This is a genomic window from Bradyrhizobium ottawaense (genome assembly GCF_900099825.1).
Classification (GTDB): Bacteria; Pseudomonadota; Alphaproteobacteria; order Rhizobiales; family Xanthobacteraceae; genus Bradyrhizobium; species Bradyrhizobium ottawaense_A.
Genome location: NZ_LT629693.1, coordinates 3,149,395 through 3,204,774 on the forward strand (window position 1 = coordinate 3,149,395; position 55,380 = coordinate 3,204,774).

The window sequence follows — 55,380 nt, forward strand, 5'->3', positions numbered from 1 at the left end:
CTCGCTCTGGGCGCAGCGCTGGCCGCGCCGCCGGCCCAGGCCGAACGGCTGATCGTGTCGGTGTCGAACCACCGCGTGACGGTGACGCCGAATTATTCCGGCGAGGAACTGGTGCTGTTCGGCTCGGTCGAAAAGGACGCCTCCCCGCCCGCCAGCCACAACAATTACGATCTGGTGGTGACGGTCGCCGGCCCGCGCGCCGACATGGTGACGCGCCGCAAGGAACGCAAGTTCGGCATCTGGATCAACACGGACTCGCGCCAGTTCCTGAAAGTGCCGAGCTATCTCGCGCTGTTTTCCAACCGGCCGTTCGACGCCATCGCTTCGCCGGAAGTGCAGCGGCGGCAGCAGCTCGGGCTGAACAACGTGCTGTTGACCCAGCGCGTCGGCCCTGACTATGCCGACGTGGTGCCGAACGACGCGTTCCGCAGCGCCTTCGTGCGGCTGCGTTCCGAGCACGGGCTTTACCGCGAGGCGACCTCGGCCGTGACGTTCCTGACACCGACGCTGTTTCGCACCGGGATTCCGTTGCCCGCGGAGGTGCCGATCGGCACCTATGACGTCGAGATCAAGCTGTTCGCCGACGGTGCGCTGGTGACCAAGACCGAAACCGCGTTCGAAATCGTCAAGGTCGGCTTCGAGCAGTTCGTCGCCACCACCGCGCGCCAGAACGGCTTTGTCTATGGCCTCGTCACCGCCTTCATGGCGCTGATGACGGGCTGGATGGCCTCGATCGTGTTCCGCAAGGATTGACGGCCGTCATGAACGGCCGTCATTCCGGGGCGATGCGAAGCATCGAACCCGGAATCTCGAGATTCCGGGTCTGGTCCTTCGGACCATCCCGGAATGACGTCACACAAACATCCCCACGCCCATCGCCAGCACGCTCAACAACATCGCCGCGGTCGACAGCCAGCCCAGCCAATAAAGCGGCCCCTGGATGACGAACTTTCCCATCACGTTCTGCTGCCGCGCCATGATCATCAGCAGCACCATGACGGGAACGGCGAGCACGCCGTTGACGACGGCGCTCCAGTACAGCGCCTCGATCGGATCGATCGCGGTAAAATTGAGCGCGATGCCGATCGCGGCCGACAGCGCCAGCACCGAATAGAACGCGATCGCTTCCTTTGGTTTGCGGGCGAGTCCGACCGGCCATTTGCGCGCCTCGCCGACGGCGTAGGCGGTGGCGCCGCCGAGCACCGGGATCGCCAGCAAGCCGGTGCCGACAATGCCGAGCGCGAAAATCACTTCGGCGAACTGGCCGGCAATCGGACGCAGCGCCTCGGCCGCCTGCGCCGAGGTCTGGATGTCGGTCTTGCCCGCCGCATGCAGCGTCGCGGCAGCGGTGAAGATGATCGACAGCGCGATCAGGTTCGAGAACGCCATGCCGACGATGGTGTCGGCGCGGATGCGATGAAATTCCTTCTGCGCGCCGTAATGCTTGTCGATCAGCGGCTGCTTGGTCACGTCGACGCGCTGGTCTTCGGCTTCCTGCGAGGCCTGCCAGAAAAACAGATAGGGCGAGATCGTGGTGCCGAGGATTGCGACGATGGTGGTGAAATAATCCGTGCTCCAGGTCAGGCGCGGCATCAGCACGCCAGTCAGCGCCTCGCCCCACGAGACATGCGCGAAGGCGAGCGCGGCGACATAGGCGAACAGGCTCAGCGTCAGCCATTTCAGCACCGACACGTAGCGTTCGTAGTCGAGGAAGATCTGCGCCACCACCGAGGTGACGCCATAGAACAGCACGTAGATCATGCCGGGCCCGCCGATCAGGAGCTTGGTGGCATCGGCCATGGCGGCGAGATCGGCCGCGATGTTGACGGTGTTGGCGATGAACAGCAGCGCCACCACGACATTGAGCAGCCATGGCGAATAGTGCCGGCACACATTGCCCGAAATGCCGTGCCCGGTGACGCGACCGACCCGTGCGGAAATTTCCTGGATCGCCACCATCAGCGGAAAGCTCAGCAGCATGGTCCAGCCGATGCCGTAACCGAGCTGCGCGCCGGCCTGGCTGTAGGTACCGATCCCCGACGGATCGTCGTCGGAGGCGCCGGTGATCAGGCCGGGGCCGAGCGCTTTCAGGACATAGCGAAAACTGAACGGCTCCTTGGCCTCAGCCTTCGGTGCCGGCTTGTCATGGCCGGCCTTCTTGTCGTGATGTTTTGGACTCGAATGTTTGTGATCTGACATGCCCGGTTCCAGCCGCCGCGACAACGAACCGGACAGGGTTCGGTTCCGATCAAGGAAGCTGCCTTAGGCACCGCAACCACGCAATGCGCTCGATCAAACATGCTGGGTCGACGGCGGCTCCGGTTACGAAGAGCGGGCGGCCGCAGCCGCGGGACGGGTCACCAGGTAAATGCCCAGTGCGACCGGAACGATCCCGAGCAGATCGCGGAATTCGACGTGCTCGCCGAGGACGAGAAAGGCGAACAGCATGCCGAGCGGCGGCATCAGGAAGTGATAGGCGCTGGCAGCGGTGGCGCCGCAAACCTTCAGCAGGTGAAACCACAAGAGATAAGCGAGGATCGATCCGCCGAGCACGAGGAATGCGAAGGCGCCGAGCAGCCGCGCGCTCGGCACGATGTCGCCGACATCGGCGAACGTGAACGCGATGGGCAGCAGCACGATCCCAGCCGCGAGATTCTGCACGCCATTGCCGACCCAGAGGCTGCCCTTCGGCGCCAGCACCTTGAACAGGATGGTGCCGACCACGATCGAGGCCAGTGAGGCCAGCGTGAACATGATGCCGTGCCAGCTGTCGGTGCAGACAGACATGCGGTGCCAGACGATGAAGCCGACTCCGGCGATACCAAGCACGAGTCCCGTCACCTTGCGCCAGGTCAGCGCCTCGCCAAGAAAGACCGCCGCGAGCACCGCGGTGAACACCGGATTGGCGCTGACGATCAGGCCGCCGAGGCCGGCGGATACCGTCTTGAGCCCGGTGTAGCCGAGCCCGAGATAGAGCGCGTTGTTGGCGACGCCTAGAATCGCAAACACCGCGGCATCGCGCCATGTCAGCGACGAGAATGCCTCGCCGCGCAGCGCCGTGATTCCGAGGATCAGGATCCCCGCCAGCGAAAATCGCGCCGTCAGCAGGATCAACGGCGGGCAATCGGTGACGCCGATCTTGCCGGCCACGAAGGCAAAGCTCCAGAGCAGGCAGAACAGCGCGATGATGAGCGGCAGCAGATTGAAGCCGGTGCGGGGAACCGCAATCGAGGGAGCGAGCGACATGGGAAATCTCCTTTCCCATCACGTAGGCCCTCGTCTTGATATTTGAAAATTAAATGATAGACTTACTTTCAGTGGATTTATGAATGGAGCATTTCCATGCTCGATCTGGAGCTGCTGCGCAGTTTCGTCTCCGTAGTCGATGCCGGCGGCTTCACCCGCGCCGGCGAGCGCGTCCACCGCACCCAATCGACCGTCAGCCAGCAGATCAAGCGGCTGGAAGACGATGTCGGCCAGCCGCTGTTGAACCGCACCGGCAAGGACGTGACGCCGACGGAAGCCGGCGAGCGGCTGTTGTCCTACGCGCGGCGGCTCTTGGCGCTCGCCGAAGAAGCCCGCGACGTGATGGCGCGTCCGGGCAGCGAAGGCGCCGTGAAACTCGGCATCCCCGAGGATTTCGCGGCCTATCGCCTCGCCAATTTGCTGGCGACGTTTTCGCGCTCGCGGCCGGGCCTGCGGCTCGACGTGCGCGCCGACCAGAGCACCTATCTGCGGCGTGATATCGAACGCGGCGACCTCGATCTCGCGCTGCTCAAGCGCGACGCCGGCGAGAAAAGCGGCATCGCGGTCTGGCCCGAACGCGTGCACTGGGTCACCAGCAAGACCCATCCGATCGACACCAAATCCGGCTCGGTCCCCCTGATCGGCTTTCCGGCCGGCTGCCTCTACCGCTCGCGCGCGATCCATGCGCTCGAAAGCGCCGGGCGCTCCTGGCACATGGCCTATACCTCGTCAGGCCTCGCCGGCATCCAGGCCGCGGTCGCCGCCGGGCTGGGCCTGAGCATTCTTTCCGACATCGCAATCCAGGCCGATCATCGCATGCTCACGGCCAAAGATGGCTTTGCGCCGATCGACAGGACCGAGGTGGCGCTGGTGGCCTCGCCCGACGCCAGCCCGGCGACGCTGCGGCTGGCGGATCGTTTGGCAGAATTCTGCAATACGGTTCAGGCGAAGGCGGCGTAGGATTTATCAGTAACACCGTGACGCGGCGATGGCGTGCAGCTTGTTGTCGCCGAGCACATGCGCCATCAAGCCCGGCACGCGAAAGATTTTCGCAAAGGCCGGATCGCGGATGCTGAGGCCGCCGGTATAGGCGCCAAAGGCCGGCATCACCGCGCGCTCGCCGTCGGACACAAAACACCGCCGTTCGATCGAGCGGCCGCGGGTCGGTACCCGCGCCTTGGGGTGCAGATGGCCGGCGATTTCGCCGGACGCGCCGGTCGGCTCATGGCGGAACACAATTGGCCCGATCGCGACTTCGCTCGCGACCACGCCGCCGAGATCCGACGGCAAGGCTGGATCGTGGTTCCCCGCAATCCAGATCCAGTCGCGCCGCACCTGCATCGCCATCAATGCCTCGCGGTCGGGCGCAGACAAACGCTCGTGGGCATCGCGGTCATGAAAACTGTCGCCGAGCGCGATCACCATCCGCGGGTCGTGGCGCGCGATCACGGCCGCCAGCCGGCTCAGCGTCGCCACGGTATCGTAGGGCGGCAACAGCACACCACGCGCCGCAAAACTGGAGCCCTTTTCCAGATGCAGGTCGGAGACGACCAGCAGCCGCTGTTCCTGCCAGAACAACGCGCCGGAGAGATCGGCGAGGAAAATAACGTCGGCGATGGCAACCTTGGAGACGCGCATATCCTGATCGTATCCCGAAACTTGCGCCGTTGCCGTCACGTTTTATCCCGTCGCCTCTTTGACCAGTCCATCGGCGGCTTCCGCCAGCAACTCGTCGGCCGCCTCGCCATAAACCGACTCGCGGCCGATTTCCAGCATCACCGGCACCGCCAGCGGCGAAACGTGATCGAGTTCCCGATGGGTGATTCGCCCCTGAATACGGGCGAGCATATCACCCAATCGCTTGAGATCGAGCAGCCCGGTAGCGGCGTCGGCGCGGGCGGCGCGCAGCAGCACATGGTCGGCCTGGTGCTTGCGCAACACGTCATAGATCAGGTCGGTCGAGAACAGCACCTGACGGCGGGATTTTTCTTCGCCGGTGAAACGCCGCGCGATCAGGCCGGAGATGACCGCGCAGGTGCGGAAGGTGCGCTTCATCAGCGCGGATTCGGCCAGCCACGCCTCGAGATCGTCGCCGAGCATGTCCGGATCGAACAGCGCGTTGAGATCGAGCTTGCCGTGGCGGATCATGAACGACATGTCGCCGAGCCCCCACACGGCCAATGCATATTCGTTGGCGACGAAACCGAGCGGCCGCACCCGCATCCGCTCCATCCGCCGCGTCAGCAGCATGCCGAGCGTCTGGTGAGCCAGCCGTCCCTCGAAGGGATAGCAGACGAGGTAATGTTTGTTGCCGCGGGGAAAAGTCTCGACCAGCAGTTCGCGCACCGCCGGCACCAGCGAAAAACTGCGTTGCAGCGACAGCCAGTCGCGGACCTGATCCGGCAACGCATTCCACTGCCGCCTGTCGTCGAGCAGCCTGCGGACGCGTTCGGCCAGGTAGGTCGAGAGCGGAAACTTGCCGCCCATGTAGGACGGCACCTTGGCATCCTTGTCGTTGGCGCGGGAAACGTAGACATTGTCTTCGGCGAGCGCTTCGTAGCGCACGACCTCGCCGCCGAATACAAAGGTATCGCCGATCACGAGGCCTTCGATGAAGGCTTCCTCGATTTCACCGAGCATGCGGCCGCCGCGCCCCAACGCACCGGTCGACCCCGAACCGCCGCCGCGCGAGCGCACCAGCTTCACCTTCAACATGGTGTCCTCGACGATGGTGCCGACGTTGAGGCGATAGCTTTGCCGCACCCGGGGATTGGCGACGCGCCAGCGGCCGTTCTTGTCCTGCTTGATGCGCGCGAAACGCTCATAGCTCTTCAGAGCATAGCCGCCGGTGGCGACGAAATCGACCACGTCGTCGAAATCGTTGCGCGTCAGGCTGGAGTAAGTCGCCGCGGTCAGCACTTCCGCATAGAGCTCGTCGGAGAGAAACGGCTCGCCGCAGGCGCAGCCGAGCACATGCTGCGCCAGCACGTCGAGCGCGCCGATCCGTAACGGCGGCGTATCCTGCGCATTGTCGGCGATGGCGTCGATTGCGACCGCGCATTCCAGCACTTCGAACCGATTGGCCGGCACCAGCACCGCGCGCGAGGCTTCATCGATGCGGTGGTTGGCACGGCCGATTCGTTGCATCAGCCGCGAGGCGCCCTTCGGCGCGCCGACATTGATGACGAGATCGACGTCGCCCCAGTCGACGCCAAGATCGAGTGAAGACGTGCAGACCACGCCGCGCAGTTTGCCGGCCGACATCGCATCCTCGACCTTGCGGCGTTGCGCGACGTCGAGCGAGCCGTGATGCAGCGCGATGGCGAGGCCGTCCTCGTTCATGCGCCAGAAATCCTGGAACAGCATTTCGGCCTGGCTGCGGGTGTTGACGAAGATCAGTGTGGTCTTGTGGCGCTTGATCAATTCATACATTTCACCGAGCGCATGGCGCGCGCTGTGGCCGGCCCAGGGCAGCCGCTCCTTGGTGTCGAGCATTTCGACGACCGGCGCCGCGGCGCCGCCCGCCACCACGATGTCGGCGGATACCTCCTTGCCGTCGCGCTGCGGCACCAGAAACCGCGCCAGCGATTCCGGCTCGGCGACGGTTGCCGACAGACCAATGCCACGCATCTCGGGCGCCAGCCGCCACAGCCGCGCCAACCCGAGCGAGAGTAAATCGCCGCGCTTGGACGTCACCAGCGCATGCAGTTCGTCGAGCACGATCCGCTTCAGCGAGCCAAACAGAAACGGCGCATCGTCGGACGACAACAGCAGCGCCAGTTGCTCGGGCGTGGTGAGCAGGATGTCCGGCGGATAGCGCCGCTGCCGCTGCCGCCGCGACACCGGCGTGTCGCCGGTGCGGGTCTCGACCTTGATCGGCAGACCCATCTCGGCAATCGGCGTCTCCAGATTGCGCGCGATGTCGACCGCGAGCGCCTTCAACGGCGAGATATAGAGCGTATGAAGACCGCCCGTGCGTTTCACGCCGCGGCCGGTTGAGATGAGGCCTTTCTTGTCCCCTTCCCCCTTCAGGAGCGGAGAGGCCGACAGTTCCACCAGCGTCGGCAGAAATCCGGCCAGCGTCTTGCCGGCGCCGGTGGGGGCAATCAGCAGCGCCGAGCGGTCGTCGCGGGCTTTCGCGAGCAATGCCAGCTGATGTTCACGCGGCGACCAGCCGCGCGACGCGAACCACCGGCGAAAACGGTCCGGCAGCAGCGCAGCCGTTTCAAGCGGCGTAAAGGGCAAGGGATCTGATGACGGCACGCCCCAAGAGGTAGGCGGTCAGGGCGGATTCGTCGAGGGCTCCAGTCACCTCAACCTGCCGTTCTTCGCGTGGAGCACGCGAATCGACCACATCGTCATGGCCGGGCGCAGCCGTCTGAAGGACGGCGTCGCTTCCGCTCGCCTATGCCCGGCCATCCACGTCTTGCTTACCGCGTGGACAGAAAGACGTAGATGCCCGGGTCACCTAGCGCGAAGACCCGCTTCGCGCTTCTGCCCGGGCATGACGAGTAGAGAGAGCAGTGGGAAAAGAAGAACGCCTACTCCGACACAGCCTTTTCCGAAATCTGCCACTCCTTGCCGTCGAAGATCGAGATGTGCAGCGTCTTCATCGGCGAGTAGTCGTCGGGCGTGTAGCTGAAATTGATGTCGTCGAGGAAGAACGGCGAGTGGAAGCCGGCCAGCGTCGACGCGTTCTTCAGCACGTTGGCGCGGGTCAGGTCGTCGCCGCAGCGGCGCAGGATTTCGCCCATCGACACTGCCTGGCCATAGCCGGCATAGGCGATGGTGTTGTCCGGATCGACGGTCGGCAGATATTTGGCGCGCAACGCCTCGAACGCCATCACGTCCTTATCTTTTTCCCAGCGTCCGGGTCCGGCCTCCTTGGAATAGCGGATGGCGACGATGTCCTTGGCGTTCTCAAGTCCCGCGGCGCGCAGGATCGAAAGCCCGGTCGATCCCGCCGACAGCAGTTGCAGCGGTTTCCAGCCGAGTTCGACCACCTTGCGGATCGACTGCGACGTCGCCTTGCCGGTGGTGATGTTATAGAAAACATCCGCGCCCGACTTCGAGAGATTGATCAGCTGGCTGTCGACTGTCGGCTCGGTCAGGTCGTAGGTCTGCTCCATGATGACCTGGGCGGTGCCGCCGGCGTCCGCCAGCACCTTCTTGAAGGGCGCCAGAAAATCGCGGCCGAAATCGTCGTTCTGATAGAGGATGCCGACCTTCGCATTCGGCTTGGTGGCGACGACGTGTTTGGCGAGAATCCGCGCCTCGGTCGGATACAGCGGCAGGCCGGCCATGGTCCATTTGAAGTTCTTCGGATCGTTCCATTTCGACGCGCCGGTATTGAGCATCAACTGCGGCACGCCCTTGGAATTCAGATATTTGTGCACGGCGGTCTGCGGCGCGGTGCCGAGCGAACCGAACAGCGCCAGCACTTCCTCCTGCTCGACCAGCCGCCGCGTCGCCTCGACGCATTTCGGCGGGCTGTAGGCGTCGTCCATGGTGAAGAACTTGATCTTGCGGCCGTTGATGCCGCCGTTCTCGTTCAGCATCTGGAAATAGGCCTCGCCGATCCGCCCGAGCACGCCATAGATCGAACCGGGGCCGGAATGCGGCACGGTCTGTCCGAGCTTGATTTCGGTGTCGCTGGCGCCGGCATCGTATTTCTTGTCCGCAGCCCAGACGAACGGCGCGGGCAGGATGGATGCAGCGGTAGCGGCAAATACGGTGGCGCCGAATTCGCGCCGCGTCTGTTTCTTGTTCATTCTTGCTTCTCCCTAGGTTGCCGGCATGATGAACATTCCGAAGGCGGCGGCAAGTGAATTTGCGGCCCGATGCCGCCATCGAACGCCCCGCGCAGCGCCTAGACTCAAGTTTTCGCGGCAACAACGACCAGGCCCGGCACGGGAACGTTGTCTTCGTTGCGGGCGGAGCGATCCTCGAGCAGCGGCATCGCGAACCCGGCGGCCTTAACGGCCGCATGGACATATTCCGCGGCGTGGGCATAGCGCAGCCCCGCGCCGAGGATGACGCCCTCGCCGCCATGGGTCTCGGTGGTGAAGGCGAGCAGGCCGCCACCGGCCAGCACGCGCGCGGCCTCGACCAGCAGCGGCGCCATATTGGCGACATAGACCATCGCGTCGGCGGCCAGAACGAGATCGGCGCTGGCGTCCGGCCTGCCGCGCAAGCCCTGCAGCATGTCGGCAACCTCAAGCTCTGCATAAAGGCCGGTGGCGCGTGACTTCTCGATCATGCGCGGCGACAGGTCGACGCCGAAGAAATGATCGACTCCCTTGGCAAAGGCTGTGGCAGCCAACCCCGTGCCGCAGCCGAGATCAATCGCGCGCTTGAAAAAAGCGGGTTTTCGCGCGGCGGCGCGGACCGAGAGCACGGCCTTGAACAACAGCGCCGGGCCGCGATAGCCGAGGTCGCCAACCAGCGAGGATTCGAACCGCGGCGCATACTGATCGAACAGCGCCTGCACATAGGCCTCCGGCATGCCGGCCACGGGCGCTGCGCCGAGCCGCATCAGCCGCAGGCCGGCGCCGTGGCGATCGCCGCCATCGCTGGCCTGCGCCGCGCGGAATGCCGCGACCGCGGCCTCATGCTCGCCGAGCTGTTCGCGGAGCTCGCCGAGCGTGAACCAGGCCGAGGTGAAGTCAGGCGCCAGTTCGATCGCCTGCGAGAGCAGGTCGGCGGCGGCGGCGAGATCGCCCTTCAATTGCAGGTCGCGCGCGAATTCGAACCGGCGGTCGGCCATCAGATCGCCGGAGGACAGGAACAGTCGCGCGGGCATGGGAACCATATTCATCATCGCCGGGGCTTAGTCGCTTGTGCCAACGGCGTAAACCCGCCTGCCTCCCCGGCCATCGATCCCGGATTTTTCCGGAAGATGGATGCGCGGGTCAAGTCCGCCGGGGCGGGTAAAAATTCGCGCAAGCCGCCCTATATCATCCCGATGCGTCCGCACGATCTCCTGCTGCCAGCTCCCGCCGGCCTGTGCTGCCAGCCGGGCGGCTTCCATATCGACCCGGTCCGGCCGGTCGAGCGCGCCGTCATTACCCATGGCCATTCCGACCACGCCCGCCCCGGCCATGGCGCGGTGCTGGCGACGCAAGAGACGCTCGACATGATGCGGCTGCGCTATGGCGACAATTTCGCTGGCCGCACGCAGGCAATTGCTTACGGCGAGGAACTACGGCTTGGCGACGTCACGATAAAATTTCACCCGGCCGGCCATGTGCTGGGCTCGGCGCAAATCGCGGTGTCCTGCAAGGACACCTGCATCGTTGCGTCCGGCGATTACAAGGACGCACCCGATCCGACCTGCGCGCCGTTCGAGGTGGTGCCGTGCGACGTCTTCATCACCGAAGCGACCTTTGGTCTGCCGGTGTTCCGCCACGGCAACGCCGCGGATGAGGTGAAGAAGCTGCTGGCGTCGGTGGCGCTGTTTCCGGAGCGCGCGCATCTGGTCGGCGCCTATTCGCTCGGCAAGGCGCAACGCGTGATCGCGCTGCTGCGTTTGGCGGGCTACGACGCGCCGATCTACCTGCATGGCGCGATGGAGCAGATCACATCCTATTATCAGAGCCGCGGCGTCGCGCTCGGCGAGCTGCGCCCGGTCAAGGGCGTGAAGAAAGCCGACCTCGCCGGCACCATCACGCTGGCGCCGCCGTCGGCCACGTCAGACATCTGGACCAGGCGCTTCCCCGATCCGGTGACGGCGTTTGCCTCGGGCTGGATGCGGGTCCGGGCGCGCGCCCGGCAACGTGGCGTCGAATTGCCCCTGGTGATTTCGGACCACGCCGATTGGGACGGGCTGACCGCGACCATCTCGGCCACCGGCGCCGGCGAGATCTGGGTCACCCACGGCCAGGAGGACGCACTGGTGCATTGGTGCCAGACACGCGGCCTTGCGGCGCGGCCACTCGCGCTGGTCGGCTATGGCGACGAGGATGAGCACGAGCAAGAATCCGATAAGACCGCAGCCGACGAGGCCGCCGCTGAGACAGGCGCATGAACCGCTTCGCCGAACTTTTGGACCGCCTCGCCTATGAGCCCGGCCGCAACAACAAGCTGCGGCTGATCACCGGCTATTTTCGCGAGACCGCCGATCCGGACCGCGGCTATGCGCTGGCGGCGCTGACCGGAGCGCTGTCGTTCAAGCACGCCAAGCCCGGGCTGATTCGCGACCTGATCACGGATCGCACCGATCCGGTGCTGTTCGGGTTGTCGTATGATTATGTCGGCGACCTCTCGGAGACGGTGGCGCTGATGTGGCCGAAGTCTTCTCCCTCTCCCGCTTGCGGGGGAGGGCCGGGGTGGGGGTCTGGCCGCTTGCTCGCCGGCGAGAAAGAGCCCCCACCCGGATCGCCCAACAGCGCAAGAGCGCTGTCGAGCGATCCGACCTCCTCCGCAAGCGGGAGAGGTAAGGAAGCTGCCGCGCTCGCACCTACCCGCCACAACAACCCGCCGCCCCCCACCCTCTCCGAGGTCGTGACCACGTTGCGCACGCTCGGCAAGACCGAACTGCCGAAGCAACTCGCGCGCTGGCTCGACGAGCTCGACGAAACCGGCCGCTGGGCGCTGCTGAAACTCGTCACCGGCGCGATGCGGATCGGGGTTTCGGCACGGCTGGCGAAGACCGCGGCGGCCGCGCTCGGCAACAAGGACGCGCATGACATCGAACTGATGTGGCCGGGGCTGACCCCGCCCTATCTCGACCTGTTCGCCTGGCTGGAGGGAAAGGCCGACAAACCCGTCAACCGCGATCCCACGCCGTTCCGGCCGGTGATGCTGGCGCATGCGATCGAGGATGCGGATTTCGCCGGCCTCGATCCGGCAGACTTCATTGCCGAATGGAAATGGGACGGCATTCGCGTGCAGGCGGTTTCGGGCCGCGACGAACGCGGCCATCTGCAGGCGCGACTCTATTCGCGCAGCGGCGAGGACATCACCAAGAGCTTTCCGGACCTGGTGCCGTCGCTGCATTCTCCCGGCGCCGTCGATGGCGAGTTGCTGGTGCTGCGCGACGGCCGCGTGCAGACCTTCAACGTGCTGCAGCAACGGCTCAACCGAAAAATCGTGTCGCCGAAACTCGTCAAGGAATATCCGATCCATCTGCGCGCCTACGACCTGCTCGCCGACGATGACGCCGATCTGCGCGAATTGCCTTTTGTCGAGCGCCGCGCACGGCTGGAGGCTTTCGTCAAAAAACTCGACGACCCGCGCATCGACCTGTCGCCGACGGTCGCCTTCGATAGCTGGGACGCGCTGACGGCAGCGCGCGCCGATCCCGCCAGCGCCGGTGCGGGCGAGGATGCCGACGCCGTCGAGGGCGTGATGCTGAAACGCCGCGACGCGCTCTATCTGCCGGGCCGCCCCAAGGGCCAATGGTGGAAGTGGAAGCGCGATCCGCATTTGATCGACGCCGTGCTGATGTATGCGCAGCGCGGGCACGGCAAGCGCTCGTCCTATTACTCGGACTACACCTTCGGGGTATGGACCGACAGCGACGGCAGCGAGCAACTGGTGCCGGTCGGCAAGGCCTATTTCGGCTTCACCGACGAGGAACTGCTGCAGATCGACCGTTTCGTCCGCCGCAACACCACCGAAAAGTTCGGCCCGGTCCGCCATGTCGTGCACGAGCCGGACCAAGGCCTTGTGCTGGAAGTGGCCTTCGAGGGGCTCGCCCGCTCGTCGCGGCACAAATCCGGCGTCGCGATGCGGTTTCCGCGCATTAATCGGCTGCGCTGGGACAAACCGCCACGTGAGGCCGACCGGCTGGAGACGCTGGAGCGGATGTTAAAGAGTGTGACAACAATTTAAGGTGCCGCCGGCGAATAGCTGCCATTGACGCCCCAATGCGGGTTCCCCATGTGCCCAGCCTTGACCTATACTGTGCGGGCAGGACCCCGCAGGAGAGACCGATGCCCAACGACGTCAGAGACTTGCCGGCCAGCCATGACGGCCTGTACCGATTTCTCGGCGGCTCGCCGCTGTCGGTGGCGTTCCGGCTGATCCTGCTGTCGGTGCTGGTCGGCGTGGTGCTCTCGGTGATCGGGTTCGATCCCTGGAATATCCTGCACAGCATCCAGACCCTGTTCCGGCGGATCTGGGATCTCGGCTTCGACGCCGTCAACTGGCTGTGGCGCTACTTCCTGCTCGGCGCCGTGATCGTGATCCCGATCTGGCTGCTGTCGCGGATGTTCGGCACCCCGCGCGGACGGTAGAGGCCGAGCCAGCGACGCCCAGGCAGTGTCGCCTCCCGCATCGAAAGTAACGACGGCGCAGGTGTTCGCCATCGCGGGTCCCGCGATGGTCGCGAACCTGACCACGCCGCTGATCGGAATCGTCTCGACCACGGCGATCGGCCGGCTCGGCGACGCCACGCTGCTCGGCGGCGTGGCGATGGCGTCGGTGCTGTTCGACTGCATGTTCTGGCTGTTTGCGTTCCTGCGCATGAGCACGGTTGCTTTCACGGCGCAGTCGCTCGGCGCCGGCGAAGCGAGCGAATTGCGCGCGATCCTGGTGCGCGGCTTCATCGTCGCGGCGCTGATCGGCACAGGCCTCATCGTGCTGCAGATTCCGCTGGCCACGCTCATGCTCGGCGCGATGGGCGGCAGCGAGGGCGTCACCCGCGCCGCCAAAACCTATTTCACGATCCGGATCTGGTCGGCGCCGCTGGCGCTCGGCAATTATGTCGTGCTCGGCTGGCTGATCGGACAGGCCCGCGCCAAACTGGCGCTCGGCACCCAGATCGCCATCAACCTGATCAACATGGCGGCGACGATGCTGCTGGTGCTGGTGTTCGACTTCGGCATCGCAGGGGCCGCGATCGCAGCCGTGATCGCGGAAGCGGCAGGACTTCTGCTCGGCGTCGTGATCGCACGGCGCCTGCAAGGCACGTTGACGGTGCCACGCGCGACGCTGTTCGACCGCGCCAAGCTGATGCGCATGCTCGCCGTCAACCGCGACATCATGATCCGCACCGCGTCATTGATCACGGCGTTCCTGTTTTTTACCGCGCAGGGCGCCCGCGCGGGAGACATGACGCTCGCGGCCAATGCCGTGCTGAACAATTTTCTTCTGATCAGCGCGTTCTTCCTCGACGGCCTCGCCAACGCCGCCGAACAGCTTTGCGGCCGCGCCTATGGCGCCCGCAACAGAAATGCTTTCGCCGGCGCGGTGCGGCTGGTGCTGATCTGGGGTTTTGCGTTTGCCGTTGCGGTGGCCGCAGTCTTCGCGCTGTTCGGGACCTCGTTCATCGACATCATGACCGCGAGCACGGAGGTCCGGCGCATCGCCCGCGATTATCTGCCGTTCGTGGTGTTCGCGCCGTTGCTCGGCGTGTTCGCCTTTGCCTATGACGGCGTCTATATCGGCGCCACCTGGGCCCGCGACATGCGCAACCTGATGGTGCTGTCGCTGCTGGTCTTTCTTGCCGCCTGGTTCGCGCTGCGATCGTTCGGCAATGCCGGACTGTGGGGCGCGCTGCTCGCGCACTACGCCGCCCGCGGCGGACTCGAGGCGCTGCGTTATCCGGTGTTGCTGAGGAAGTCGTTTGCGACGTGAGAGGTCGCGCTGAACCGGTGGTGCGCTCCCTCGCCCCGCTCTTGCGGGGAGAGGGTTGGGGTGAGGGGCTCTATCCACGGGTGAAGTTGATCGAGGGACCTGTACCCCCTCACCTGGATCGCTGCGCGATAGCCGAAGCTTCGCTTCGGCGTTCTTTTTTAAGGACGGCCGCCCTAGGCGGCCTATGCTCTCCCCGCAAGCGGGGCGAGGTAAGAGAGCAGCAAGGCTCTATTTCACCGGCCAATCTTCGGCCGTGATCGCCGCCGCATCGGCGCCGACGATTTCTGACAATGAATCGCGCCCGGTCCGCAGCAAGGTCGAAGCCAGATCACTCTTGATGCCTTCGACGAGGCCAAGGCCCTTGTAGACCAGCGACGAATACAACTGGATCAGGCTGGCGCCGGCGCGGATCTTTGTCAGCGCGGCGCCGCCGGAATCGATGCCGCCGACCCCGACCAGCGGAAACGCGCCTTCGGCCCGCACATAGGTCTCCGCCACCATGCGGGTCGACAATCGAAACAGCGGCCGCCCCGACAGGCCGCCCTGCTCCCTGGCGCGGTTGGTCTCGCGCAGGCTCGCGGGCCGCGCCAGCGTAGTGTTGGCGACGATCATGCCGTCGACCCGGCGCGAGCGGGCGATATGCACGACGTCGTCGAGTTCAGCCAGACTGAGGTCCGGCGCGATCTTCAGTAGCACCGGCGAATCGCCGGCGTTCTTGCGCACCCGTTCGCGGGCATCGATCACCTTGGCGAGGAGATCGTCGAGCGCGGCCGACTGCTGCAGGTTGCGCAGGCCGGGCGTGTTCGGCGAGGAAACGTTGACGGTGAAATAGCTCGCGACCGGCGCAAAGGTCTCGATCAGCTTGACGTAATCGGCGACGCGATCGGCCGAATCCTTGTTGGCCCCGACATTGACGCCGACGATGCCGCCCATATGCGCGCGCGCGGCGAGCCGCCGCAGCACGGCTTCGGCACCGTCATTGTTGAAGCCCATGCGGTTGATCACGGCCTCATCGCGTTCGAGCCGGAACAGCCGCGGCCGCGGATTGCCGGCTTGCGGCTTCGGCGTCACGCTGCCGATCTCGACGAACCCAAAGCCCAGCCGCAGCAGCGCGTCCGGCGCCTCCGCGCTCTTGTCGAAGCCCGCGGCCATGCCGATCGGGTTGGGGAAATTCAGGCCGAACGCCCGCACCGCCAGTTTCGGATCGTCGGTGCGCGGCTTGGTCGGCGGCAGCAGCCGCAGGCCCTGGATCGCCATGCGGTGGGCGTCTTCCGGATCGAACCAGCGCAGCAGCGGCAGCGAGAAGGCGTCGAAGGCACGGATCACGGCTTCAACTCCGGAATGTCGTGATACCCGTCGGACCGCGCCCGCATGTCGAGGATCGCGGTGACCGCGCCGATATCGAGTTCGCCATAGAGATGCGGAAACAGCTCGTCATTGCGCGAACGCTCCCAGCGCAAGGCGTCGCCGAGCGCCTCGGCATCGACCGCGATCAGGAACAGGCCGGTCTGCCCGAAATAGTGCTTCCGGGCCGTCTCCGCGACCTGGGCGGCGGTGGAGAAATGAATGAAGCCGTCGCGCAGGTCGTCCGCACTGCCCTTGTAGACGCCCTGCCGTTCGGCCTCGCGCCAGGCCGAAGCGGGACTGATTTTGTAGATCGTGGGCACGGCGTTCCGGATTCCCTGCTTGTTGTTGTTACTCTTGGGATTTTCCCGGAAATACCCGGGGCAGGCGCAGACCGTAATGGCGGCAGGCCGCCAACTCAAGCGCCGCGGCAGACGGGATTTGCGCAAAGCCGCCGAATAAGGCAATAATTCCTAAATCGGTTCGGAGTTTTCAATGGCCAAGCCAAAATCACAACGCATTCTCACCCACGCCCAGGTCTGGACCGCGCTCGACCGGCTGGCCGAGCGCGCCGGCCTGTCGGCCTCGGGGCTCGCCAAGCGCAGCGGCCTCGACGCCACCACCTTCAACAAATCCAAGCGCGTCACCGGCGACGGCCGCGACCGCTGGCCGTCGACCGAATCGGTCTCCAAGGCGCTGGCCGCCACCAATTCGTCGATCGAAACCTTCGTACAGTTGATCGGTGACGGCGCGCGCGGCACGCAGTCGGTGCCGCTGCTGGGGCTGGCGCAAGCCGGCAGCGGCGGCCATTTCGACGACTCCGGCTTTCCCACCGGCAAGGGCTGGGACGAGGTGGCGCTGCCGTCGCCCGGCGACGAGCACGCCTATGCGCTGGAGATATCGGGCGATTCGATGAAGCCCGCCTATCGCGACGGTGACATCGTCATCGTGTCGCCGGGCACCGCAATCCGGCGCGGCGACCGCGTGGTGGTGAAAACCTCTGATGGCGAGGTCATGGTCAAGGAATTGAAGCGCCGCACCGCCAAACAGCTCGAATTGCAGTCGCTCAATCCTGTGCATGCCGACCGCACCCTGGATGCCGATGAGGTCGCCTGGATCGCGCGGATCGTGTGGGCGAGCCAGTAAAAACAACCTCATGGTGAGGAGCCGCCAACGGGTCGCGCGAACGCGCGCCCGATGACAGGCTCCGCGGCGTCTCGAACCATGAGACGGCGTGGCCTTTCATCCTTCGAGACGCGCGCGAGCGCGCTCCTCAGGATGAGGAGGGAGATCACAGGGTGGACGAGCCAGTAACCGCGATCGTACCCGACGTCCTGCAGGACCTGCTGCAGGCGCAGCTTCGCGTGGTCCTGTGCGGCACCGCTGCCAGCACGGTGTCGGCTGCGGCCGGGGCTTACTACGCCAACAAGCAGAACAAGTTCTGGAAGATCCTGCACGAGACAAAATTGATCCCCGAGCCGTTGCAGCCGCACCAGTACCGCGACCTGCTGCGGCACGGGATCGGTCTCACCGATCTGGTGAAGACGCATTTCGGGATGGACAATCAGATTCCGTTGACGAAGCTCGATGACCCGCGCGCCCGCTTGAGCGCTTCCATCGCAGCGTTTCGCCCAAAATTCCTCGCGTTCACCAGCAAGACGGCGGGACAAAAATTCTTCGGGGGCAAGCGGGACTGCGGCGGACAGTCCGAGCGGATCGGTGACACCAGAGTCTGGATCCTGCCTTCGACGTCGGGCGCTGCGAACGGAAGCTGGCGGCCGGAAGTTTGGCACCGGTTTGCGGATGAGGTGCGGAAAAAAACATAACTGTCATTGCCGGGCTTGACCCGGCAATCCATCACCTAAAAGAGTCTTCGAAGAAGATGGATGCGCGGGTCAAGCCCGCGCATGACGAGTTGGGTCTACGTCGCGTAGTCGGGTTCTTTCCGATCCAGCATCCGCTTCAACGCATCGAAGTGGCGCTGCGCCGGGGTCGGGCCCTGGTAGAGGTGATCGTCGCGGTAATCGCGCTGGGTCTTTTCGACCACGGGGGCGGGAAGCTGCTTCAGCCGTTGCCCGGTCCACATCGCGTAGATCTGGACCTGCGCGGCGCGCTCGACATAGTAGAGCATGTCATAGGCGTCGGCGACGGTGGCGCCGACCGTCGAGATGCCGTGGTTGGCCATGAACAGCACCCGCTTGTCGCCGATCACGCCGGCCAGCCGGGCGCCTTCGGCGGGATCGAGCGCCGGCCCGGTGTACTCGTCATCATAGGCAATGGCGCCGGATAGCCCGACCTCGGTCTGGCCGATCTCCTTGATGCGCGGGTCTTCGAGCCGCGTCAGCGCGCTGGCATAGGGCATGTGGGTGTGAAACACCGCTTTCGCCTGCGGCAGCGCCTTGTGGATCGGCGCGTGGATGCAATAGCAGGACCGCTCCACCTCGCCCTCGCCGCGCTTGACCTCGCCGTCGTCGATGCCGACTTCCATGAAGCAGGAGGCGGTGACTTCGGACCAGTGCGTGCCGAACGGAATCTGGTAGTAGCGGTCGGTGCGGCCCGGCACCGTGAAGGTCAGGTGGTTGAAGATGCCCTCGCTAAAACCCTGATTGAAGGCAAGGCGGTGGGCGGCGGCGAGATCGACCCGCGCCTGCCATTCCTCGGCGCTGGAGTTATCGAGCGCCTTCGGCGAAACCCTGTCGTGCATAGGCATCCTCCTGCTGAAGCTAGCGATGTGGCCGGCCCCTCTGCGGAGGCCTGGACGGCGAGCCCAGAGTGTAACGCAATTCCGGCCGGCCGCTGCTGATTTTGCCGGGGGCCTGCTATCTCGATTTGCGGCCATTGGCCGTCATTGCCGGGCTTGACCCGGCAATCCATCCCTCAAAAGACTCTTGCGAAGCAAGATGGATGCGCGGGTCACCTAGCGCGAAGACGCGCTCGCGCTTTTACCGCGCATGACGAGCGGAAACCTACGCGCTCCGGGCCAGTGCGCCGTCGATCATCGCGACTGCGTTTGGCACGCCATAGACCGCGACGAACGAGCCGAAGCGCGGGCCTTTTTCCTGACCGAGCAGCACCTGGTAGAGCATGTTGAACCAGTCGAGCGAGACGCCCGGCCGGCCGTCCTTGCCCTTCTTCACGGGATCCAGGAACGGCTCGCGGCGGCCGATCTCGTAGACCACGTTCTGGATATCCTCGGCCGAAGAGCCCGTCTGCAGATTCGACAACGCATCGCGCAGGTCCTGCAGCGCGGCGCGCTCGCCGCCGGTCGGCTCGCGGAACTGCTTGGTCGGCGCCACGAAGTCGCGGTAGTAATTGATGGCGTAGCCGACCATGGCGTCGAGCTTGGGATGGGTCTGCGGCGTCACGCCCGGACGATAGCGTCCGATGAAACCCCACAGCGTTTCGGCATTTTCCGCATTCGACGACGACACCAGCGTCAGCAGCAGCTGGAACGTCACCGGCATGTCGGCCTTCGGCGGATGGCCAGAATGGATATGCCAGACCGGATTGGCGAGCTGCTGCTTGGCATCCTGCCGCGCATAGCCATCGAGGAACTGCTGGTAGTCGTCGACGTTGCGCGGGATGACGTCGAAATACAGTCGCTTCGCCGCCTTCGGCTCGCGGTACATGAACAGCGACAGCGATTCCGGCGACGCATAGCGCAGCCATTCGTCGATGGTCAGGCCATTGCCCTTCGACTTGGAAATCTTCTGGCCCTTGTCGTCGAGGAACAGTTCGTAGTTGAAGCCCTCCGGCGGGGTGCCGCCGAGCGCCGCGCAGATCTTGCCTGACAGCTTGACCGAATCGATCAGATCCTTGCCCGCCATTTCGTAGTCGACGCCGAGCGCGAACCAGCGCATCGCCCAGTCCGGCTTCCATTGCAGCTTGCAGCGCCCGCCGGTCACGGGAACGGTGACGCTCTCCTTCGTGTCCGGATCTTCATAGGAGATGGTGCCGGCCTTGGCGTCGTGCGCCGTCACCGGCACATACAGCACCATGCCGGTGCGCGGGCAGATCGGCAGGAACGGCGAATAGCTCGCGGCGCGTTCTTCACGCAACGAGGGCAGCATGATCTTCATCACCGAATCCAGCCGCTCCAGCATGCGCAGCAGCGCGGCGTCGAACCGACCGGAGGTGTAATACTCGGTCGAGCTGGCGAATTCGTAGTCGAAGCCGAAGGTGTCCAGGAAGGCGCGCAGCCGCGCATTGTTGTGCGCGCCAAAGCTGTCATGGGTGCCGAACGGATCCGGCACGCGCGTCAGCGGCCGGCCGAGATGCTTTTCCAGAAGCTCCTTGTTCGGCACGTTGTCCGGCACCTTGCGCAGCCCGTCCATGTCGTCGGAAAACGCCAAGAGCCTGGTCTTGATCTTGTCCTCAGTCAGCACGCGAAAGGCATGGCGCACCATGGTGGTGCGCGCCACCTCGCCGAAGGTGCCGATATGCGGCAGCCCCGACGGACCGTAGCCGGTCTCGAACAGCACCTCGTCCTTCGGGCTTTTCTTCAGCCGCGCGACAATCGCCTTGGCCTGCTCGAACGGCCAGGCGTTGGATTGTTCAGCGAGCGCCCGCAAATCGTTCGGGCTGAAAGGAGGGTCGATCGTGGACATGAAGGTAAGGCTTTCTCCGGGGCGGCGGAAACTAGCGCTTCCGCGTCGAAACGCAAAACGATGGTGGGCGTCATTCCGGGATGGTCCGAAGGACCAGACCCGGAATCTCGAGATTCCGGGCTCGATGCTTCGCATCGCCCCGGAATGACGCAAGCGTCAGAACGGGCTGATGGAAAAATAGCGCAGCCACAGGTCGGTGAAGCGGCCTTTTTCCCAGATCCGGAATAGCGCCCAGTTCAGCGACTGCCGCAGCAGGTCATTTCCCTTGCGGACGCCGATGCCGATGCCCTCGCCGAAATAGCGGCTCTCGACGAAGGGGCCACCCGAGAACGCGCAGCACTCGCCCGAATCGGTGCCGTTGATCCAGAACGCCAGCGCGATCGCATCGCCGAAGATGAAGTCGACTTCGCTCCGCCGCAGCGCCAGTCGCAGCGTGTCGTCATTGGCGTAGGATTTGATCTCGGCGTCGGTGAACATCGCCTTCAGATAGGCCTCGTGCGAGGTGCCGGCGATGACCCCGATCTTCTTGCCTTCGAGGTATTCGGGGCGAACTTCCGGCATCACGGCGTCGCGCCGCGACACGAAGCGGGCCGGCGCGCGGTAATAGGGATCGGTGAAATCGAGCCGCGCGCGCAATTGCGGCGTCACCGCCAATGAGGCGATGATGGCGTCGCCGCGATTAGAGGTGATGGCGTCCACCAGCGTTTCGAACCGGCGCATCTGGATGGTGCAGGTGACCTTGATCTCGTCGCACAGCGAGCGCGCCAGATCGACATTGAACCCGGCCGGATTGCCGTCCGGGCCGGTGAAATTGAACGGCGGATAATCGGTCTCGGTCAGGAAACGGATCACGGTGAGGCGCGACAGATCGGGCCGGTCCGGACGCCGCCGCGGGTCCCAGAACCCGGGCACCGCCTGCGGAGCGGCCTCGACCGCGGGCCTGGCCGGGGTTTGGGCCTGCGCCGATCCGAAGGCCAGTACCACCGCCAGCCCAGCCGCGATCGCGCACCCGGTCCAAGCGGCGCGGACGGTAACGTGAGACAACGGGGCGGTCAGGTGTGGCATGGCCGGGAATTGCAAAGGGAACTGTAAAAGGATTGGGATTTGATGGCCTTATAGACCATCCGGCCCGCGATGCGAGGCCGTTTTGCGGCGTTTGCCGGTCGGATGCGGATTAAAGATACCGCTTCAGGTCAGTCGCGGCTTCCTGCGGCGTCCGTTTCAGGTTGAACGGCGAGACGAAATGGCCGTCGCGATCCATCAGATAGATCAGCGCGGTGTGGTCCATGGTGTAGTCGCCGTCCTTGAGCGGAACCTTTTTGGAATAGACCCGGTAGGCCGAAAGCACCTTGGCCACGGCCTCGGGATCGCCGGTCAGCCCCTGCAGATGCGGATCGAAGCTGGAGAGGTAGTCCTTCATGGCGGCCGCGGTGTCACGCTCCGGATCGACCGAGATGAAATAGGCGTTCACCCGATCGGCGTCCTTGCCCATCGCCTTCAGCACTTCGGAAATCTCGAACAGCGAGGTCGGGCAGACGTCCGGGCAATGGGTGAAGCCGAAGAAGATCAGCGTCGGCTTGCCCTTGAGCGCGGTGTCGGTCACGACCTGGCCGGTCTGGTTGGTCAGTTGAAACGGTCCCCCGATCGCGGCCGGGGCCGTGACGCTGCGCAAGCCGCCGAGCGCCCACAGCATGATCACGAGCCCAACCACGAGGCTGCCGGCAAAGGCCGCAAAAATCACCAGCGGGCGGGTGGTCCGGTCCATGATGGAATTCCTTCTTGCCGGATCAGAAGCAGGCCGAGATGCCGGCGGCAATCATCTCAAAGAACACCGTGGTGCCATAGTGGAACCACAGGGATAGCGAACCGAGCAGGACCAGCGCGCCGAGGCCCGCGGCGGCCCAAACGATGGCCGAGGCCACCCTGCCCTGAGGCCGGGTTGCCGCCATCACGCCCTGCTGTGAGGAAACCGGCTGAACCATGGCAGTGAGATAGGGCCCATTTTCCGGGCAGGCAAGCCTAATGGCCGAGGCGGCGATCACGTCATGCGGAGTGGGATCAGCACTTCCGGGTGCTCTGGAGGGGCCAGACACAAAATCGCGAAAACAACCCCATGCAAAGTAGAACGGCACACGAAAAAAGGGGCCGGCGTCGCGGCCGAACCTGATCTCATCCCGCTCTGCTCAGCGCGAGGAAGCAGCAGACGGCTTGGGCGCGGGCACGGAGGCCTGGGCGTCGAGGTAGCAGGGTTTGTAGAGCGCCTGCAGTTGCTTACCCCTGAGGAAGATCATGCGCGGGGTCAGGCCGCCGCGCGCCGAGATCCACCTCTTAACCGGCGACGGATACATCGAATACAGCATCTGCGTCGCTTCGGCGTTGGTGACCGCGCGGCCGTTGGCGCCGAAATCCCAGGCGGCATGGAACCCGAGTTCGGCATGCGAGGTCACGCAGATCTTGTCGGGGGAAATCGCGCCGAGAACGATGGTGCAGGCCGAGGCGCACAGGCCGTCGATGATCACCGTTTCGCCTGAGGTACGCAGGCCCTGATATTTGTCGACATAAGTTCCGATTCGGCCGCCGCGATCGTCGGCGATCCGAACCACTGCGTGGCTCGCTCCAACCCCTGCCAGCAGCAGCACCGCTGCGAGCAACCCCGTCAACAGCTTCATGTCCCAGCCCCAGTCGAAGAATGTCGAAACCGAATCTGACTGTCTTGGTGATGCAAGACTGACGACAAGGTCTTTCGAGACCGTGACTTTGTCTAGGAGGCGAAGGCCCTTCAAATCAGATTCAAATTAAGTGTTGCTGGGGCGCTGCACCCGGTGCCCAAAAAAATCCCAAACTGAAACAGGCTGGAATCCCGACGGTGGCCGCACAGCCACAGGCAAGAGCCATTTGCCGTTGACCGCGCCCGATGACGCGGTCTTGAATCATAAGGTAAATGGGGGAGGACGCGATGGCTGAGGACACGGACGTAATCGTGGTCGGCGGCGGACTGGCGGGGCTGGTCGCGGCAACCGAGATCGCCGACGCCGGCAAACGCGTCATTTTGCTGGACCAGGAAGGCGAGCAGAGCCTCGGCGGCCAGGCGTTCTGGTCGTTTGGCGGGTTGTTCCTGGTCGACAGTCCCGAACAGCGCCGGCTCGGCATCAAGGATTCCCACGATCTGGCGCTGCAGGACTGGATGGGCACCGCAGGCTTCGATCGCGAGGAAGACCTGTGGCCGAGGAAGTGGGCCGAAGCCTATGTCGCCTTCGCCGCCGGCGAAAAGCGCGACTGGCTGCGCGCGATGGGCCATCGCATCTTTCCGGTGGTCGGCTGGGCCGAGCGTGGCGGCTATGACGCCATGGGCCACGGCAATTCGGTACCGCGCTTTCATGTCACCTGGGGCACCGGTCCCGGGATCGTCGAGCCGTTCGAACGCCGCGCGCGCGAGGCGCAGAAGAGCGGCCGGCTTACTTTCGGGTTCCGTCACCGCGTCGATGCGCTGATCATGACCAACGGCACCGTCGAAGGCGTCAGCGGTGCGATCCTCGAACCTGACGCGGTGGAGCGCGGCAAGAGTTCGTCGCGCAAGGTAGTCGGCGATTTCACCCTGCGCGCGCCGGCGGTGATCGTCGCCTCCGGCGGTATCGGCGGCAATCACGACCTGGTCCGGCAGAACTGGCCCAAACGTCTCGGCGTACCGCCGAAGTTCATGATTTCGGGCGTGCCCGAACATGTCGACGGCCGCATGATCGGCATCACCGAGGCCGCCGGCGCGCGGCTGATCAACCGCGACCGGATGTGGCATTACGTCGAGGGCATTCGGAACTGGTCACCGATCTGGCCGCGCCACGGCATCCGCATCCTGCCCGGCCCGTCCTCGATGTGGTTCGACGCCACGGGCAAACGACTGCCCGCGCCGCTGTTTCCCGGCTCCGACACGCTCGGCCAGCTCGACTACATCATGTCGACCGGCCACGATTATTCCTGGTTCATCCTGACCCAGAGCATCATCAAGAAGGAATTCGCACTCTCCGGCTCCGAACAGAATCCGGATCTCACCGGCAAGAGCTGGCGCATGACCATCAAGCGCGCCACCAACAAGGGCGCGCCGGCGCCGGTCGAGGCGTTCAAGCAGCACGGCGCCGACTTCATCGTGCGCGACAACCTCGCCGACCTCGTCAGCGCCATGAACGCGCTGTCGGGCGACAACCTGCTGCAGCATGACCAGATCAAGGCGCAGATCGAGGCGCGCGACCGCGAGATGACGAATCCCTATGTGAAAGACGCGCAGGTGATGAACATCCACAATGCGCGCCGCTACATCGGCGACAAACTGATCCGCACCGCCAAGCCGCACCGGATCCTCGATCCCGAGCACGGACCGCTGATCGCGGTCAAACTCAACATCCTGACCCGCAAGACGCTGGGCGGCTTCGAGACCGATCTCTCTTCGCGCGTGTTCGGCAATAACGGCCAGATCATCAAGGGGCTCTACGCCGCGGGCGAAGCCGCCGGCTTCGGCGGCGGCGGTGTGCACGGCTATCGCTCGCTGGAAGGCACATTTCTCGGCGGCTGCCTGTTCTCCGGCCGCAATGCCGGGCGCGCGGCGGCAAAGGCGGCGTCTTGAAGCCGGGATCGTGCAATAACGCAGTGGCGCGTGGCGCATCGGCGCGCTAAGTAACCGGCCTCACAGATCAGGAGAGCAGTATGACCATCCAGCGTTTCGAAGTCGGACCTCGCATGAGCCAGGTCGTCGTTCACGGCAACACCGTCTATCTCGCGGGCGTCGTCGCCGGCAAGGCGGCCGGGAAAAGCGTGACCGAGCAAACGCAGGACGTGCTCGCGATCATCGACGGCCATCTCGCCACGGCCGGCACCGACAAGACCAAATTGCTGTCGGCGACGATCTACATCACCGACATGAAAACATTCCCAGAGATGAACGCGGCGTGGGACGGCTGGATTTCGGCCGGCAATACGCCGGCCCGCGCCACCGTCGAAGCCAAGCTGGCGGCGCCGCAGTACAACGTCGAGATCATGGTCATCGCTGCGAAGTAAGTTCGCCTTGAGACAGCCGTTACTCTCGTCATGGCCGGGCTTGACCCGGCCATCCACGTCTTAGAGCGAAAGAAAGTCGTGGATGCCCGGGTCAAGCCCGGGCATGACGGCTTAATTGCATCTCAATCACTTCACGCCGCTTTCGCCGCGCTCCGTTCCGCCTCGATCCGTCTCGCCAGCACCCGCCGGAAATATGTCAGCGCCGCATCGGCGCCGATCGCGAGCAGCTGGTAGTTCGGATCGGCGTCGAACACCTTCTGCTGCGCCTCGATAATCGCCAGGTCCTCGTTGAACGCCTCTTCGAGGCTGTGGCGCAACGACAGCGCGATGTTCGAATTGTCGATGTCGAAATCGTGCAGATAGTTCCAGAAGAAATGCGTGGTGCTGCGCGTTTCCGGCGTCATGAACTGGGCGTTGCGAAATTGCCGCGTGCCCGGAACCTGGACGCCTTTCTCCGTACCCTGCCCTGCCAGCGCGAACATGGTGTCGAGCAGGAAGATGCCGGGCACGATCATGCGGCCGATATTGCGGCGGTCGACCTTGTCGGTCTTGTTCGCGATCACCTTGCAGAGATAGGGCGGCGGTTCGGCGCCCATGTGCCAGCGCTCGACGCGAAAGCCGTCGTCCAGCTTTTCGATGGCGACCGGCTTGGTCTTGTAGGCATATTCCTCGGAGCCGCCGAGCGTGTGGGTGTGCACGAAGGCGAGGTGCGCGAAGTCGCTCAGGTTGTCGACGATCAGAAGCCAGTTCGCCTTGTAGTGCATATAACCGGGCAGACCGCGCCATTTGGGATCGGCGAGCGGCGGATAGTCCACGATCAGATCGGGATCGGCTTTCTCGACGTCCCCCATCCAGATCCAGATCAGGTTGTAGCGCTCGACGACGGGATAGCTGCGCACGCCGAGTTTTGGCGGGATGATGTCCTGGCCGGGGATCTGGATGCACTTGCCGCCCGGCTCGAATTTCATGCCGTGATACATGCACCTGATGTCATCGCCTTCGATGCGCCCCATCGATAGCGGCGCCGCGCGGTGGCAGCAGCGGTCGTCGAGCGCGACAACCCTGCCGCTCTCGCCGCGGTAAATCACGACGGGACGCTCCAGGATGGTACGGGCGAGTTTTGTGCCGTCGATCAGCTCGTGATTCCAGGCCGCGACGTACCAGGAATTACGAAGAAAGATTCCGTCATCGATCATGGCACTCTCCCTGTGTGCTGTGCGAAACGCTTTTCTTTTTCGTTACGGTCATCTTCTATGTCATCGGGATTTGCCGGGATATCCGGATTCCCTGGACACACTGTACCGCTGCATGGACAATTGACCGGATGGACTGGCGCGATTGGGAGCTGTTTTGCGAGGTTGTTCAGCACGGCGGCTTTAGCGCCGCCGCGCGCGTGCTCGGGCATCCCAAGTCGAGCCTCAGTGCTGCAGTGCAGCGACTGGAAAGCCATCTGGGCCTGCGGCTGATCGAGCGCACCACGCGCCATCTGCGCCTGACCGATGCCGGCGACACCATCTATCAGCGGGTCAAGCCGCTGTTCATTGCGCTGCACGATACCCATGGCGAGGCGCTGGCGATGAGCAGCGCCATCTCGGGCACGCTGCGCATCAAGTCGCCTTACGAATTCGGCGCCAACCACGCCGGCCCGGTGGCCTGCGAATTGATGAACCGCTATCCGGATCTCGCGATCCGGATCGATGTCGAACATGAGTTCGTCAGCCCGGTCGCCGAGAACTACGACATCGTGTTCGCGATGCTGGAGGCACCGCTGCCCTCGACCGGGATCGTCATCCGCAGGGTATCGTCGCTCGAGCGCGGACTCTATGCCGCGCCTTCGCTGCTCGAAAAATTCGGCGCGCCGCGCACACTGGAAGACCTCGCGCGGCTTCCGATGCTGACCGCCCCGAACGACGCGCCCTGGGCGCTCACCACGCCTGACGGCGATACTGAACATCTCGCCGTGCATAAGGCGCGGCTGGTCAGTTCGAATGCGGACATCAGGTTGCAGGCGGCGCTCGCCGGGCTCGGCGTGTTGCGGGTGACGGCGAGCTTTACCAATGCCGCCGTCGCGGCGGGATTGCTGCGGCAACTCCTGCCGGATCATGTCTGCGAGCCGCTTCGCGTGCACGCCCTGCTGCCGGCCCGCCAGTTCGTCCCGGCCAAGGTGCGCTGTTTTCTGGATGCACTGGAAGCCCATGGCCGCGGTGGCGCGCTGGAGGAGGCAACGCGAGATTCTTGATCTCCGGGGTCAATTCTTGACCTCCGAGGTAATCGATTGGTGCACGGCAATTTTCTAATGGTCGGTCGGCCGATCGATCCGGCACCAACCAGGGAGAACCCGATGACCGACATTCGCAGCATTGCCCAAGGCTATATCGATCTGTGGAACGAGCGGATGCCAAGCCGCCGCCGCGAAATCTTGGCCACGAACTGGACCAGCGACGCCCGCTATGTCGATCCGCTGATGTCCGGCGAGGGCCATGACGGCGTCGACGCGCTGATCGCCGGCGTTCAGCAGAAATTTCCGGACTTCAAATTCTCGCTGATCGGCGAGCCCAACGGGTTCGGCGACCACGCCCGTTTTTCCTGGGGTCTGGGCCCCGACGGCGTCGACAGCCCGATCAAGGGCACCGATTTCGCCGTGCTCAAGGAGGGGCGAATCCGCAGCATCACCGGCTTCCTCGACCAGGTGCCGCAGGGGGCGTAAGCACGCGTCAGGGGGCATCCCGATTATTTCGGGAACCTCCCGGCCTTTCCCGCATCCAACCCCAATACCCTGTTATTGGTGAACCATGATGCGTCAGGCTCATACCCCACAAATCGCGCCCGCCGGCACCAGCGACGCCGAACGGGTTCGGCGGGCGCTGGCCCGCGACGAGGCGGCGATACGCGCCATCATGCAGGCGAATAACCGCCGGCTGTACCGGCTCGCCCGCGGCGTCCTGCGCAACGACGGCGAGGCCGAGGACGTGGTGCAGGAAACCTATGTCCGCGCCTTCACCCATCTGGAGAGCTTTCGCGGCGACTCCAGTCTGGCGACCTGGCTGTCGCGGATCGCCATGAACGAGGCGCTGGGCCGGTTGCGCCGCCAGCGGCCGGGGGTGGAAATCAGTTCGCTGCCGCAAGGCGTGCTCGAAGCCCAGATCATCCAGTTCCCTCTCGCCGTCGCCGAAGACCCGGAAAAATCCATGGCCCAGCGCGAAATTCAGCGTGTCGTCGAGCACGCCATCGACGAATTGCCGGAAGCATTCCGTCTCGTCTTCATCACCCGCGTGATCGAGGGGATGAATGTGGAGGAGACCGGCGAAATTCTTGACCTCAAGCCGGAAACGGTGAAGTCGCGGCTGCACCGCGCCCGCACCATGTTGCGCGACATCGTCGAGAAGAAGATCGGCCCGGTGGTGATGGAAGCGTTTCCGTTCGCCGGCAAGCGCTGCGAACGGCTGACGGAGGCCGTGCTGAAGCGTCTCAACATCGGCTAGAGCCCGGTTCTGATTAAATCAGAGCTCTACTCTTCTGTTTGACGCGTTCACGAACCGGTGTCCCATTTCGCTCGAAAACGCCATAGATAATTTTCGGGAACCTCGGCGCCCGAGCGCCATCCAACTCCTGTGACCCAACAACGCGCGCGGCCCCGCTGCCGGCGCCACAGGAGTATCAAACCATGTTCGTTCGATTGAGCGCGGCTGTCGCCGCGTTGAGCCTTCTCACCGGCGCAGCACTGGCCCAGGGCGCCAAACCCACCGATCCGCAGATCGCGCATATCGCCTACACCGCCGGGGTCATCGACATCACCGCGGCGAAACAGGCGATCTCGAAAGCCGGCAGCAAGGACGTCAAGGCGTTCGCGGAAGACATGGTGCGCGACCATGAGGCCGTGAACAAGCAGGCGCTCGACCTCGTCAAGAAGCTGAAGGTGACGCCCGAGGACAACGACACCAGCAAGACGCTGTCGAAGCAGGCCGCCGACAAGCTCGCCGAACTCGGCAAGCTGAAGGGCGCCGACTACGACAAGGCCTATGTCGCCAACGAGGTCGCCTATCACAAGGCGGTCAACGGCGCGCTGGAAACGCTGCTGATCCCCTCGGCTGGCGACGCCGAGCTGAAGAGCCTGCTGCAGACCGGCCTGAAGATCTTTCAGGGTCACCAGCAGCACGCCGAACACGTCGCCGCGACGCTGAAGTAAAAAGAACCTGGAAGTAAAGGAGCCTGCCATGCTGTCGAGACGCATTCTACTGACCGCGCTGGCGCTCGGCGCGATGGCTGTCCCGGCGCATGCGGCGACGATTCAGGTCGTGATGGAAAATCTCGTGGTGTCGCCGGCCGAGGTCTCGGCCAAGGTCGGCGACACCGTCGAATGGATCAACAAGGACGTGTTCGCGCACACCGCGACGGCGCGAAACGGCGACTTCGACGTCGCCATGCCGCCGAAGAAGACGGTGACGTCGGTTCTCAAGAAGGCCGGCACGATCGAATATTACTGCCGCTTCCATCCCAACATAAAGGCCGTGCTGACGGTGGCCCCGTGACGTTTCAACCCGCGGCTTCGGCAGCGATGTCGGCCGCGGCGGCATCGGTCAGGCCTTGCACGACCGCGGCATCGCCGATGCGCACCATCGCCAGCAGCGCGAAACGCGCCAGGAATAGCGACGCGCGTGCTTCGCCGAGCTCTGTCATGGTCTTGCACAGCTGCGTATAGGCGGCGTCGAGTTCGGCTTCGGTCATGGTCGTTGGTCCCGTCCCGGAAATCAGGATTGCAGCAGATGGTCGATGGCGCCGGTCACGTCCGCGGCATCGAACCGGCGCCAGCGCGCGAACACATGGCCGTCGGGACGAACCAGATAGAGCGTGCCGGGCGCCGCGTCATACATCGCGAACAGCCGGCCGCTCTTGTCCCAGCCGTGCGCCCGGGCGAAACCAGCCTGCCGCGCCAACGCTACGATCGCGAACGGAATGCCGCGGGCGCGCATCGCGGCATGACATGTCGTCAGCTCATCCGGCACCGCGCCATCGTCAGTGAAATACAGCGCCGTGATATCAGCCCCGACCAGATCGGTAAGATGGCCCTCGCGGGTGGACGCGCCATCGACGATCACAAGCGGGCACTCCGTCAGCACATGGCCGCATGCTGGTCCCGCGCCGAACTCCGCGTCCTGCGAGGTCATATTGAGCGGCGAACCGGTGTAGGCGATCGCCGAAGACTGCCGCGGATTGATCAGCGAGCGCAGTTCGGGAAATTTCACGGCGAGACCGAGCACGGCCTTGCGCATCAGTTCGAACGCGAACGAAGGCGGCGCCATGAACTCGGTGCTCTTGGTGCCATAGCCCAGGTTTTCCCGGGCGGCGGCGACCCGCTCGGCCGAATAGCTGTCGAGCAGCCGCGGTGACGCAATCCCCTTGACCACGAAAGCGAGTTTCCAGGCGAGGTTGTCGGCATCGTCGATGCCGGAATTGGCGCCGCGCACGCCGAAGATCGGCAGCAGATGCGCGGCGTCGCCGGCAAACAGCACGTGGCGATGACGGTAGTCGTCGAGCGTGAGCGCGTTGGCCTTGTAGATGCCGATCCAGACCGGGCTCCACGCGCCCTTCTCGCCCATCATCCCAAGCAGGCTTTCGACGCGCGGCATGACATTTTCGGGCTTGATCGCCTCATCGGGGTCTTCGCCGTCGCGCAACTGATAGTCGACGCGCCAGACGCCTGAAGGCTGCTTGTGGACCAGCACCGTCGAGCCGGGATTGCAGGGCGGATCGAAATAAGCGAGCCGCTCCGCCGGACGCGCGCTGTCCAGCACGATGTCGACGATGACATAGCGCCCTTCGTAGCTGGTGCCCTTCAGCTTCAATCCCAGCGTTTCGCGCAGCAAGCTGCGGCCGCCATCCGCGGCGACGACCCAGTCGGCCTCCATCGTGTAGGCGCCGGCTGGCGTCTCGACGGTGAGCCGCGTGCCGTCCTCGCGCGCGCCGACCGCGGTAACGCGGTTTTGCCAGCGAACCTCGATCAGGTCGCTGCGTTGCTCGGCGGCGTCGAGCAGCAACTGCTCGATCGAATATTGCGCCAGATTGATCATCGGCGGGTGCTTCTGGTTCTCATCCATCGGCATTTTGAAGTGCAGCACTTCGTCGTCGCGATAGAAGCTGCGGCCGCCGGTCCAGGGCAGGCCCTGCTTCAGAAAACCATCGGCCGCGCCGAGACGCGCGATGATTTCGAGGCTGCGCCGCGAGATGCAGATCGCGCGGCTGCCGAAGCAGACGGAATCATCCGCCTCGAGCAGAACGACCGGCACGCCATGGCTGGCGAGACCGAGCGCCGCGCAATAGCCGACCGGTCCGCCGCCGACCACCACAACGGGATGCCGCGCCTGATCGACGCCGCCTTGCAGCGGCGGCAGCGACGCCGGATACTGCTTCGCCGTAAAGGGATATGGCTTGAACGGGCGGTTCACGAATCTTCCCTTGGTGTTTTTTGCCCACGCCCCCGCCGCGGGGACACGGGTTCGCGAAATCAGGCAATAACTTTCAGGAAAGCCTGCGCCGGCGCAAGGCCATTGCCAGCCGCACCGCTACCGCCGCCTGCCAGACCGGATACAGAAACGAGGTCTGATCGAGGCCGAGCGCATTGTCGAGCGCCAGCAATGCGCCGGCTATCGTCCCGGTCACCAGCATCTGCAGCCACGTCACGACGTCGCGCGGACCGGGCGGCAGCAAGGCAATACCCAACGCCATCAAGGCGCTGCCGGTGAAGCCGCCGGCGAGGCCAGAGAGAATGTTCCGCATCATCTTGTCGGCGCCGTTGACCTGCCCGTCGATGAAAACAGCGGCATTCACCGCGCAGACGAAGGCTGCCATCGTCATCGCGGCCGCGGCCAGCGCCGCCCACAACGGGTTGGCGCTGAAGCGGCGAACCACGAAGAAGACCACAACGGCGAACGGCACCGCGACCAGCGCCAGGAGAATATCGGCGGGCACGCCCGCAATCATGTCAAGCAACGTCGGCAAGAGCGGCGTGAGAATGCCCGACAGCAGGCCGGCGCCGGCCACTATCAATAAATTTCGTGAGGTGTCAGCCGAAGCGATCGCCTGGGTCAACGCACACTCCTTGTTTTGCAGGAACGCCTGACGCCTAGCACGGCAGCGGACGAAATTGAATGTAACGCATTTTCGAGCGAAGCCGACACCGCAAAATAAAGCCGCGCCAACCCGAAGGTTGACGCGGCGATGGCCGTTCTGTTGCCAGGTGGACCAACCCCGAACAGGTTACGCCGCGAGGCGCACTTCGTTCAATGCAACGTTATCGTTTGCATTTAGGTTTTTGACCCGATAACGGCGGTATCATGCCGAGCACAATTCAGAGCTTCATTGCGACCATCGATCCTGGTTCGCCCCCGCCTTAGCAGCCAGTCTTCAAGAGCCTTGGGATTCAGCCTTCCGGCCAAATCGATCTCACCGTGATGAGACCTTTAAGCTCAAGCTGCTAAGGTGGAGGCGCCGGGTACTGCCCCCGGGTCTGCCCGCAGTCCACTCTAAGGTTCAGCGCCATCGTCTTGCGACGAAGCCACCGTACGCGTGATCGCTGCCAAAAGATAGGCTGCTGTGGCTTGAATTCTTGTTGCGAAGGAAGTCCTCGATATTCAAGTCGCTGCCTGCGGACATCGCTCGGCGAGGATGACAGTTCCGAAAAGTGCCACAGAGCGGTCACCGGCGTTCCAAAAGCCGGATGATCACCGTGTCGCCAGCCTTCTTTCCGATGGCAGCCTGCAGGTCCGCTTTGATAGGCAATTTATGGACACCGCCACCTATCGCCATGAATGCCGTGCGTAGCGGGTGATCATCGACCGTACAACTTACCTTGACCAAGCCCTTTGTACCGAAGAACGCTGCGGACTTCGGCCATACGACATAGGTCCAGCCGCCCTTTTTTGGACTCTTCTGAAGCCGAGCTTTGAATTCCTTGTTCAGAACAACCATCGCCTCGACCTCCTTTGCTTGAAGACCGCTCGTGAAGCGGCACTTCAATGGGCTGCTTCCTTACAAGACGGCCTGGATTGTGCCGGACCGACAAGTGGCGCATATTTTTTTTGCAAGAAGCTCGTAGGATGGGACTAATAATCCGCTCGAAGTACCTGGCTAATCCGAACAAACATCAACGATGGCCTGAAGAAATTCTTCGCCGGTAGCACACCATCGGGAGAATCCTATCTGGCGGAGCATATCGCTGATGACGGACATCGCGATCAGACTGCTGTCTTCATCCTCGAAGATTTTGTCCAGTTGCATGTGCAATTTGGAACCTTCGAGAGCGGCGACCTCGATCGCCAGCCGGTCCAGTTCGCTCGCCGCTTCGGTGTTGCGCGTGTCCCCAGGAAACTCGATCGCCCTGTTGCGGCGCCAGTAGGCGGTGCCCGCGCAATCGACCAGTGCACCAATGTCGATGAGCAATGCTCCCCTCCCTCGCAAAAGGAACTGGAGCGGGCGAAGGGAATCGAACCCTCGTATGCAGCTTGGGAAGCTGCCGTTCTACCATTGAACTACGCCCGCGTAGAAACCCTTTTATATCAGGTACTTCTTGCACTTTTTAGCCCGATTTTTCGGTCGATGCATGTTGCAAATCGTGTTGCACCGTTTCGGGCCCTCGGGTCACCGCTTATAGCCCGCTCCCGCGCCGTGCGGCAAGCCAGCGGACGTATCCCATGATTGACGGAACAACGTCATCCATACACTCGGCCCTCAAACCAACTCGCCGAGATTACGCCCACCGTCAAAGTCCCCCGGCGTCGCCAACCGACGATCTCTGCACATCCAAACCGGGCCGCCGCGTCATGATCAGGACAGCCGCCGTTGAGGCTATGCTCGACGCGCACCCGGCCCGCATCCACGTGTTCACCGCCCCGCCGATCCTCCGGGAAAGCCGGGCGAGCCTCCGGCGGATGGCTTCATGCTTGACCCGGTCCCTCGACGTGAGCACCGAGGAAGCTCTCGCCGACGCATACGACACCGCAATCGGCGGAGACGACAGCGCGGTCGGATGCAACATGACCCTGTTGATGGAAACATCGAGCGACCCTCGCGAACAAATCGAGCGGGTGTTGATGGCGGCGGACCTGTTGCGAATGGCCCTTAGAATACAGCATTAAAACAGGGTCAGGCACGCCAAAAGCACGCGGGTACACCGTGACGCAATTGCCAGTTGTTTGTTGCCTGATCATCCCGTAGCCTTGCAATCCTGAGACGGTGCCATGAGGCCCCGCGAGTTCAGACAAGTAGGCATGCGCCGAACCTCTCTTCTCCGCGCAAACACTCGGACAATCCCCCTCGTTCCTACGAACTAAACCGGCGACCGCGTCCCGTACGCGACCGCCGGGCTTTTCACCGGAGGCAAATCAATGCCACGCGTTGCAACACGTCCAGAAGTGTATCTGGCACTTTCGCCCGCCGCGACAGCGACGGCGTTAGGCATTTCCTATTCCCACGTCCGTGATGCGATCAACGAAGGCGTGCTCCCGGTCTACGTGGTCGGCGTCAAGCACCGCATCCACGTCAGCGACATCGAGCGGTTCCTCCGCTCATTTCCGAGCCCAGCAAAGCGCAAGTACACCAAGCGCAGGAGCGTCCCCCATGAATGACACGGTCGATTATAAACTTTTCGAAGTCCCGCTCCTCGGTCGCAACATCGCCGCCAGCCGCACGCCGCGTTTGCAGCCGTCCGCTATCGTCGAATACTCCGACATGCTTAGCCGCGAAGTGTCGGCGGCCCGATGGACGACGGACCCGGAGAATGGCGAACCGCTCAACAGCGCCGGGCAAACCATCGTTCAACATCTGGAGCACTCGTTAAAGACCCGGCCTCATTGGCTTCTGCCGACCGTGCTCGAAGATCAAGCCGACGCCGTCTGGTTGGCCGAGGTGCCGAACCTCACGGTTCGCGGTGCACGTCATAATCAGATCGAAAAGAACGTCGGCAGCAAGGCCGCCGCCGATATCCTCTTCAAAGAGGAAGCACTCCGCTACGGCGTCACCGACCCGATGTCATTGCAGCCGGGACGTAAGCCGGGCAGCGATGGCACCGAAAAGAAGCCCGCCGCGAACCTCTCCGACAACCCGTGGTCCGTTCAGTATCGTGGTGATGCGACCGCACGTGCGGCGCGGATTGCATCGATCATCAAAACCGGGACGCGCTTCGCCGAAGGCATGGCGAAGGCCGCTGGGACGACGGTCGGAAAGCCGCTCAGCCGATGATCAACAAAATCCGTCACACGCCCGGCGAGGCGATCAAACTGCCGAACGGCCAGTTCCTAAACCATGGCCAGATTATCAAACGGGGAGAACGAAAAATGAAGACGAACCCAGCCCGGCCCTTGAATACTGCGCTCCGGTCTATTGCCAGAGATGGCGCTCCGAAGCGCACCGAGCCCGCCCCGGTCAAGGCCGGGATGAAGCGCGTCACCAAGGGCGAGCCCTCGGCCTATCACCATGGGCAGACGGTCCGGGACGAACCCAACACCGTCAAGGCTCACACCACGTCCATCCCGTTGCATCCTGCTACGCCCGCGAAGCTCGCGGCGAAGCTCGACCAGAGCAACAACGCCTCGACCGTGTTGGCCGACGCCTCGCGCTTGGGCCGTCCGGCGGAGAAGGCGTGATGGCTTCGCAGGATCAGGATCAGCCGCCGGTCGAGAAACCGGAGACGGAGGCCGCTCGACGTGAGCGGGTTTCCGTCGAGGAGCGCCTGCGCCACGCTCAGACAACCGCCGCCGCGTTGCGTCGGCGATATGGCATCGAGGAGTGAGGATGCAATGGATCGAAGTGCTCCGAAGGTTTTTCGACATGGGTCACGTGATCCGGCGGACCATGGCGTCGGCTACTCGGCGTCGGGCACTTCGGAACATTCGCGCCACAGCGCGCACCGTGCGTCGGCGACAGCGACAACGCGTGATGAGCCAGAACGTCTGGTAGGAGCCCGGAAGGTCGAGGAGGGACGACATCACGGACGCGGCAAGCGGACACGATGGCAGCTAATCGAGGAAAACCATCGTCGGCTCGGCAAGATTGTCGAGCGGCTGAAAATCGAGACGGACCCGGCGGTGCTGGAGAAGTTGCGGAAAAACTTCGAAATCAAAACCGCGTTTCTGGCGCGGCTCCGAGCAGAGACCGGCGAATGGTTTGTCGAGGCAATTCCGGGCGAGCATGAGGTTTGAAGATGCGCGGGACCGTAGTGTTTTGGAAAAGAGAATATCGCGACCCCACTGAGGATTTTAGTTGGGGTTTCATCATGCCCGAAGGCAGCAACCGTCGAGATGCAAATGTCCGCGTCTACTTCAATTCGAAATCGGCGCGCTACTCGCCGGTCAAGCAAGGGGACCTCGTCGAGTACGAGATCAAAGTGTTTCGCGAGCCGCGTCCCGACAGACCCGGCAGCGCCGCAAGCAAAGTCGAAAGGGTCGAACAATGAGCCAGCATCAGCGTCCTCATCCTCGTCAAGACCGTCGAGGCATCGGTCGAGCAGTAACTCGGCCCCTCGCGAAACCATCGAGACCATCTGGGGCGAGGACGACTACGAACCGTGGGACCGCAATCAAAGGCGACATCGGTAAGCTCGGACGACCCGTGACAACGTAACAACGAAAACCAAGAGGGAGAACATCACCATGGCAACGAACATCGTAGGCTCGAAAGAAAAATCGCAGACCGGACGCGGACAAAATCAGGATCAGACGCCGGTCACCACGAGCAAAAAGCTCGCTGCAATTCCAAAAGTTTCGCCGCCCAACGCGAGCGCCGACGCTGGCGATTGGCAGACGCGCAAGATCAGCGGGAAGGCCATCAACACTCACTCCGGCATGCTGGCGAACCGACCCGGCCATGACGGCAAGGTCCCGCCGACGACATCCTCGCGTCGCCGCTAATCAGGAATTGGTCGCGGATAGTGAACTCATCCCTGCGATCAATGAACCGCCGCACGGCCCTTGGACGGGAGACCGTGCGGCGGACCTCTTTTCGAAAAGGAATGTCCCCGATGTTGGAAATCAGAAATCAGTTTGGAGTGATTGACCTCGCGGTAATTGATCCCGACGAAGTTGCAAAGCTCACCGACCCCCAGCAGGAAAAACTTTCGACGCTCTGCACCGCAGTGAAGCGCCGCGAGGCAGCGCAGGAGCGGCTATTCGCAGCCGTGCGCGCCGTCAACGTCGCGACCATCGAGCAGACGAATGCTCTGGCCGCGCATCAACGCGCCAATCCGCCGCCGTCATTCATGGATTTGCACGCCGCCAGCGTGAAGGCGTTCAACGAAACCAAGTGAAGCGCGCCACGCGCAGAAAGGTCCCCATCCCATGGCTCAAGATTTAGACGCCGACCTCCCCGAATACGTCGGAGCCGACAAGTCAACCCGCGCCGACCCGCCGAAGGGCAAGCGCAATTCAACGTCCCCGGCAGTGACAGCAAGTGCACCATCGGTCGCAGTCTACACGCCCCCGGCTCCCGGCTCGACGCATCCGCGTGAGCCGAAGCTCGCCCCGGCGAAGCGCCTCGACGCGGCGGAGGAGGCTCTTCGCACCGCGCAGACGGACTTGATGTCGGCACGCGGCGAACTCACCGCCGCGCAGGCAGCCGAGAGCGAGGCCGAGCTTGCATTCGCGTCGTGCTTCGCCACGATCTCCCCCGACGAACTCCTCCGCCAGCACGCCGCACGCGCGGCGCAGGAGCGGGCGGAGCGGGTTGCACGCGGCGAGACGCCGGAGGCGAAGCCCGCGCCGACGCACAACCGGAGCCCGGTTGATGTGGCAGCCGCGTCGAGGCCGAAGACCAACCGACAGGCCCCGTCTACGCCCCTCCGCAGTAACGTAATTCGGCGGTGACCCGTGAAGCAATGGCTCGAAGACAAAATCGAGGCGGACAAAACGCCGGAGCTAAGGCTCGCGAACCGTGTCGCGCGCTATGAGACCTCGCGGCAATTCCGCGATCACCGGCTACACCTCGACCGTGCCCTCCGCCGTATCGATGGCTTGCGGACGTTCCGCGATCTCCCGGCCTACAGACGGCGGGGCGATTGATGAGCATCACAGACAGCCCGGAGCGTGACGCCGCGCGCAAGCGCGGAGATGTGCGCTACATCTCGACCCGGCCTTGCCCTCACGGCAATGTCGGCGAGCGGTATGTCTGCAACGATGAGTGCCTTTGTCCGAAGTGCAGGAAACAGCCGGAGACCTACGTCTCCGACGAACCATGCAAGCACGGACACGTCGGCGAACGGTTCGCATCGAATGGCGCTTGCGTCACTTGCATGCGCGGCAGGAGGCGGAACCGAGCGCGCGTGCTCGATGATCCCGCTCGCTCTGTCGCACGTGAGGAGGGCCGCAAACGCTACATGCCAGCAAAGCCGTGTTACGTCGGCCACGTCTCCGAGCGGTACGTCTCGAATAACATCTGTTGCGAGTGCTCGGACGCCCGCCAGCGCAAGATCATGGGTACGCTATCGCGCGACAAGCATATACATCCGACGAAGTGAAGAGGCCAACATGATCCGCGACCCATCAAAGCTCTATGACGCCCTCACGCTGATCAGCGAAGGCGTCACTCGACCCACGGCCATCGCCAAGGCTCTGGGGATTGTGTATCGGACCTACACCCTATGGATGGTGCGGTCTAACTCCGGCGATCCCGAGTTCATGGTCGAGTATCAGGGCGAGCAAATGCAATGGGCCGCCGCGATCAAGCTCGCGACGAAGCTCGCCGCGCTCGAATTGCGCGGGATGGTTTTGCAGGAAAGCGTTTTCGGCGTCGAGGAGGTCCAGATTTTCCAAGGTCAGGTTGTTTGGCAGCTAGACCCGGAGGCGTGCAAGTGGGACGAAGACACGCGCGAGATGTTGGGCTTTCGCCGCGACGGCCTCCTCGAACGCGATGGCAAGCTAGTCCCGGTCACGATCAGGAAGCCCGCACCATGGGCGCAGCGCCAGCGCATACTGGAGGCAAATTTCGCCGACATGCGACCGTCGCAGACGATCACTAACAACGTCAACTTGAGCGGCGCGGTCGGAGTTGGCTTCGTGCCGAAGCCGAACTATAGCGCAGGCCCGCCGCCGGTCCCGCCGCCGCCGCCAATGCCCTTGCTGGAAAATGTCACGGACGCGGAGGTCACCGACATTGATGACGATGATTTCCTCGGCCCGGAACCCGCTCCAGCCGCCGCGCCGATCAATATCATCCTCGACGTGAAAGCCCCGCCGGAGGAGCGTATCATCCGCGACATGCCGACCGCCGCAGAGACACCGGCCGCGCAGTCCGGCATCCTCACGCCGCCCCGTGCATTCGACGCGCCTCCTCCTCGGCCCGCGCGCTCGCCGCTCGAACAATCGCTCTATGACGCGCTGGAGACCGCACGCCAGAAACGGGACGGCGGCTAATGACAGACAGCAGCGAAGACTTCCTCGGCCTCACGGACGCGGCAGAGCGCCGCCTCGCGCAGGGTCCGGCCATGATCACGGGCGAACCGCTCGGCCCGTTCGAACTGGCCGCGCTTGAGGAGATGAGCCGCAAAGACACCGACCCGAACGCGGGCCTAGTGGTTTTCACCTCGACATCGGAGGACGGCGTCGAGACCCTCGACCAGCCGCTCGTTTGGCAACGTGTCATGCGCTGGCCGCGTCCGCCGACCGTCGAGGAGGTCGAGGCGTGGCAGGCGAACGCGCGGGCCGCCCGCCGTGCCCGATGGTGGGATAGGCTGGCAGCCGCGAGAGCGCGGGACGAAGAAGCAGCCCGGCCCGTCCGTGCGGCAAAGCCGGGAGGCGCTACGAAGTAACCCGGTCACCGGGCCGCCCCTAGCCGGGCTTCCCATTGGCCTCCAGAGATCGCGCTCGCCGGGAACGTCCCCCTCCTCGGTTTGCGTGGTGCGCGCGTCCGCTCTGGCCTCTCTTGGCGGGGCCGGAGTGGCGCGTCGCGTCGCATACGTGAAGAGGGAGACAGGACCATGGCGAAGCTACGAAAGAACCCAGAGGACCGGACGCCGGTCGAGCTTGAGCGCGCGATCATGTGCAACAAACTGATCAGGGAGATTTGCCTGCACGAAATGAGGATGGCGGACGCGACGGCAGCCGAGCAAGGCCGCGCCTCTACACCGGACGATCACTACGCCGCGAAGTGCTCGACGCATGACATCCGGCAGGCGATCTATGCGAAATTTATGGATGAGTACGAGATGTAGTTTGTCCCGTACGCGATCAGCGATGAGAGTTGATTTTGTCCCGTACGAGACGAAAATTTTCGCGTCCCAACACTATAGACAGCGCAACGACCTTGTGAACGTGATGCGCTGAAACGACAAAGGCCCCGCCGACGAGGCGAGGCCATTGAAGGAAGTTCGGGGTTCGCGGCCCCTAATTCAGGAGCATTTAGCATGACGAATAAAGCACAAAGTGCCGAAAAATTCAAGCCCCGTCAGCGAACCGCAGACATCGGCCTCGGCTATCTCGATGAACATTTCTACCGGAGGTTCATCTTCCCCATCAAGCCGGGGAAGAAATTTCCGCCGACTATCAAAAACAATCTCGAAGATGCGAGCAACGACCCCGCGCAAATCAGGGCGTGGGCAGAGGAATGGCCGGGATGCAACTGGGGCGTTGCGCTCCGCAAGTCAAAGCTCCTCGTCGCCGATGTGGACACCAACCCGAAAAAGGGCAAGGTCGGTCAGGCGACGTATGATGACCTCGACCTCATCTACGGCTGGCCGGAGACGGAGACCACGTTCTCACCGTCCGGCGGTTTCCACAAAATCTATGAAGGTTGGGCGACCGATGAGCATCCCGAGCACATCATGGCGCTAGGTGCCAATGGCCTCGGCAAAGATATCGATTGCCCAAACTATCTCCTCATCCCCGGTTGCGTTTTCGATGACGGCACATCCTACACGTGGAACAACGTCGAGGCCGTCCGTGCTCCCGCGTGGATGTATGAAACCATCCGCGCCGCAAAGACGAAATCGCGCATCGCGAATGCGGGCGAGGTTGTCGTCGAGCTTGATCAGGATCGAAACATCGAGCTTGCAATCGACTTCCTGAAAAACGACGCGGAGCCGTCCATCCAAGGCTCCCTCGGAGACTTCAATCTCTTCAAGGTCGCAGCGTACCTCAAAGATATTGGCATCTCGCAACAGCTAGGTGCGGAGCTATTGAACGAATACTTCAATCCGCGTTGCGAGCCGCCGTGGGATATGGATGACTTCGAACGCAAGATGGCTTCGGCGTATACGAGTGGCAACCTATCGAAGGTCGGCGGCAAAACTGCCGAGGCCGACTTCGACGGCGAGGCCGAGGAGCCAATCGTCCCCATGGGCGACGCGAAAAAGATCAAGCGCGAGAAGGCCGAGCGCGAGGCGCTACAGCAGCGCGAGGCGTCCAAGCCCGTCAACGTCGGCGCTCGCAAATACACGCGGGCCGAACTGGTCGAGCGGTGGGTCTACGTCCGAGGGCTGGAGCGGTTCGTCTGCCGTGATGATCCTCCGCCGCGCGCACGTGGCGCGGACTGGGACCCTGACGTAAATGAGCGACCGATCTACAGCGCATCGAAGTTCGATAAGGCGTTCATGTCGGTGCGAAAGAAGACCGATGGCGGACGCATCTCGGACGGGCTTCTCAGTGAGAAGAAAGGCGGCATCGCGCACTTTGAGGGAATGGTTTATCGGCCCGGCTCGACGGAGTTCGCTGGAGAAAATTATAACGTCTATCGTCCGTCACCGATCAAGCTCGCGCCCGCCGACACGGATGAGGCGCGAGACGATGTCGCGATGTGGAATGCACATCTCGACTATCTCTTTAAGGACGACAAAGAGAGCCGCGACCATATGCTCAACTTCATTGCATGGCGCATCCGGTATCCCGGAAAGAAGATGAAGCACGCCCTGATTTTGCAGGGCGAGCACAAGGGCACGGGGAAAAGTTTTATCGGGCGCATGATGACCGAAATCCTCGGCCACAATAACATTGCCTATCCGCGTGAGAGCGATCTCAGCAACAAGTTCAACGCGTGGGCCGCCGCCGTCCAACTTGTTATCATCGAAGAGCTTCGCGCGGTCGATAAGCACAAGATCAAGTCCAACCTACACCCGATGATCACCGAGGAGGTGATACCCGTCGAGTTCAAGGGAGTGGACGCGAAAAAGTTTTCGAACTGCTTTGGCATCTTCGGGATGACGAACGGCGACGCCGCGCTCAGTATCGACACTGGGGACCGCCGCTATCTGGTCATTCGAACGATGGCCGTCCCGCGCGACAAGCCATCGTATGGCGAGGGCTTCGATCCGCTGTACTATGAAAAGCTCTTCGCCATCTTGAACCGGCCCGCGTCCATCGCAGCCATTGGCTGGGAATTGCGCGAGCGCGATCTCGGCGGCTACAACGCACAGGGCTCGGCACCGATGACCGCCGCCAAGGCCGACATGATCGACGCGGGCGGCCCGCCGCTGCAACAGTGGATGATAGAGAACGCTGGCACGTGGCCGTTGTGCGCTCGGCTCACAACCGTCGAGGAGATTGTGCAGATTGTGCCGAGGCGTTTCCATGGGGCGTACCTTGATCAGAACGTCACCACGGCATTGAAGGCCGCGTTCAATGGCGCTCGCGCCGGTCGCATCCCGGTCAACGGCACAAAGCGCCACCTCTGGAGCATAAATAACGAGGTCGAGGTCAATCGGCTGATCCGTGAGCGCGACGCCGCGAGCAAGGCCGGGGAAGCCGTCAAGGTGACGAACCGCAACACCGCACTGGCCGCGATCTACCTCGGCGACCTCGCGGCAGCTAAGCGGACCGGGGCCGCGACCGATGGCTCCGATGGCCTCGATGAGGTCGAGGTGTGAATGGCCGGGGCCGCGTGCCAGTTGACAAGGGACGGGCGGACCGGACCCCAGCCCAGAGCAGGCGGAGGGTCTAGTCCGCTATGTTAGCCTACAGCCGCAGGGGTTTCTTGCACTAGCGGACTACAGACCGGACCTAACACCCTCTACTCCTCCCCACATATACGCTCTTACATTCTGAATATAGGGAAAGGGTCTAGGCTGTAGTCCGCTAGTGCAAGAAACCCTTATGGTTTGGGCACAAGTAGCGGACTAGAGGGTCTAGTCCGGCTCTGGTCCGGCTCTGGTCCGCTCTATCAGGCAGTTGCGAGCCTTTTCCCATATTACCTAGTCAATTGTATGCGAAGTGGTACAATAATCGATCCTCGGCGCAGATCGACGGGCGCGTTAACCTTACCAATTAACCATAACAACCTCTGAAATCCCCAGCGACCCCTTGCTGGCGTTAACCTTATTATTTGGATTAACGCTTCGTTACACCCCCGGCCACATGGCGGGATGGTTAACGCGCCCAGCTATGCGTTTACCCTGATTTGGCAGTGGCACAGGTCTTGCGCCTCCCCGAAAAGATTCCATAACGGACATTACGCGCATCCAAATCCCATAATACTACAGCGCGCTCGCTTTCGCATCACAACCTATAGTTAATGAAGGGTTAACGCGATCCAACACCCCGGCGGCGAAGGTGGGTATGGTTAAGAGATACGGGGTAGGCCCGGATTGCCATGGTTAACGCGAATTGCCTATGGCCCCTAGCTCACGCTCTGTTTTCGACCTTCAACCTGAAAACGAAATTTAGAAAAACACCCGTAAAGTTGGAAAATGTTTTCGCGGCCCAGCGCAGGCCCGTGGTAGGTTGTCCGGTATGAAGGCGACCAAACCCCAGCCGCACCGAGCCGCCGCTCCAGAGCCCGGCCCCAGCGCGTTCGCCGAATGGATGCGCGCCAATGTCGCCCGCGAGATCAAGGCGGGCCGTGTCCGCTCGACCGTTGATGACGACGGCGTCGAGCACGCGATCAACTAAAGAACGACAGGGCGCGGCGGTATGGGTTGTTTCGATGGTCAGCCTCGATAGCATCCCTTCGACGAGGTCCGGCCCGCTACTTTCTGTCGTACACTACCATCTGGGGATAGTACGGCGTGGAGTCGCGTGCCAAGGTTCGTAGGAAAGAACCTACCAATGCTGCGTTGAGCCCATGAAGACGCCCAGCCCCGAGTGAAGCAACGCGCCAGAGCGGCCCGCGAGCCTGTCCGGTACGGCCCCGCGTGGGGACGATGGATCAAGAGCAACGTGCGCCGCGATCTCGCCAGCGGCGCGCTCCGCGTCAACGCCAAGGGATGACGCTGCACTAACGGGGGAAGAAGGATGCCGCTACTTTGGAGAAGGCTCGCTTGGTTCGCCAGCTTTGCAATCGCTGTGGCGTTGGCGCTGTGGATGCGAAGCTCAGGCTATGGTTGGTTTGCGACGCTCGGTCTGGCGGCAATCGTTTGGGTCGGCCTACCGTTCGTCATCGCTCAGATTTGCGCCGCGTTCGTATTGAGAGGCTTTCACGACCGCGCGCAGCATGGCGATGGGCTCGCGGAAAAGATTGCGGAAGCTGTCAAGGGGCTTCCGCCAGAGCAACAGGTCGAAGTGGGTAAGCGGATGATCGATGAGAGCTTTGACAAGCGTTCTCTATAGCGCGTCCTCTTTTCTTACCACGACGACAGCGGAGACGGCCCCCAACAGAGCCCACGTTACGCCACTGATCCCGACATTGAAGAGGCTCATTCGAAAGCCCGACCAAATCATCAGAGCCGAACCGGCGGCGATGATTACCAGAGCAATGACCCCCATCACCATGAGGTCGAATGTTGAGTAATTCTTTTCACGTCTCGCGATCAGCGAGCCCATGAAGCCGAAAGCACCCGCGTAGCAGAGAGCGCACGCGACGAGCGCCGACGCGCCGACCATCGCCGAGGATTTGAACATCGCTTGAACGCAAACGATGAGCGTAACCAGCCAGAAGATCAGCACTATGCTGCTTCGACTGAGGAACGCGCCAATCAGTGCTCTAGTGAAACCTGATACGCTCATCGGGGCCATACCTTTACCCAGGCTTTCACAATCGCCGTTCCCGGCTCGGCGGGAGTAATAGGTTCAAGGCTTACGTGGCGACCAACGATAACTTCAAGTTCGCGCTGCCACTGTTTTCTGAATGCGATGAAGTTCGCGAACGCCCAATTGTGATCGCCGGTTGGTGGCATTAGGCCGAGGCCGAGATCAACGTCACTATGTTGCTTTGAAGAGCCATCGGCTCGGCTGCCGAACAACCATAGCTCGCGAACGTTATCGTTCTTGCTTGCCCATTCGCCCAAGCCGCGAAGCCACTCGTCTTGCATATCCATCGCGGCTTCATTTTTCACTGGAGGCACCCGCGATTTCTCATTTTCTCCAATGTCGCCTGTTTCAAATAAGGATCGATAGTTCGGTTCGCCAAAAGCTGAAATGCAGTGTCGCACCATTGTTGAGGTGACAATGACGTCGGTCGCTGTACTCGCTTTCTCGGCTCCAGAAACATTTGATGCGGACAATGGTTAGCCTGCCCGACTGCGACGTATTCCTCCTTGCGCGCGGGCGAAGCGTTTGGGTTTTTAAGTGCGGCATCGACAATCTCGCACCACTCTTGGCTCGGCACCGAGGGTAGGGAGGTTGGCGGAGGCACATTCGGGGAGCTTGCGAGGAGATCGGCGGTTGAAGGTTCGGCATAAGCGCCAGTTGTGAACAATAAGACGAGAGCCCCGGCTTTTAAGATCTTCATTTCCGCCCCCATCAGTGCACATGATTTCGGATAACGCTCCGCACGAACGCCAGCTTTGCGACGCCGCACTGACGATAACACCACTCACTTATAACAGGTTTGTCCGCCCCAAACGTTAGCCTTGCAAAAGCTACCTCCCGATCCAATTGCTTTGTTGCACTCGCGCAGCAATGGGATGCACGCCCCCGGCGTTTCTGCCTCACAATCTTTTCGTAGGTCGGTGCAACTGCAATAACCCGCCGTGAAGCTACCTTCTTCCTTCACGATAGCAGTCAACATTTCATCCACGATGGGCTTTTTCCCATCTGCCCAAACGAACTTGCCTTGGGTCTGGCAAATCTCGGGGAAGCGGCTTGCCGCTGAGCAGGGCGATACAATCGCCGCGCCTGTCAAGCCCATAAGCGCCACCAATATCCATCGCTTCGTTGTTCGCATCGTTTGGTCCCCTCACCTTGCTGTAAATGTAACCGCGATGGGCGGTAGGGCTCAAGGTCGATCCGCCCCAACATCTGGGGCGATTGCAGGAATGAACGCGGCGCGCTCTGATGCGCCCCATGGCTCCGAAGCACCATCCGACCCCGCTGTCCGGCGGCGACCGCAAAGCCCTCAAGAAAGAGCTTTCGAAATCGCGGACGATGACGACCATCCTCGCTGAGCGCGCGGCGGAGAAGCGGCAGGAAGGCGAGGCGCTGATCCGGGAAGCCGACAACCTGGCCTGTCAAAGCTGGAACGAAAAGATGTGGTCGGACGGCGGGCCAATCGACCCGAGCCCGACTATCGATCAAGCGATTAACGGCGGCTTCCCATGGTTGGAGATCAAGTGCAGCCGATGCCTGACGCCGCGCGATGTCGATCTTGCCGTGTTGCCCCATGTTCCGACGACATGCGTGCACGATCTCGCCGGGCGGCTGGTGTGTCAGAAGTGTCGGAAGGCTGGAAGGCGTCCGACCGCTACGCTGCTGCAACTTGCGCCGCACCGAAGGCATCAAGCTAACGATTAGGAACGCGAGGCGTCTCGCCGTGTAACACAGGTGAAGGAGCCGCCCTCAAGCATCAAGTGTGTGCGAGCTTGCGCCCGCCCGTATGGAACTATGCAGCCGAGTAATTACCCCGACCGTCGTCACCCCTTACGTGGCAGCGGAGTAAACTCCGCCGGTAGCTGTCTTGAGCGGCCCCTCCGGGATCATTTCTACATGCTTAATAGACTGCTCTCAACTCCTTCTTTCGGAGGTGGTTGAGCAAATCAATCTGTTTCCAGTTTACGAACCACGGGAAACGCTCGAACTCAGCGACGAGCACGTTTGAGTAATGTGAACTCGACACCTCAAGCTGTCTCAAAAGGACCAATGCGCAATCCCGTCGAAACACTTTTGATAGGAACGGACACGCAATTAAGTCCATTAAAAAGTGCGCGTCGTGCGAAACTCTCCTTGGCATCGCCGTTGGCAAGAACTGCTTCTTTAACTTGTCTTCGACTTCGCTGATAAATTGGGGATCGGTCGAACCAAAATAGAACAACAACGATATGATCGAAAAATAGTCCACGTTATCATCATCAATCACGCGCCTTCGGATGTCGTGAACGTTGGTTCTGTAACTTGGCGGCAATTCAGTGGACGCCAGAATTATGTTCAACATCTCAATGGGAACGCACTCGGTCATAGCAATACTTGAAAGGCTAGGGTTCGTAACAACCTCTTGGATGAGTATCCGAACCCTCTCGTAAATGTGCTCCGCTGTCTCAGGCAGGTTATCTTTAAAAAAGCGGACCGACAAAATCGTCGCCTTTGCCACTTGGTACGAGGTCGTTACCGTCGCGTGCACAGTAAAAAAGTAGAACAGCGCCGACAAAAGCGTATCAAACACTTTTGCATACAACTCTGCGTCTTTTCGAACCTCGACGGGAGCCGAAGAGAAACTAGCAATCATCATCTCTAAAGTGCTGCTAATCGAACCGACGATGTATGGACTGACATCTTCGTAACCCGCCTCTCCGTTAGTACAAGCCACTTTGATATCGTTCGCAAACGTTCGAACGACAGACTTTGGCTCTCGGATGCTCTTCGGCAGAGAAAGACGCAAACTCAGATCAACTTTAGATATAGCTTCGCGGAATTTGTTAAGCGCAGGAGACGCTCCAGAAATTATTTGGGAACGTCTCGTCTGCAATGGCCTCGGGATCGTATGGGTCTTCTGTTCGTTTAGATGCAAATTGAAAGTCAACAGGGCGTCCGAGATGGCCCGTTGAATAATATCTAAGGTCTCGGACCTATTTGCAAAGATTACGTAATCGTCGATGTATCTGCGAATTGAGTAGTCGGTGCCAAACACCAAGCCTGAACGCTTCGCCCTTCTAAGCACCGCGACATCAACGGATTGAAGAATAATCTCAGCAAATATCCTAGAGATTTCCGCTCCGACAGGAATACCATTTGTTTCGTTGTAGTTTGAATATTGCATCAATGCATCGAAGTCATTGGCAAATGAAACTGCTGTCGGGTGCTCCTTCCCGTGCTGAATATCTTTCACCGCCCACGCAAGAGTGTGACTATAGATAGATGAAAAACACTTGGAGACATCCGTTAGACGCATCATTGAAAACGTTTTCTCTAGGCCTACGAACTCCTCCGAATTGAAAAACTTATAAAACCGCTCATGCCCGGCGTACGCGAAATACGATCCCGGATTTCTGACCGTCTCATCGTGCAGGAGCATATCGATAGCCGCGCCTTTGTATTGCTTCCTTTCGGCGGTCCTCGTTACATAAAATACCGAGCTACCGACTTTTACGGGTCGCCTAAGCGACACATCCGAGTGGCGACAAAAGTACGGCAAAAGCGGCCCGTACTGCTCGTAGAACTGGCACGCTCTTTTTTGCGCGGCGGGATGCGCCAAGCTCAATTGCCGACTGGCAGTGTGTGTTAGCCTTATACGATAGCGGTAAGGTATAGTGTAGCGCTCTGGATTGTCGTAGATCAACGCGCTGACAATCCGCTGCATACCGGGAGTTCGCGGCGTTCTGCGAATATTCAAGTGGAAGCCATCGTTTGAAAATACGATTGGGACGTCCATCGGGGCGGTTTCAGTCAGTACGGCCCGATCAGCATTGCTTCTGTCAATGTTGCCTCGCCGCAGAGGGGTCCTAACCATCGCGCCAGCACCGCCTAAGTTCGCCCAACTCCGTCATCGGGAAATTGTAGAACGTGCGTTGATTGAAACTTTGCACGAAATTGTATTTGAGAAGAGACCTGCGCACTTTAGCGGGGGCCTTAGTAGCCAAGCGCCTCGACAATCGATTTCGCGTTCCGATTAAGAGGGAGCGAAAGAATGTATCGAGTTCGGCGAGCGCAGCCTGCGAATTGACCCTTCTATAATTACAGTAGAGGCCCGTATTTCGAGACCGTCCTATGGAAAAGTCGCGAACGTTATAGTTCCCGGTCAGCACTTGTAACCTTCGCTCAAGTTTTCCTATGTCGCCATCATCTAGAAACGCCCCTATCGAACAACAGAGGCGCGTCTTTAGGCGCGCGATCTTCGTACCGGCGATCGTGATTTCCACTTCACGAGCAAGCCTTCTTTCTGCGTTCCGCGTACTTTCATGTATCGAAAAATTGTAACCGAGATAGTCGAATTGGCCCAGAGTTGCTCGACCATCTGATTTTGACTGAACCGGGATTTCGATCCGTTTAGTTTTCTTGTGATTTAGCTCAAGACCTAAAGGAGCAAGCAACCTTCTAATCTTGCGAGCGAAATCCTTTGGATTTTCACGCCCGCTAGTGACGATAACAATATCGTCGACATACCTCGCATGGAAGTACACTTCGGGAAGGATCGAAAGCTCACCGTCAAATCGTTGCAAGGTAAATTCGGAGAGGGTGGCACTCAACTGGACGCCGCGTGGCAGACCGATGATACCCCGCGAATGCAATTCGTTTAAATAGTGCTCAAGAACTAAAGCGGCGCTCCTAGGCAGCGTGGAGACATTTGCCAATTCATCGAAAAGACGCTTGGTATCTACACTTTCAAAGAAGGCCTTGATGTCAAACTTATAGATGCGGTGCGGGACACCTTCCGCTAGCACCGTTCCCAGACGGCGGATGATCGTATCACGATCCGATGGTCTGATCTTCGTCGCTTGTCTGATTAATCTGTTTAGCCCGCGCAGCACGACCGAATGAGGCGTCGATCTCACGCGGTAAGCTACCTTTCTTTTAATCAGCACTGGCTCTAGCTTAAGAGTAGTAAATCCGTATTGGACAACTGTTGTCGCACGCTGCGCCAATTCCTCAGCGTCATAGCTTCCGGCTACGCAATCATCATTCAGCAGGTCTTTTGAGTGAATGCAGTTTGATAGAAACTGCTTGTTCATTCCAGCTAGCAATGGACGCCCCCCTAAACTATTGGTAGCATTTTAATGGAGGGCGTCAATCAGTACAAACGTAGTGATCCGCTTGCGCATATACAGTCTCATTGGCGCACGCGCTTGCCTATCACCGTCTCGCAGTCTGGAGAGCGGTGATGCCGATCTCAACTTGTCGCGGCGGCTTTGCTTTTCTTGGGGGTCGGCATATCGGGTACGAGTGGCGTGTCGTCATGGCTGCCGAGCTTGAGCCCGAGCAATCCGAAGACGTGTGCGCTGATCTTCTCTTGCGCTTTCCGAAGTGCGGGACCGTGAACCACGATCAATTCGGCGATGTACTTCGCGGACACGCCTTCGAGCGCGTGACCCATCAGGAAGTGCGACAACGTCTCCGATATCCCGAGACTGACGTGCAGCGTCTTGAACGTATGCCGAAGGGCGTTGCCAGCCATCGGTAGGCCCGTCCGTGACGGCATCTGACGACAGCCGGGAAAGACGAGATCAGGGTCAATGATCTCGTGGTGCGGCCTCTTGCGGGGAACGATGCGAACCTCGCCACGCTTCATTCCGCGCAGGCCCTTCATTGTGATGGTCGGGCTCGTGAGCGGGGCATTGAGGGCGAGATCAACGGCGTACTCAATCTGCCAAGTCATCGGCAACGTGATGTCTTTACCGGCCTTCGCGTTCGGGATGGTGAAAGTTCGGGCCTTCCGATCAATGTCCTGCTTTCGGATGCGAGCGCCCTCCCCAGGCCGGACGCCGGTCAACAGACAGAACAGAAAATATCCGCGCTGCACCGGGCTCTCAATGTCATCCCATGCTGTGCGCCACTTCTTGAAGTCGTTCGGCGCGAGCGCGACCTGAGCGGCTTCTTCCTTATTCCACTGCACCGACGAAGTCGGGATACGATCTAGCGACAGGGTCACGTCACGCGCGGCGCGATGGTTGTAGGTCGCACGGATTAGTTCGCAGGCTCGGTTTGCCGAAACAGGCCCATGAACGCGGGTCACTTTCCCGTGCCATGCTTCGACGGCCTCGGGGTCCTGCGCCATCGCGTGCAGCGTCCACTTGCCCCATTGCGGCAGGATGAGGCTATCGCCGAGCTTGACGGCGTTGGCGTGATGACGCGGCGGCTTGCCCTTATCACGGGCCTTGCGGAGGAGCTTCTCCAGATAGCCCGGCCAAGCCCTCTCGAAGGTCACGGCGTCGCGCTTGCCCGGGGCAGCCTTCCCGTCTGCGACCGAACCGGCGAAGCTCACAGCGCGCTTACGAGCCTCCTCCGCATCCACCTCGGGATAGGTGCCTAGCGACTTGAAGACCATCTTGCGGACGCCGTTTTTCATCCGCTGGCGACGATATCGCCACACCATCGAACGCGGGCCGACGTGAAGGAAGAGGCCCTTTAATTCACTATCGGCATGATGACCATGGACCTTCGGGTCTTCTTGAAAATCGCAGAGAGCATCGATGCTCTTCGCGAGATCAACCGACTTTCGTGTCCCGGACTTCTTGGCTTTTCGTGTTGCACTCATGTTGCACTATGCCTCGGTAAGACATTGGACTTCTCAAAGTCCGCTGTTCGAAGATAGTGCAGGAAGTGCCTGGAAATAGCGGGTTTCTGGGCGTTTCTGGCATCATGGTGAAGATCGGCTGAAATGCTTGGGAAGCTGCCGTTCTACCATTGAACTACGCCCGCAATTTCTATCTATAAATCAGGCGCTTACGCGACTTTCAAGCCTGATTTTCGTCTCGCATCGTTGTGTCATCGTGATGTCGGCTGAGAACCCCGACCCTCGTTTTATAGACTGCTCTCAAGCCACCTTCAATGTTCAAGCATGCCGGGGCGAGCATCACCGGCGCGGAACGCAATTCGCATCTCCGTAAAGCCACGCTTGTCAAAAGCGTACTGCTAATTTGCTCGCTGCAATTTCAGCGAAGTCCTTAAGGACCTAGCAACGTGAGAGCGCCAGACTAGTTGAGGCTTCAGCTCCACGATAGGCAGGATCGTAAAATGCCATTTTTCGGGCCTCTCGGAATTATGATCTTGCTCGCGTTCTTGAACGTTAAGTTTCCTGACGCGAACGTTTGGACGTGGGCAGCCATACTGTTCTTCGGCCCGCTCGTTTGCGCGGCGGCCTATGGCTTGATCTGGCACGAGTTATTGAAGCCGCTGTTCCTCCGCGCGCGGACGACCGAACTGGCGCCCGCCACCACACGTCCCAAGTACAAAGTTTCCATGTGGCTCATCTTCAAAATCTGGGCCGGGTGGTATGTATCCAAAGCCGCGCTCATCGGACTGCTCTACTGGGCAGACGTCCCGCTTTCTAACCGCATCTACAATATCGTTATGGTGGGAGCACTATTTGTAACTTTTGGGATTTGGGGCATCTGGGTAGGGCTGTTGAAACCTACTTTACAGGACGGCACTGCCGCAAAGACGACCGAACCGGCGACCAGGAAGTCCCTTGCAGCACTCCAAGCTCCTTCAAGTTACAAGGCGCCGAAGTGGGTTGTCGAGGGGCTGATCATCGCGGCGATATGGGCTGTCTTCGAAGCGGCGCTTCTCCTGTGGGCTTATTGGTATGGTGCGCCGCCTACCGCGCCGATCTTTAATCTCGCCCCAGTGATTGCGTTCGTTATGGCCTTGATTGTCCGGCGCACGATCTGGACCGCACTAGTAAATCTGCTGTTCTTTCCTGCCCCGCCGCGGGCTTCTCGCAAGCCTTTCTCGGACAAAGTCGAAGAGTTCTGGGCGGACAGCCCACGCCGATGATCTAAAGCACGTCACTGACCAACGCCACGCGGCAAACCAAAGCGGGCTGCTGACCGAACGGTATCCTTAATAGCATTTGGAATGCCAGCTCATACATAACCGGAGTGCGCATTCCGTGATTGGCAGAACCGCACCTTAACCATCGCGAGAAGTCCTTCTTGACGGCGGATGCTTCGGAAGGCGATAAGCTCGCCTCGTCGGAATTAGTTGAACTGCACTCCACCAGAGTGCTTGGGCCAGCCAGACAAAGGCGGCAGAACTCCCGGCACCGAGAGCCCCTATAGGTCTCCGGTTCATCAGGGACGCTACAAGTTCAACGGCAACCCTCCAATGTGCGAAAGCAGTGGAGGTTTTTTGTTGTGCGTAAAGAACTCAACCAGCCTGTATTCCTGAAGACGGCCACACTGCTCGCACGTTACGACGGCGTGTCCCGGATGTGGTTAAACCGTCGCATCAAGCACGATGGTTTCCCCGCGCCTACTCGCTTTGGCACGACATCAACACCCCTTTGGCGGCTAGACCTTGTCGAGAAATGGGAGCGTGATCAATCCGCGCTCGGTCTCGTCTTCGAAAAGAAGGCGGTGGGATGATGTCAGCCATCCCCAATACTCCCGACGAGCATCTGGCCGAAGCCAAGGAACTCATCGCCCGCGACGAGGCGGGTGACCGGGAGCGCACCACCGAACAGCGGGTTCTTCACATGGGAGCCGCCGAGCACATCGCGAAGGCGATGACGCTGGACAACCGGCTCACTCAGCGCAAAGTCGCCGACAGGATCGGCAAGAGCCCAGCGTGGGTCAACACACTCATTGCATGGCGCGCGAAGAAATACGAGACGCCGACCGCGTTCGGTCCGCAGGCAAAGGAAGCCCGCGAGAAGTCGCGTTTAGATCCGACTAAACACACGAAGCCGAAGGCCACGACAGCAGAGAAGGTCAACGCTTCAAGAGCCAAGCACGAAGCCGAGGCCGCGAAGGCCAGGGCTCAAGAGGCCAAAGCCAGACAACGCGAAGCCAAAGCCCAAGCCGATCGGGCTCGCGCCGAGGCCCGTAAGGCGCGCGAGCAAGCGAAAGAAACTCTTTGTCGTATATTCCACGGCGGCAAAACGGCTGACATCTCTGCCGAGCAGCGTGAGAAGATGATCAAGTTTCTCGGCATGCTTGGCAGCGAACACGATGGCGAGCGCGCCAACGCCGGGAAGATGGCTGATGTTCTCCGCACCAAGCTCGGCGTCGCGTGGGACCAACTCATCGTGGAGGCCGCGCGATGACGGCACCAAATCGCTAAAGCTAATATCCATGGCGAGAATTTAATAAAGCGCACGCCGTTAAACGCTGATGCACGACAGCGAACGTTGCTGCACGCTCCGATGACAACCGGCACTGAACTAATAACCCCGCGCACCATTATCGTCGTGCACTACGAGCCAACAACGAGTGACACTACGAGAGGACCGACCCATGGCCATCAACAAGTTCTTTAATACGACACGCATCAACGCCTTCATCGTCGAGAAGAAGCTGCCGCCGACGTGCGCCATCGACATGGAGCTGGCGTTGCTCGACGCCCTCGACGAAGACGACGAAGTAAAGAATGTCGCTGCGCTCGAAGATTGGCTGCAACAGCGCCCCCATCTGGTAGCGCCGGAGAACCGCCGCTCGCCGGTCAACATCGCATTGGAGCGCGCAGCGTTCGGTCAGGGCAACGCCACTGCTCGCAGCACCCTCTTCCGGGAATACGGCGAGTATCAGTATGCCGAGCGAATGGCGGATTGGGGAGCGTCACCG

General features: G+C 61.8%; 62 protein-coding genes, 1 tRNA gene and 1 other RNA gene (2 of these 64 cut by a window edge). 36 read left to right on the forward strand and 28 right to left on the reverse strand.

Features of this window, described 5'->3' with window-relative positions:
- On the forward strand, positions 1–753 hold the 3' portion of the coding sequence (locus tag BLR13_RS14765; RefSeq protein WP_074822714.1) for a TIGR02186 family protein. 33 nt of this gene lie to the left of the window's left edge; 753 of the gene's 786 nt are visible here — the last part of the coding sequence; the start codon falls outside the window, past its left edge; it ends in the stop codon at positions 751–753.
- Positions 754–852: 99 nt separating this feature from the next.
- Here the strand turns inward: BLR13_RS14765 and BLR13_RS14770 are convergent, their stop codons facing one another.
- Together BLR13_RS14770 and BLR13_RS14775 are read right to left on the reverse strand one after the other, a co-directional pair.
- Positions 853–2,199 (reverse strand): Nramp family divalent metal transporter, encoded by a 1,347-nt coding sequence (locus BLR13_RS14770; RefSeq protein ID WP_074831508.1) that lies wholly within the window; start codon positions 2,197–2,199, stop codon positions 853–855.
- A 123-nt stretch (positions 2,200–2,322) separates the two neighbouring features.
- On the reverse strand, positions 2,323–3,246 hold the full coding sequence (locus tag BLR13_RS14775; protein WP_074822711.1) for a DMT family transporter: 924 nt from the start codon (positions 3,244–3,246) through the stop codon (positions 2,323–2,325).
- Positions 3,247–3,342: 96 nt separating this feature from the next.
- Here BLR13_RS14775 and BLR13_RS14780 point away from each other — a divergent pair, with 96 nt between their 5' ends.
- On the forward strand, positions 3,343–4,206 hold the full coding sequence (locus BLR13_RS14780; RefSeq protein ID WP_074822710.1) for a LysR family transcriptional regulator: 864 nt from the start codon (positions 3,343–3,345) through the stop codon (positions 4,204–4,206).
- Positions 4,207–4,212: 6 nt separating this feature from the next.
- Here the strand turns inward: BLR13_RS14780 and pdeM are convergent, their stop codons facing one another.
- From pdeM to BLR13_RS14800, 4 genes are all read right to left on the reverse strand, one after another.
- On the reverse strand, positions 4,213–4,884 hold the full coding sequence (pdeM, locus tag BLR13_RS14785) for a ligase-associated DNA damage response endonuclease PdeM (RefSeq protein ID WP_074822708.1): 672 nt from the start codon (positions 4,882–4,884) through the stop codon (positions 4,213–4,215).
- 42 nt (positions 4,885–4,926) lie between these two features.
- Positions 4,927–7,491, reverse strand: coding sequence for a ligase-associated DNA damage response DEXH box helicase (locus BLR13_RS14790; protein WP_074822705.1), 2,565 nt, complete (start codon positions 7,489–7,491; stop codon positions 4,927–4,929).
- A gap of 296 nt (positions 7,492–7,787) precedes the next feature.
- Positions 7,788–9,017, reverse strand: coding sequence for an ABC transporter substrate-binding protein (locus BLR13_RS14795; RefSeq protein ID WP_074822703.1), 1,230 nt, complete (start codon positions 9,015–9,017; stop codon positions 7,788–7,790).
- Between the two features lie 104 nt (positions 9,018–9,121).
- The gene (locus BLR13_RS14800; RefSeq protein ID WP_074822700.1) at positions 9,122–10,048 is read right to left on the reverse strand and encodes a class I SAM-dependent DNA methyltransferase; all 927 of its coding nucleotides are present in this window, start codon (positions 10,046–10,048) and stop codon (positions 9,122–9,124) included.
- 162 nt (positions 10,049–10,210) lie between these two features.
- On the opposite strand from BLR13_RS14800, the gene BLR13_RS14805 reads away from it, so the two are divergent.
- From BLR13_RS14805 to BLR13_RS14820, 4 genes are all read left to right on the forward strand, one after another.
- A complete protein-coding gene (locus BLR13_RS14805) occupies positions 10,211–11,272 on the forward strand; it encodes a ligase-associated DNA damage response exonuclease (protein ID WP_074831507.1) in 1,062 nt (353 codons plus the stop codon).
- Positions 11,269–13,080, forward strand: coding sequence for a cisplatin damage response ATP-dependent DNA ligase (locus BLR13_RS14810; protein ID WP_074822697.1), 1,812 nt, complete (start codon positions 11,269–11,271; stop codon positions 13,078–13,080). The genes BLR13_RS14805 and BLR13_RS14810 overlap by 4 nt, the downstream gene beginning before the upstream one ends.
- Before the next feature lie 101 nt (positions 13,081–13,181).
- Positions 13,182–13,484: a DUF6460 domain-containing protein gene (locus tag BLR13_RS14815; protein ID WP_074822694.1), complete on the forward strand. Its 303-nt coding sequence runs from the start codon at positions 13,182–13,184 to the stop codon at positions 13,482–13,484.
- An 85-nt stretch (positions 13,485–13,569) separates the two neighbouring features.
- On the forward strand, positions 13,570–14,826 hold the full coding sequence (locus BLR13_RS14820) for an MATE family efflux transporter (RefSeq protein WP_083387701.1): 1,257 nt from the start codon (positions 13,570–13,572) through the stop codon (positions 14,824–14,826).
- Between the two features lie 228 nt (positions 14,827–15,054).
- Here BLR13_RS14820 and BLR13_RS14825 read toward each other — a convergent pair whose 3' ends face one another.
- Positions 15,055–16,152, reverse strand: a complete 1,098-nt coding sequence (locus tag BLR13_RS14825) for a quinone-dependent dihydroorotate dehydrogenase (protein ID WP_074822689.1) — start codon at positions 16,150–16,152, stop codon at positions 15,055–15,057.
- The gene (locus tag BLR13_RS14830; protein ID WP_074831505.1) at positions 16,149–16,493 is read right to left on the reverse strand and encodes a DUF952 domain-containing protein; all 345 of its coding nucleotides are present in this window, start codon (positions 16,491–16,493) and stop codon (positions 16,149–16,151) included. The genes BLR13_RS14825 and BLR13_RS14830 overlap by 4 nt, the downstream gene beginning before the upstream one ends.
- Before the next feature lie 172 nt (positions 16,494–16,665).
- Between BLR13_RS14830 and BLR13_RS14835 the strand changes: the two genes are divergently transcribed.
- On the forward strand, positions 16,666–17,316 hold the full coding sequence (locus tag BLR13_RS14835) for a S24 family peptidase (RefSeq protein WP_197679551.1): 651 nt from the start codon (positions 16,666–16,668) through the stop codon (positions 17,314–17,316).
- Between the two features lie 152 nt (positions 17,317–17,468).
- The gene (locus tag BLR13_RS14840) at positions 17,469–17,996 is read left to right on the forward strand and encodes a mismatch-specific DNA-glycosylase (protein ID WP_197679552.1); all 528 of its coding nucleotides are present in this window, start codon (positions 17,469–17,471) and stop codon (positions 17,994–17,996) included.
- Between the two features lie 95 nt (positions 17,997–18,091).
- Here BLR13_RS14840 and BLR13_RS14845 read toward each other — a convergent pair whose 3' ends face one another.
- The 6 genes from BLR13_RS14845 to BLR13_RS14870 all read right to left on the reverse strand — a co-directional run bounded on the left by BLR13_RS14845 (position 18,092) and on the right by BLR13_RS14870 (position 23,446).
- A complete protein-coding gene (locus BLR13_RS14845; RefSeq protein WP_244525181.1) occupies positions 18,092–18,874 on the reverse strand; it encodes a class II aldolase/adducin family protein in 783 nt (260 codons plus the stop codon).
- A 262-nt stretch (positions 18,875–19,136) separates the two neighbouring features.
- Positions 19,137–20,777, reverse strand: coding sequence for a lysine--tRNA ligase (locus tag BLR13_RS14850; protein ID WP_074822683.1), 1,641 nt, complete (start codon positions 20,775–20,777; stop codon positions 19,137–19,139).
- Positions 20,778–20,933: 156 nt separating this feature from the next.
- Entirely contained in the window at positions 20,934–21,842 is a 909-nt protein-coding gene (locus BLR13_RS14855) for a transporter substrate-binding domain-containing protein (RefSeq protein WP_074822679.1), read from the reverse strand.
- Positions 21,843–21,951: 109 nt separating this feature from the next.
- A complete protein-coding gene (locus BLR13_RS14860; protein WP_074822676.1) occupies positions 21,952–22,542 on the reverse strand; it encodes an SCO family protein in 591 nt (196 codons plus the stop codon).
- Between the two features lie 22 nt (positions 22,543–22,564).
- Positions 22,565–22,726 (reverse strand): hypothetical protein, encoded by a 162-nt coding sequence (locus BLR13_RS14865; RefSeq protein ID WP_244525182.1) that lies wholly within the window; start codon positions 22,724–22,726, stop codon positions 22,565–22,567.
- A gap of 234 nt (positions 22,727–22,960) precedes the next feature.
- Positions 22,961–23,446 carry a hypothetical protein gene (locus BLR13_RS14870; protein WP_074822671.1) on the reverse strand — a complete coding sequence of 162 codons (486 nt, stop codon included), beginning with the start codon at positions 23,444–23,446 and terminating at the stop codon, positions 22,961–22,963.
- A gap of 287 nt (positions 23,447–23,733) precedes the next feature.
- On the opposite strand from BLR13_RS14870, the gene BLR13_RS14875 reads away from it, so the two are divergent.
- Complete coding sequence (locus tag BLR13_RS14875) at positions 23,734–25,392, forward strand: FAD-binding dehydrogenase (protein ID WP_074831501.1); 1,659 nt, start codon at positions 23,734–23,736, stop codon at positions 25,390–25,392.
- A gap of 80 nt (positions 25,393–25,472) precedes the next feature.
- A complete protein-coding gene (locus tag BLR13_RS14880) occupies positions 25,473–25,823 on the forward strand; it encodes a RidA family protein (RefSeq protein ID WP_074822668.1) in 351 nt (116 codons plus the stop codon).
- A gap of 131 nt (positions 25,824–25,954) precedes the next feature.
- Here the strand turns inward: BLR13_RS14880 and BLR13_RS14885 are convergent, their stop codons facing one another.
- A complete protein-coding gene (locus tag BLR13_RS14885; protein WP_074822666.1) occupies positions 25,955–27,019 on the reverse strand; it encodes an aromatic ring-hydroxylating dioxygenase subunit alpha in 1,065 nt (354 codons plus the stop codon).
- Positions 27,020–27,147: 128 nt separating this feature from the next.
- Here BLR13_RS14885 and BLR13_RS14890 point away from each other — a divergent pair, with 128 nt between their 5' ends.
- The 5 genes from BLR13_RS14890 to BLR13_RS14910 all read left to right on the forward strand — a co-directional run bounded on the left by BLR13_RS14890 (position 27,148) and on the right by BLR13_RS14910 (position 30,352).
- Complete coding sequence (locus tag BLR13_RS14890; protein ID WP_074822663.1) at positions 27,148–28,062, forward strand: LysR family transcriptional regulator; 915 nt, start codon at positions 27,148–27,150, stop codon at positions 28,060–28,062.
- 102 nt (positions 28,063–28,164) lie between these two features.
- Positions 28,165–28,530: a nuclear transport factor 2 family protein gene (locus BLR13_RS14895; protein WP_074831499.1), complete on the forward strand. Its 366-nt coding sequence runs from the start codon at positions 28,165–28,167 to the stop codon at positions 28,528–28,530.
- Positions 28,531–28,618: 88 nt separating this feature from the next.
- A complete protein-coding gene (locus BLR13_RS14900) occupies positions 28,619–29,305 on the forward strand; it encodes an RNA polymerase sigma factor (protein ID WP_074831497.1) in 687 nt (228 codons plus the stop codon).
- Between the two features lie 182 nt (positions 29,306–29,487).
- On the forward strand, positions 29,488–30,009 hold the full coding sequence (locus BLR13_RS14905; protein ID WP_074822661.1) for a DUF4142 domain-containing protein: 522 nt from the start codon (positions 29,488–29,490) through the stop codon (positions 30,007–30,009).
- 28 nt (positions 30,010–30,037) lie between these two features.
- Positions 30,038–30,352 (forward strand): cupredoxin domain-containing protein, encoded by a 315-nt coding sequence (locus BLR13_RS14910; RefSeq protein ID WP_074822658.1) that lies wholly within the window; start codon positions 30,038–30,040, stop codon positions 30,350–30,352.
- 4 nt (positions 30,353–30,356) lie between these two features.
- On the opposite strand, the gene BLR13_RS14915 is transcribed toward BLR13_RS14910, so the two are convergent.
- The 7 genes from BLR13_RS14915 to BLR13_RS14945 form a co-directional block, all read right to left on the reverse strand.
- Complete coding sequence (locus BLR13_RS14915) at positions 30,357–30,548, reverse strand: DUF2783 domain-containing protein (protein ID WP_074822655.1); 192 nt, start codon at positions 30,546–30,548, stop codon at positions 30,357–30,359.
- A gap of 23 nt (positions 30,549–30,571) precedes the next feature.
- Positions 30,572–32,266, reverse strand: coding sequence for an FAD-dependent oxidoreductase (locus BLR13_RS14920; protein ID WP_074822652.1), 1,695 nt, complete (start codon positions 32,264–32,266; stop codon positions 30,572–30,574).
- A 73-nt stretch (positions 32,267–32,339) separates the two neighbouring features.
- A complete protein-coding gene (locus tag BLR13_RS14925; RefSeq protein ID WP_143039738.1) occupies positions 32,340–32,909 on the reverse strand; it encodes a hypothetical protein in 570 nt (189 codons plus the stop codon).
- A 125-nt stretch (positions 32,910–33,034) separates the two neighbouring features.
- Positions 33,035–33,410: a transfer-messenger RNA gene (gene ssrA, locus BLR13_RS14930) on the reverse strand.
- A gap of 105 nt (positions 33,411–33,515) precedes the next feature.
- Complete coding sequence (locus BLR13_RS14935) at positions 33,516–33,788, reverse strand: DUF1905 domain-containing protein (protein WP_074831496.1); 273 nt, start codon at positions 33,786–33,788, stop codon at positions 33,516–33,518.
- A gap of 159 nt (positions 33,789–33,947) precedes the next feature.
- Entirely contained in the window at positions 33,948–34,259 is a 312-nt protein-coding gene (locus BLR13_RS14940; protein ID WP_074822645.1) for a hypothetical protein, read from the reverse strand.
- A gap of 25 nt (positions 34,260–34,284) precedes the next feature.
- Positions 34,285–34,358, reverse strand: a tRNA-Gly gene (locus BLR13_RS14945).
- A 281-nt stretch (positions 34,359–34,639) separates the two neighbouring features.
- On the opposite strand from BLR13_RS14945, the gene BLR13_RS14950 reads away from it, so the two are divergent.
- From BLR13_RS14950 to BLR13_RS15020, 16 genes are all read left to right on the forward strand, one after another.
- Positions 34,640–34,954, forward strand: coding sequence for a hypothetical protein (locus BLR13_RS14950; RefSeq protein WP_074822642.1), 315 nt, complete (start codon positions 34,640–34,642; stop codon positions 34,952–34,954).
- Positions 34,955–35,203: 249 nt separating this feature from the next.
- On the forward strand, positions 35,204–35,443 hold the full coding sequence (locus BLR13_RS14955; protein WP_083387611.1) for a helix-turn-helix domain-containing protein: 240 nt from the start codon (positions 35,204–35,206) through the stop codon (positions 35,441–35,443).
- Complete coding sequence (locus BLR13_RS14960) at positions 35,436–36,056, forward strand: hypothetical protein (RefSeq protein ID WP_074822636.1); 621 nt, start codon at positions 35,436–35,438, stop codon at positions 36,054–36,056. Before BLR13_RS14955 ends, BLR13_RS14960 begins: the two co-directional genes overlap by 8 nt.
- Positions 36,053–36,460 carry a hypothetical protein gene (locus tag BLR13_RS14965; protein ID WP_074822633.1) on the forward strand — a complete coding sequence of 136 codons (408 nt, stop codon included), beginning with the start codon at positions 36,053–36,055 and terminating at the stop codon, positions 36,458–36,460. The genes BLR13_RS14960 and BLR13_RS14965 overlap by 4 nt, the downstream gene beginning before the upstream one ends.
- Positions 36,460–36,606 (forward strand): hypothetical protein, encoded by a 147-nt coding sequence (locus tag BLR13_RS40150; RefSeq protein ID WP_157793701.1) that lies wholly within the window; start codon positions 36,460–36,462, stop codon positions 36,604–36,606. The genes BLR13_RS14965 and BLR13_RS40150 overlap by 1 nt, the downstream gene beginning before the upstream one ends.
- Before the next feature lie 7 nt (positions 36,607–36,613).
- Complete coding sequence (locus tag BLR13_RS40155) at positions 36,614–37,015, forward strand: hypothetical protein (protein ID WP_143039737.1); 402 nt, start codon at positions 36,614–36,616, stop codon at positions 37,013–37,015.
- A gap of 2 nt (positions 37,016–37,017) precedes the next feature.
- Positions 37,018–37,269 (forward strand): hypothetical protein, encoded by a 252-nt coding sequence (locus BLR13_RS14970; RefSeq protein WP_143039736.1) that lies wholly within the window; start codon positions 37,018–37,020, stop codon positions 37,267–37,269.
- 196 nt (positions 37,270–37,465) lie between these two features.
- On the forward strand, positions 37,466–37,723 hold the full coding sequence (locus tag BLR13_RS14975) for a hypothetical protein (RefSeq protein WP_074822629.1): 258 nt from the start codon (positions 37,466–37,468) through the stop codon (positions 37,721–37,723).
- A 20-nt stretch (positions 37,724–37,743) separates the two neighbouring features.
- On the forward strand, positions 37,744–38,118 hold the full coding sequence (locus tag BLR13_RS14980) for a hypothetical protein (RefSeq protein ID WP_157793702.1): 375 nt from the start codon (positions 37,744–37,746) through the stop codon (positions 38,116–38,118).
- Between the two features lie 31 nt (positions 38,119–38,149).
- Positions 38,150–38,674, forward strand: coding sequence for a hypothetical protein (locus BLR13_RS14985; RefSeq protein WP_074822622.1), 525 nt, complete (start codon positions 38,150–38,152; stop codon positions 38,672–38,674).
- A 660-nt stretch (positions 38,675–39,334) separates the two neighbouring features.
- On the forward strand, positions 39,335–40,219 hold the full coding sequence (locus tag BLR13_RS15000) for a hypothetical protein (RefSeq protein WP_074822613.1): 885 nt from the start codon (positions 39,335–39,337) through the stop codon (positions 40,217–40,219).
- A complete protein-coding gene (locus BLR13_RS15005; RefSeq protein WP_074822610.1) occupies positions 40,219–40,614 on the forward strand; it encodes a hypothetical protein in 396 nt (131 codons plus the stop codon). Before BLR13_RS15000 ends, BLR13_RS15005 begins: the two co-directional genes overlap by 1 nt.
- Positions 40,615–40,782: 168 nt before the next feature.
- Positions 40,783–41,016 carry a hypothetical protein gene (locus tag BLR13_RS15010; RefSeq protein ID WP_074822608.1) on the forward strand — a complete coding sequence of 78 codons (234 nt, stop codon included), beginning with the start codon at positions 40,783–40,785 and terminating at the stop codon, positions 41,014–41,016.
- A gap of 192 nt (positions 41,017–41,208) precedes the next feature.
- Complete coding sequence (locus tag BLR13_RS15015) at positions 41,209–43,662, forward strand: bifunctional DNA primase/polymerase (RefSeq protein WP_074822604.1); 2,454 nt, start codon at positions 41,209–41,211, stop codon at positions 43,660–43,662.
- Positions 43,663–44,524: 862 nt separating this feature from the next.
- Positions 44,525–44,683: a hypothetical protein gene (locus tag BLR13_RS40160; RefSeq protein WP_157793703.1), complete on the forward strand. Its 159-nt coding sequence runs from the start codon at positions 44,525–44,527 to the stop codon at positions 44,681–44,683.
- 342 nt (positions 44,684–45,025) lie between these two features.
- The gene (locus BLR13_RS15020; protein ID WP_074822601.1) at positions 45,026–45,340 is read left to right on the forward strand and encodes a hypothetical protein; all 315 of its coding nucleotides are present in this window, start codon (positions 45,026–45,028) and stop codon (positions 45,338–45,340) included.
- Here BLR13_RS15020 and BLR13_RS15025 read toward each other — a convergent pair.
- The 3 genes from BLR13_RS15025 to BLR13_RS40170 form a co-directional block, all read right to left on the reverse strand.
- A complete protein-coding gene (locus BLR13_RS15025) occupies positions 45,335–45,676 on the reverse strand; it encodes a hypothetical protein (RefSeq protein ID WP_143039734.1) in 342 nt (113 codons plus the stop codon). The two genes, BLR13_RS15020 and BLR13_RS15025, sit on opposite strands and share 6 nt — an antisense overlap.
- A gap of 56 nt (positions 45,677–45,732) precedes the next feature.
- Positions 45,733–46,233 carry a nucleotidyltransferase family protein gene (locus BLR13_RS40165; protein ID WP_143039733.1) on the reverse strand — a complete coding sequence of 167 codons (501 nt, stop codon included), beginning with the start codon at positions 46,231–46,233 and terminating at the stop codon, positions 45,733–45,735.
- A 311-nt stretch (positions 46,234–46,544) separates the two neighbouring features.
- On the reverse strand, positions 46,545–46,895 hold the full coding sequence (locus BLR13_RS40170; RefSeq protein ID WP_143039732.1) for a hypothetical protein: 351 nt from the start codon (positions 46,893–46,895) through the stop codon (positions 46,545–46,547).
- Between the two features lie 119 nt (positions 46,896–47,014).
- Between BLR13_RS40170 and BLR13_RS15035 the strand changes: the two genes are divergently transcribed.
- Positions 47,015–47,461, forward strand: coding sequence for a hypothetical protein (locus BLR13_RS15035; protein WP_074822594.1), 447 nt, complete (start codon positions 47,015–47,017; stop codon positions 47,459–47,461).
- 196 nt (positions 47,462–47,657) lie between these two features.
- Here BLR13_RS15035 and drt3b read toward each other — a convergent pair whose 3' ends face one another.
- The 3 genes from drt3b to BLR13_RS15050 all read right to left on the reverse strand — a co-directional run bounded on the left by drt3b (position 47,658) and on the right by BLR13_RS15050 (position 52,352).
- Entirely contained in the window at positions 47,658–49,610 is a 1,953-nt protein-coding gene (gene drt3b, locus BLR13_RS15040; protein ID WP_083387610.1) for an antiviral reverse transcriptase Drt3b, read from the reverse strand.
- Complete coding sequence (gene drt3a, locus BLR13_RS15045) at positions 49,603–50,829, reverse strand: antiviral reverse transcriptase Drt3a (protein ID WP_074822589.1); 1,227 nt, start codon at positions 50,827–50,829, stop codon at positions 49,603–49,605. Before drt3a ends, drt3b begins: the two co-directional genes overlap by 8 nt.
- A gap of 158 nt (positions 50,830–50,987) precedes the next feature.
- Positions 50,988–52,352: an integrase family protein gene (locus BLR13_RS15050; RefSeq protein WP_074822586.1), complete on the reverse strand. Its 1,365-nt coding sequence runs from the start codon at positions 52,350–52,352 to the stop codon at positions 50,988–50,990.
- A 512-nt stretch (positions 52,353–52,864) separates the two neighbouring features.
- Between BLR13_RS15050 and BLR13_RS15055 the strand changes: the two genes are divergently transcribed.
- The 4 genes from BLR13_RS15055 to BLR13_RS15065 all read left to right on the forward strand — a co-directional run.
- Positions 52,865–53,593 carry a hypothetical protein gene (locus tag BLR13_RS15055; RefSeq protein WP_143039731.1) on the forward strand — a complete coding sequence of 243 codons (729 nt, stop codon included), beginning with the start codon at positions 52,865–52,867 and terminating at the stop codon, positions 53,591–53,593.
- A gap of 359 nt (positions 53,594–53,952) precedes the next feature.
- Entirely contained in the window at positions 53,953–54,183 is a 231-nt protein-coding gene (locus BLR13_RS40175; RefSeq protein ID WP_143039730.1) for a helix-turn-helix transcriptional regulator, read from the forward strand.
- Positions 54,180–54,863 (forward strand): hypothetical protein, encoded by a 684-nt coding sequence (locus BLR13_RS15060; RefSeq protein WP_074822577.1) that lies wholly within the window; start codon positions 54,180–54,182, stop codon positions 54,861–54,863. The genes BLR13_RS40175 and BLR13_RS15060 overlap by 4 nt, the downstream gene beginning before the upstream one ends.
- A gap of 190 nt (positions 54,864–55,053) precedes the next feature.
- A protein-coding gene (locus tag BLR13_RS15065; protein ID WP_074822574.1) for a hypothetical protein crosses the window boundary here: on the forward strand, positions 55,054–55,380 show its 5' portion. Its footprint extends 249 nt past the window's final position; the window shows 327 of its 576 coding nt (coding positions 1–327); it begins with the start codon at positions 55,054–55,056; its stop codon lies off the right edge, out of view.

Bases quoted from the DNA above. Each gene is read 5' to 3' on its own strand.
- BLR13_RS14985 (WP_074822622.1), top strand. From the start codon at position 38,150: ATGGCTCAAGATTTAGACGCCGACCTCCCCGAATACGTCGGAGCCGAC.
- BLR13_RS14815 (WP_074822694.1), top strand. From the start codon at position 13,182: ATGCCCAACGACGTCAGAGACTTGCCGGCCAGCCATGACGGCCTGTAC.
- BLR13_RS14955 (WP_083387611.1), top strand. From the start codon at position 35,204: ATGCCACGCGTTGCAACACGTCCAGAAGTGTATCTGGCACTTTCGCCC.
- BLR13_RS15050 (WP_074822586.1), bottom strand. From the start codon at position 52,352: ATGAGTGCAACACGAAAAGCCAAGAAGTCCGGGACACGAAAGTCGGTT.
- BLR13_RS14810 (WP_074822697.1), top strand. From the start codon at position 11,269: ATGAACCGCTTCGCCGAACTTTTGGACCGCCTCGCCTATGAGCCCGGC.
- BLR13_RS14970 (WP_143039736.1), top strand. From the start codon at position 37,018: ATGCGCGGGACCGTAGTGTTTTGGAAAAGAGAATATCGCGACCCCACT.
- BLR13_RS14800 (WP_074822700.1), bottom strand. From the start codon at position 10,048: ATGCCCGCGCGACTGTTCCTGTCCTCCGGCGATCTGATGGCCGACCGC.
- BLR13_RS14795 (WP_074822703.1), bottom strand. From the start codon at position 9,017: ATGAACAAGAAACAGACGCGGCGCGAATTCGGCGCCACCGTATTTGCC.
- BLR13_RS14870 (WP_074822671.1), bottom strand. From the start codon at position 23,446: ATGAAGCTGTTGACGGGGTTGCTCGCAGCGGTGCTGCTGCTGGCAGGG.
- BLR13_RS15035 (WP_074822594.1), top strand. From the start codon at position 47,015: ATGGCTCCGAAGCACCATCCGACCCCGCTGTCCGGCGGCGACCGCAAA.
- BLR13_RS14950 (WP_074822642.1), top strand. From the start codon at position 34,640: ATGATCAGGACAGCCGCCGTTGAGGCTATGCTCGACGCGCACCCGGCC.
- BLR13_RS40155 (WP_143039737.1), top strand. From the start codon at position 36,614: ATGGATCGAAGTGCTCCGAAGGTTTTTCGACATGGGTCACGTGATCCG.
- BLR13_RS14900 (WP_074831497.1), top strand. From the start codon at position 28,619: ATGCGTCAGGCTCATACCCCACAAATCGCGCCCGCCGGCACCAGCGAC.
- BLR13_RS14850 (WP_074822683.1), bottom strand. From the start codon at position 20,777: ATGTCCACGATCGACCCTCCTTTCAGCCCGAACGATTTGCGGGCGCTC.
- BLR13_RS14845 (WP_244525181.1), bottom strand. From the start codon at position 18,874: ATGCACGACAGGGTTTCGCCGAAGGCGCTCGATAACTCCAGCGCCGAG.
- BLR13_RS14820 (WP_083387701.1), top strand. From the start codon at position 13,570: ATGGTCGCGAACCTGACCACGCCGCTGATCGGAATCGTCTCGACCACG.
- BLR13_RS14835 (WP_197679551.1), top strand. From the start codon at position 16,666: ATGGCCAAGCCAAAATCACAACGCATTCTCACCCACGCCCAGGTCTGG.
- BLR13_RS14885 (WP_074822666.1), bottom strand. From the start codon at position 27,019: ATGATCGATGACGGAATCTTTCTTCGTAATTCCTGGTACGTCGCGGCC.
- BLR13_RS15005 (WP_074822610.1), top strand. From the start codon at position 40,219: ATGACAGACAGCAGCGAAGACTTCCTCGGCCTCACGGACGCGGCAGAG.
- BLR13_RS14960 (WP_074822636.1), top strand. From the start codon at position 35,436: ATGAATGACACGGTCGATTATAAACTTTTCGAAGTCCCGCTCCTCGGT.
- drt3a (WP_074822589.1), bottom strand. From the start codon at position 50,829: ATGAACAAGCAGTTTCTATCAAACTGCATTCACTCAAAAGACCTGCTG.
- BLR13_RS15020 (WP_074822601.1), top strand. From the start codon at position 45,026: ATGCCGCTACTTTGGAGAAGGCTCGCTTGGTTCGCCAGCTTTGCAATC.
- BLR13_RS14910 (WP_074822658.1), top strand. From the start codon at position 30,038: ATGCTGTCGAGACGCATTCTACTGACCGCGCTGGCGCTCGGCGCGATG.
- pdeM (WP_074822708.1), bottom strand. From the start codon at position 4,884: ATGCGCGTCTCCAAGGTTGCCATCGCCGACGTTATTTTCCTCGCCGAT.
- BLR13_RS14770 (WP_074831508.1), bottom strand. From the start codon at position 2,199: ATGTCAGATCACAAACATTCGAGTCCAAAACATCACGACAAGAAGGCC.
- BLR13_RS14975 (WP_074822629.1), top strand. From the start codon at position 37,466: ATGGCAACGAACATCGTAGGCTCGAAAGAAAAATCGCAGACCGGACGC.
- BLR13_RS14935 (WP_074831496.1), bottom strand. From the start codon at position 33,788: ATGGTTGTTCTGAACAAGGAATTCAAAGCTCGGCTTCAGAAGAGTCCA.
- BLR13_RS14905 (WP_074822661.1), top strand. From the start codon at position 29,488: ATGTTCGTTCGATTGAGCGCGGCTGTCGCCGCGTTGAGCCTTCTCACC.
- BLR13_RS40160 (WP_157793703.1), top strand. From the start codon at position 44,525: ATGAAGGCGACCAAACCCCAGCCGCACCGAGCCGCCGCTCCAGAGCCC.
- BLR13_RS14775 (WP_074822711.1), bottom strand. From the start codon at position 3,246: ATGTCGCTCGCTCCCTCGATTGCGGTTCCCCGCACCGGCTTCAATCTG.
- BLR13_RS14890 (WP_074822663.1), top strand. From the start codon at position 27,148: ATGGACTGGCGCGATTGGGAGCTGTTTTGCGAGGTTGTTCAGCACGGC.
- BLR13_RS14860 (WP_074822676.1), bottom strand. From the start codon at position 22,542: ATGGACCGGACCACCCGCCCGCTGGTGATTTTTGCGGCCTTTGCCGGC.
- BLR13_RS14780 (WP_074822710.1), top strand. From the start codon at position 3,343: ATGCTCGATCTGGAGCTGCTGCGCAGTTTCGTCTCCGTAGTCGATGCC.
- BLR13_RS14875 (WP_074831501.1), top strand. From the start codon at position 23,734: ATGGCTGAGGACACGGACGTAATCGTGGTCGGCGGCGGACTGGCGGGG.
- BLR13_RS40150 (WP_157793701.1), top strand. From the start codon at position 36,460: ATGGCTTCGCAGGATCAGGATCAGCCGCCGGTCGAGAAACCGGAGACG.
- BLR13_RS15015 (WP_074822604.1), top strand. From the start codon at position 41,209: ATGACGAATAAAGCACAAAGTGCCGAAAAATTCAAGCCCCGTCAGCGA.
- BLR13_RS14865 (WP_244525182.1), bottom strand. From the start codon at position 22,726: ATGGCGGCAACCCGGCCTCAGGGCAGGGTGGCCTCGGCCATCGTTTGG.
- drt3b (WP_083387610.1), bottom strand. From the start codon at position 49,610: ATGGTTAGGACCCCTCTGCGGCGAGGCAACATTGACAGAAGCAATGCT.
- BLR13_RS15010 (WP_074822608.1), top strand. From the start codon at position 40,783: ATGGCGAAGCTACGAAAGAACCCAGAGGACCGGACGCCGGTCGAGCTT.
- BLR13_RS15000 (WP_074822613.1), top strand. From the start codon at position 39,335: ATGATCCGCGACCCATCAAAGCTCTATGACGCCCTCACGCTGATCAGC.
- BLR13_RS40170 (WP_143039732.1), bottom strand. From the start codon at position 46,895: ATGCGAACAACGAAGCGATGGATATTGGTGGCGCTTATGGGCTTGACA.
- BLR13_RS14880 (WP_074822668.1), top strand. From the start codon at position 25,473: ATGACCATCCAGCGTTTCGAAGTCGGACCTCGCATGAGCCAGGTCGTC.
- BLR13_RS14915 (WP_074822655.1), bottom strand. From the start codon at position 30,548: ATGACCGAAGCCGAACTCGACGCCGCCTATACGCAGCTGTGCAAGACC.
- BLR13_RS14965 (WP_074822633.1), top strand. From the start codon at position 36,053: ATGATCAACAAAATCCGTCACACGCCCGGCGAGGCGATCAAACTGCCG.
- BLR13_RS15060 (WP_074822577.1), top strand. From the start codon at position 54,180: ATGATGTCAGCCATCCCCAATACTCCCGACGAGCATCTGGCCGAAGCC.
- BLR13_RS14805 (WP_074831507.1), top strand. From the start codon at position 10,211: ATGCGTCCGCACGATCTCCTGCTGCCAGCTCCCGCCGGCCTGTGCTGC.
- BLR13_RS14895 (WP_074831499.1), top strand. From the start codon at position 28,165: ATGACCGACATTCGCAGCATTGCCCAAGGCTATATCGATCTGTGGAAC.
- BLR13_RS14855 (WP_074822679.1), bottom strand. From the start codon at position 21,842: ATGCCACACCTGACCGCCCCGTTGTCTCACGTTACCGTCCGCGCCGCT.